55 protein-coding genes (2 of these 55 only partly in view) are annotated in these 55,146 nt (G+C 69.0%); 31 read left to right on the top strand and 24 right to left on the bottom strand.

Translation table 11 applies throughout. The annotated features are described in order from the left end of the window. The 8 genes in view from AC07O4_RS08595 to AC07O4_RS08560 are tightly spaced (at most 43 nt apart) and all read left to right on the top strand, a layout consistent with a single transcriptional unit that may run on beyond the window. Positions 1–377: the 3' portion of an MFS transporter gene (locus AC07O4_RS08595; protein WP_487847631.1), read on the top strand. It extends 949 nt beyond the left edge of the window; the window shows 377 of its 1,326 coding nt (coding positions 950–1,326); the start codon falls outside the window, past its left edge; the stop codon is at positions 375–377. A 16-nt stretch (positions 378–393) separates the two neighbouring features. Next, on the top strand, positions 394–1,323 hold the full coding sequence (ltnD, locus tag AC07O4_RS08590) for an L-threonate dehydrogenase (protein ID WP_495304299.1): 930 nt from the start codon (positions 394–396) through the stop codon (positions 1,321–1,323). Between the two features lie 43 nt (positions 1,324–1,366). Beyond that, entirely contained in the window at positions 1,367–2,380 is a 1,014-nt protein-coding gene (denD, locus tag AC07O4_RS08585; protein ID WP_495304298.1) for a D-erythronate dehydrogenase, read from the top strand. A 3-nt stretch (positions 2,381–2,383) separates the two neighbouring features. Beyond that, a complete protein-coding gene (gene otnK / locus AC07O4_RS08580) occupies positions 2,384–3,667 on the top strand; it encodes a 3-oxo-tetronate kinase (RefSeq protein ID WP_495304297.1) in 1,284 nt (427 codons plus the stop codon). Next, entirely contained in the window at positions 3,664–4,329 is a 666-nt protein-coding gene (locus AC07O4_RS08575; protein WP_495304296.1) for a class II aldolase/adducin family protein, read from the top strand. The genes otnK and AC07O4_RS08575 overlap by 4 nt, the downstream gene beginning before the upstream one ends. 12 nt (positions 4,330–4,341) lie before the next feature. Then, complete coding sequence (gene otnI, locus AC07O4_RS08570; RefSeq protein ID WP_095747280.1) at positions 4,342–5,160, top strand: 2-oxo-tetronate isomerase; 819 nt, start codon at positions 4,342–4,344, stop codon at positions 5,158–5,160. Continuing rightward, the gene (locus AC07O4_RS08565) at positions 5,157–6,365 is read left to right on the top strand and encodes an amidohydrolase family protein (RefSeq protein WP_495304295.1); all 1,209 of its coding nucleotides are present in this window, start codon (positions 5,157–5,159) and stop codon (positions 6,363–6,365) included. Before otnI ends, AC07O4_RS08565 begins: the two co-directional genes overlap by 4 nt. Further along, positions 6,362–6,829 (top strand): RidA family protein, encoded by a 468-nt coding sequence (locus tag AC07O4_RS08560; protein WP_062479653.1) that lies wholly within the window; start codon positions 6,362–6,364, stop codon positions 6,827–6,829. The genes AC07O4_RS08565 and AC07O4_RS08560 overlap by 4 nt, the downstream gene beginning before the upstream one ends. On the opposite strand, the gene AC07O4_RS08555 is transcribed toward AC07O4_RS08560, so the two are convergent. From AC07O4_RS08555 to AC07O4_RS08515, 9 genes are all read right to left on the bottom strand, one after another. Next, on the bottom strand, positions 6,822–7,472 hold the full coding sequence (locus AC07O4_RS08555) for a TetR family transcriptional regulator C-terminal domain-containing protein (protein WP_062479651.1): 651 nt from the start codon (positions 7,470–7,472) through the stop codon (positions 6,822–6,824). The genes AC07O4_RS08560 and AC07O4_RS08555 overlap by 8 nt on opposite strands. Further along, on the bottom strand, positions 7,469–8,431 hold the full coding sequence (locus AC07O4_RS08550; protein ID WP_495304294.1) for a PDR/VanB family oxidoreductase: 963 nt from the start codon (positions 8,429–8,431) through the stop codon (positions 7,469–7,471). Before AC07O4_RS08550 ends, AC07O4_RS08555 begins: the two co-directional genes overlap by 4 nt. A gap of 21 nt (positions 8,432–8,452) precedes the next feature. Continuing rightward, positions 8,453–9,046 (bottom strand): NAD(P)H-dependent oxidoreductase, encoded by a 594-nt coding sequence (locus tag AC07O4_RS08545; protein WP_062479647.1) that lies wholly within the window; start codon positions 9,044–9,046, stop codon positions 8,453–8,455. A gap of 143 nt (positions 9,047–9,189) precedes the next feature. After that, positions 9,190–10,218, bottom strand: a complete 1,029-nt coding sequence (locus tag AC07O4_RS08540) for an ABC transporter substrate-binding protein (RefSeq protein ID WP_070063250.1) — start codon at positions 10,216–10,218, stop codon at positions 9,190–9,192. 59 nt (positions 10,219–10,277) lie between these two features. Beyond that, positions 10,278–11,675, bottom strand: a complete 1,398-nt coding sequence (locus tag AC07O4_RS08535; protein WP_354348049.1) for an FAD-binding oxidoreductase — start codon at positions 11,673–11,675, stop codon at positions 10,278–10,280. Continuing rightward, entirely contained in the window at positions 11,647–12,534 is an 888-nt protein-coding gene (locus AC07O4_RS08530) for an ABC transporter permease (RefSeq protein WP_174250296.1), read from the bottom strand. The genes AC07O4_RS08535 and AC07O4_RS08530 overlap by 29 nt, the downstream gene beginning before the upstream one ends. Continuing rightward, positions 12,512–13,321: an ABC transporter ATP-binding protein gene (locus tag AC07O4_RS08525; protein ID WP_495304293.1), complete on the bottom strand. Its 810-nt coding sequence runs from the start codon at positions 13,319–13,321 to the stop codon at positions 12,512–12,514. The genes AC07O4_RS08530 and AC07O4_RS08525 overlap by 23 nt, the downstream gene beginning before the upstream one ends. 14 nt (positions 13,322–13,335) lie before the next feature. Beyond that, the gene (locus AC07O4_RS08520) at positions 13,336–14,157 is read right to left on the bottom strand and encodes a creatininase family protein (protein ID WP_062479637.1); all 822 of its coding nucleotides are present in this window, start codon (positions 14,155–14,157) and stop codon (positions 13,336–13,338) included. Between the two features lie 170 nt (positions 14,158–14,327). Next, a complete protein-coding gene (locus AC07O4_RS08515) occupies positions 14,328–16,946 on the bottom strand; it encodes an autotransporter family protein (protein WP_495304292.1) in 2,619 nt (872 codons plus the stop codon). Between the two features lie 201 nt (positions 16,947–17,147). Here AC07O4_RS08515 and AC07O4_RS08510 point away from each other — a divergent pair, with 201 nt between their 5' ends. From AC07O4_RS08510 to AC07O4_RS08485, 6 genes are read left to right on the top strand one after another with little or no spacing between them, the layout of a single operon-like run. Then, a complete protein-coding gene (locus AC07O4_RS08510; protein WP_062479635.1) occupies positions 17,148–17,663 on the top strand; it encodes a hypothetical protein in 516 nt (171 codons plus the stop codon). Between the two features lie 57 nt (positions 17,664–17,720). Further along, complete coding sequence (locus AC07O4_RS08505) at positions 17,721–18,890, top strand: c-type cytochrome (RefSeq protein WP_495304291.1); 1,170 nt, start codon at positions 17,721–17,723, stop codon at positions 18,888–18,890. Continuing rightward, positions 18,887–20,674, top strand: a complete 1,788-nt coding sequence (locus AC07O4_RS08500) for a cytochrome c oxidase subunit I (RefSeq protein ID WP_495304290.1) — start codon at positions 18,887–18,889, stop codon at positions 20,672–20,674. Before AC07O4_RS08505 ends, AC07O4_RS08500 begins: the two co-directional genes overlap by 4 nt. After that, positions 20,671–21,288 (top strand): cytochrome c oxidase subunit 3 family protein, encoded by a 618-nt coding sequence (locus AC07O4_RS08495; RefSeq protein WP_495304289.1) that lies wholly within the window; start codon positions 20,671–20,673, stop codon positions 21,286–21,288. Before AC07O4_RS08500 ends, AC07O4_RS08495 begins: the two co-directional genes overlap by 4 nt. An 11-nt stretch (positions 21,289–21,299) precedes the next feature. Continuing rightward, positions 21,300–21,992 carry a heme-copper oxidase subunit III family protein gene (locus AC07O4_RS08490; protein WP_070063243.1) on the top strand — a complete coding sequence of 231 codons (693 nt, stop codon included), beginning with the start codon at positions 21,300–21,302 and terminating at the stop codon, positions 21,990–21,992. A gap of 11 nt (positions 21,993–22,003) precedes the next feature. Continuing rightward, positions 22,004–22,327, top strand: a complete 324-nt coding sequence (locus tag AC07O4_RS08485; protein WP_062479625.1) for a cytochrome C oxidase subunit IV family protein — start codon at positions 22,004–22,006, stop codon at positions 22,325–22,327. A 12-nt stretch (positions 22,328–22,339) separates the two neighbouring features. On the opposite strand, the gene AC07O4_RS08480 is transcribed toward AC07O4_RS08485, so the two are convergent. From AC07O4_RS08480 to AC07O4_RS08465, 4 genes are all read right to left on the bottom strand, one after another. Further along, positions 22,340–23,965 carry an MFS transporter gene (locus tag AC07O4_RS08480; RefSeq protein WP_070063242.1) on the bottom strand — a complete coding sequence of 542 codons (1,626 nt, stop codon included), beginning with the start codon at positions 23,963–23,965 and terminating at the stop codon, positions 22,340–22,342. A gap of 30 nt (positions 23,966–23,995) precedes the next feature. Then, positions 23,996–24,766: an amino acid ABC transporter permease gene (locus AC07O4_RS08475; protein WP_495304288.1), complete on the bottom strand. Its 771-nt coding sequence runs from the start codon at positions 24,764–24,766 to the stop codon at positions 23,996–23,998. A gap of 89 nt (positions 24,767–24,855) precedes the next feature. Further along, on the bottom strand, positions 24,856–25,614 hold the full coding sequence (locus AC07O4_RS08470; RefSeq protein ID WP_062479619.1) for a basic amino acid ABC transporter substrate-binding protein: 759 nt from the start codon (positions 25,612–25,614) through the stop codon (positions 24,856–24,858). Positions 25,615–25,694: 80 nt separating this feature from the next. Next, positions 25,695–26,417: a hypothetical protein gene (locus AC07O4_RS08465; protein WP_495304287.1), complete on the bottom strand. Its 723-nt coding sequence runs from the start codon at positions 26,415–26,417 to the stop codon at positions 25,695–25,697. Between the two features lie 200 nt (positions 26,418–26,617). Here AC07O4_RS08465 and AC07O4_RS08460 point away from each other — a divergent pair, with 200 nt between their 5' ends. The 4 genes from AC07O4_RS08460 (at position 26,618) to AC07O4_RS08445 (ending at position 28,640) form a co-directional block, all read left to right on the top strand. Next, on the top strand, positions 26,618–27,241 hold the full coding sequence (locus AC07O4_RS08460; RefSeq protein WP_495304286.1) for a hypothetical protein: 624 nt from the start codon (positions 26,618–26,620) through the stop codon (positions 27,239–27,241). Between the two features lie 13 nt (positions 27,242–27,254). Then, positions 27,255–27,797 carry a GTP-binding protein gene (locus tag AC07O4_RS08455; RefSeq protein ID WP_070063237.1) on the top strand — a complete coding sequence of 181 codons (543 nt, stop codon included), beginning with the start codon at positions 27,255–27,257 and terminating at the stop codon, positions 27,795–27,797. Next, a complete protein-coding gene (locus AC07O4_RS08450; RefSeq protein ID WP_495304285.1) occupies positions 27,794–28,183 on the top strand; it encodes a roadblock/LC7 domain-containing protein in 390 nt (129 codons plus the stop codon). Before AC07O4_RS08455 ends, AC07O4_RS08450 begins: the two co-directional genes overlap by 4 nt. Positions 28,184–28,280: 97 nt before the next feature. Then, the gene (locus tag AC07O4_RS08445) at positions 28,281–28,640 is read left to right on the top strand and encodes a hypothetical protein (protein WP_062478225.1); all 360 of its coding nucleotides are present in this window, start codon (positions 28,281–28,283) and stop codon (positions 28,638–28,640) included. An 83-nt stretch (positions 28,641–28,723) separates the two neighbouring features. On the opposite strand, the gene AC07O4_RS08440 is transcribed toward AC07O4_RS08445, so the two are convergent. After that, positions 28,724–29,200, bottom strand: coding sequence for an Lrp/AsnC family transcriptional regulator (locus AC07O4_RS08440; protein ID WP_062478228.1), 477 nt, complete (start codon positions 29,198–29,200; stop codon positions 28,724–28,726). Between the two features lie 178 nt (positions 29,201–29,378). On the opposite strand from AC07O4_RS08440, the gene AC07O4_RS08435 reads away from it, so the two are divergent. From AC07O4_RS08435 to AC07O4_RS08415, 5 genes are all read left to right on the top strand, one after another. Further along, entirely contained in the window at positions 29,379–32,990 is a 3,612-nt protein-coding gene (locus AC07O4_RS08435; protein ID WP_495304284.1) for an indolepyruvate ferredoxin oxidoreductase family protein, read from the top strand. A gap of 258 nt (positions 32,991–33,248) precedes the next feature. Continuing rightward, positions 33,249–33,584 carry a preprotein translocase subunit YajC gene (gene yajC / locus AC07O4_RS08430; RefSeq protein ID WP_062478234.1) on the top strand — a complete coding sequence of 112 codons (336 nt, stop codon included), beginning with the start codon at positions 33,249–33,251 and terminating at the stop codon, positions 33,582–33,584. A gap of 89 nt (positions 33,585–33,673) precedes the next feature. Next, positions 33,674–35,557 carry a protein translocase subunit SecD gene (gene secD, locus AC07O4_RS08425; RefSeq protein ID WP_495304283.1) on the top strand — a complete coding sequence of 628 codons (1,884 nt, stop codon included), beginning with the start codon at positions 33,674–33,676 and terminating at the stop codon, positions 35,555–35,557. An 18-nt stretch (positions 35,558–35,575) separates the two neighbouring features. After that, positions 35,576–36,538, top strand: a complete 963-nt coding sequence (gene secF / locus AC07O4_RS08420; RefSeq protein WP_062478240.1) for a protein translocase subunit SecF — start codon at positions 35,576–35,578, stop codon at positions 36,536–36,538. A 112-nt stretch (positions 36,539–36,650) separates the two neighbouring features. Then, positions 36,651–39,050, top strand: coding sequence for a DUF1631 family protein (locus AC07O4_RS08415; RefSeq protein ID WP_159274113.1), 2,400 nt, complete (start codon positions 36,651–36,653; stop codon positions 39,048–39,050). Positions 39,051–39,109: 59 nt separating this feature from the next. Here AC07O4_RS08415 and AC07O4_RS08410 read toward each other — a convergent pair whose 3' ends face one another. From AC07O4_RS08410 to AC07O4_RS08400, 3 genes are all read right to left on the bottom strand, one after another. Beyond that, positions 39,110–39,646, bottom strand: coding sequence for a Smg family protein (locus AC07O4_RS08410; protein WP_139700756.1), 537 nt, complete (start codon positions 39,644–39,646; stop codon positions 39,110–39,112). A 148-nt stretch (positions 39,647–39,794) separates the two neighbouring features. After that, positions 39,795–40,937, bottom strand: a complete 1,143-nt coding sequence (gene dprA / locus AC07O4_RS08405; protein WP_495304282.1) for a DNA-processing protein DprA — start codon at positions 40,935–40,937, stop codon at positions 39,795–39,797. 33 nt (positions 40,938–40,970) lie between these two features. Next, positions 40,971–42,194: a LysM peptidoglycan-binding domain-containing protein gene (locus AC07O4_RS08400; RefSeq protein WP_159279203.1), complete on the bottom strand. Its 1,224-nt coding sequence runs from the start codon at positions 42,192–42,194 to the stop codon at positions 40,971–40,973. A 160-nt stretch (positions 42,195–42,354) separates the two neighbouring features. On the opposite strand from AC07O4_RS08400, the gene def reads away from it, so the two are divergent. The 5 genes from def to AC07O4_RS08375 are packed head-to-tail and all read left to right on the top strand — an operon-like array spanning position 42,355 to position 45,401. After that, positions 42,355–42,876 carry a peptide deformylase gene (gene def / locus AC07O4_RS08395; protein ID WP_070063231.1) on the top strand — a complete coding sequence of 174 codons (522 nt, stop codon included), beginning with the start codon at positions 42,355–42,357 and terminating at the stop codon, positions 42,874–42,876. Continuing rightward, positions 42,873–43,370: a hypothetical protein gene (locus AC07O4_RS08390; RefSeq protein ID WP_095950492.1), complete on the top strand. Its 498-nt coding sequence runs from the start codon at positions 42,873–42,875 to the stop codon at positions 43,368–43,370. The genes def and AC07O4_RS08390 overlap by 4 nt, the downstream gene beginning before the upstream one ends. Further along, positions 43,367–44,323: a methionyl-tRNA formyltransferase gene (fmt, locus tag AC07O4_RS08385; protein WP_495304281.1), complete on the top strand. Its 957-nt coding sequence runs from the start codon at positions 43,367–43,369 to the stop codon at positions 44,321–44,323. Before AC07O4_RS08390 ends, fmt begins: the two co-directional genes overlap by 4 nt. Beyond that, positions 44,323–45,063 (top strand): AzlC family ABC transporter permease, encoded by a 741-nt coding sequence (locus tag AC07O4_RS08380; protein WP_495304279.1) that lies wholly within the window; start codon positions 44,323–44,325, stop codon positions 45,061–45,063. Before fmt ends, AC07O4_RS08380 begins: the two co-directional genes overlap by 1 nt. Further along, positions 45,060–45,401 (top strand): AzlD domain-containing protein, encoded by a 342-nt coding sequence (locus AC07O4_RS08375; protein WP_095747259.1) that lies wholly within the window; start codon positions 45,060–45,062, stop codon positions 45,399–45,401. The genes AC07O4_RS08380 and AC07O4_RS08375 overlap by 4 nt, the downstream gene beginning before the upstream one ends. Before the next feature lie 13 nt (positions 45,402–45,414). Here the strand turns inward: AC07O4_RS08375 and AC07O4_RS08370 are convergent, their stop codons facing one another. Genes AC07O4_RS08370 through AC07O4_RS08345 form a run of 6 tightly spaced genes read right to left on the bottom strand, consistent with a single transcriptional unit; the run spans position 45,415 to position 50,941 of the window. Beyond that, the gene (locus AC07O4_RS08370; RefSeq protein WP_495304277.1) at positions 45,415–46,389 is read right to left on the bottom strand and encodes a Bug family tripartite tricarboxylate transporter substrate binding protein; all 975 of its coding nucleotides are present in this window, start codon (positions 46,387–46,389) and stop codon (positions 45,415–45,417) included. Positions 46,390–46,429: 40 nt separating this feature from the next. Further along, positions 46,430–47,395: an MBL fold metallo-hydrolase gene (locus AC07O4_RS08365; protein ID WP_495304276.1), complete on the bottom strand. Its 966-nt coding sequence runs from the start codon at positions 47,393–47,395 to the stop codon at positions 46,430–46,432. Beyond that, positions 47,392–47,610 carry a DUF2783 domain-containing protein gene (locus AC07O4_RS08360; RefSeq protein ID WP_139700740.1) on the bottom strand — a complete coding sequence of 73 codons (219 nt, stop codon included), beginning with the start codon at positions 47,608–47,610 and terminating at the stop codon, positions 47,392–47,394. Before AC07O4_RS08360 ends, AC07O4_RS08365 begins: the two co-directional genes overlap by 4 nt. After that, on the bottom strand, positions 47,607–49,265 hold the full coding sequence (locus AC07O4_RS08355; RefSeq protein ID WP_495304274.1) for an FAD-dependent oxidoreductase: 1,659 nt from the start codon (positions 49,263–49,265) through the stop codon (positions 47,607–47,609). The genes AC07O4_RS08360 and AC07O4_RS08355 overlap by 4 nt, the downstream gene beginning before the upstream one ends. 7 nt (positions 49,266–49,272) lie before the next feature. Further along, positions 49,273–50,394, bottom strand: coding sequence for an alpha/beta hydrolase family protein (locus AC07O4_RS08350; protein WP_495304272.1), 1,122 nt, complete (start codon positions 50,392–50,394; stop codon positions 49,273–49,275). Then, entirely contained in the window at positions 50,387–50,941 is a 555-nt protein-coding gene (locus AC07O4_RS08345; protein ID WP_495265385.1) for a VOC family protein, read from the bottom strand. The genes AC07O4_RS08350 and AC07O4_RS08345 overlap by 8 nt, the downstream gene beginning before the upstream one ends. A 90-nt stretch (positions 50,942–51,031) precedes the next feature. Here AC07O4_RS08345 and AC07O4_RS08340 point away from each other — a divergent pair, with 90 nt between their 5' ends. The 3 genes from AC07O4_RS08340 to pyk all read left to right on the top strand — a co-directional run bounded on the left by AC07O4_RS08340 (position 51,032) and on the right by pyk (position 54,780). Next, entirely contained in the window at positions 51,032–51,940 is a 909-nt protein-coding gene (locus AC07O4_RS08340) for a LysR family transcriptional regulator (RefSeq protein WP_062478283.1), read from the top strand. Positions 51,941–52,032: 92 nt separating this feature from the next. Then, entirely contained in the window at positions 52,033–53,226 is a 1,194-nt protein-coding gene (locus AC07O4_RS08335; RefSeq protein ID WP_492687013.1) for a phosphoglycerate kinase, read from the top strand. A gap of 105 nt (positions 53,227–53,331) precedes the next feature. Continuing rightward, the gene (gene pyk, locus AC07O4_RS08330) at positions 53,332–54,780 is read left to right on the top strand and encodes a pyruvate kinase (RefSeq protein ID WP_062478290.1); all 1,449 of its coding nucleotides are present in this window, start codon (positions 53,332–53,334) and stop codon (positions 54,778–54,780) included. 60 nt (positions 54,781–54,840) lie between these two features. Here pyk and AC07O4_RS08325 read toward each other — a convergent pair whose 3' ends face one another. Next, positions 54,841–55,146, bottom strand: the 3' end of a protein-coding gene (locus tag AC07O4_RS08325) for a 1-aminocyclopropane-1-carboxylate deaminase (protein WP_062478293.1). The gene runs 711 nt beyond the window's last position; 306 of the gene's 1,017 nt are visible here — the last part of the coding sequence; the start codon falls outside the window, past its right edge — the gene reads right to left on this strand; its stop codon occupies positions 54,841–54,843.

The raw sequence follows: 55,146 nt of genomic DNA, 5'->3' as shown, positions 1-55,146 counted from the left end.
ACGCGCGCCGCGAGCGCCGCTGGCACCTGATCATCCCCGCGATGATGGGCGCCGTGGGCTTCACGGTCGCGGCCTCGTACACGCAGAACACGGTCGTGTCGCTGACCTTCCTGTCGCTCGCCGCGGCCGGCGTGCTCACCTGCGCACCGCTGTTCTGGTCGCTGCCCACCGCCTTCCTCTCGGGCACGGCGGCGGCAGCCGGCATCGCGGTCATCAACTCGGTGGGCAACCTCGCGGGCTTCGTGAGCCCGTACCTCATCGGCTACCTGAAGGACCTCACGGGCAGCACGCAGATCGGCATGTACGTGCTGGCCGGCGCGCTGGTGCTCGGCGCCATCGGCGTGTGGCTCACGCCCAAGCAGTTGGTCAACCGTTGATCGAAGGACGCACGACATGACTTCTTCTTCCACCAACACCCCCGTCGTCGGCCTCGTGGGCCTGGGCGCCATGGGCAGCGGCATGGCGCAATCGCTGCGCCGCGCGGGCCATGCACCGCATGTGTTCGACGTGCGCCCCGGCGTGGCCGAGGCCTTCGCGCGCGAAGGCGGCACCGCCTGCGACACGCTGGCCGCGCTCGGCGCGCAGTGCGACATCGTGGTCAGCGTGGTCGTCAACGCAGCGCAGACCGAGTCGGTGCTGTTCGGCGACGGCACCACGCCCGGCTGCGCGGCATCGATGAAGCCCGGCAGCCTGTTCGTGATGTGCTCCACCGTCGACCCGAACTGGTCGGTGGCGCTCGAGGCGCGCCTGGCGCAGCAGGGCATCCTGTACCTCGACGCACCGATCTCCGGCGGCGCCGCCAAGGCCGCCAGCGGCCAGATGACGATGATGACCGCCGGCACGCCCGCGGCCTACGAGAAGGCCGGCGCGATGCTCGACGCGATGGCCGCCAAGGTCTACCGCCTGGGCGATTCGGCCGGCGCGGGCAGCAAGGTGAAGGTCATCAACCAGCTGCTGGCCGGCGTGCACATCGCCGCCGCGGCCGAGGCCATGGCGCTGGGCCTGCGCGAAGGCGTGAACCCCGACGCGCTGTACGAGGTCATCACCCACAGCGCCGGCAACAGCTGGATGTTCGAGAACCGCATGGCCCACGTGCTGGCGGGCGACTACACGCCGCTGTCGGCCGTCGACATCTTCGTGAAGGACCTGGGCCTGGTGCTCGACGTGGCGCGCGCCAGCAAGTTTCCGCTGCCGCTGTCGTCCACCGCGCACCAGATGTTCATGCAGGCCTCCACGGCCGGCTTCGCGCGCGAGGACGACAGCGCGGTCATCAAGATCTTCCCGGGCATCGAACTGCCCGCTGCGAAAGAATCGAAAAAATAGCATCGAGCGTCTGCGCTCCACCGACCCAGGAAAGACACACACCATGAACGTTCTCATCACCGGCGGCTGCGGCTTCCTCGGCGCCCGCCTCGCCCGCACCCTGCTCGCGGGCGGCCCGCTCGCTCTGGCCGGCGGCCAGCCCCTGGACATCGCACGCATCACGCTCGCCGACCGCGTGCCGCCGCCCGCCGACCTCGCGGCCGACGCGCGCATCCAGTTCGTGCAGGGCGACCTGTACGAGCAAGCCGCCAACGGCGCGCTGCCGCTGGCCGACACCGACGCCGTGTTCCACCTCGCCGCCGCCGTGAGCGGCGAGTGCGAGGCCGACTTCGACCTCGGCATGCGCAGCAACCTGGACACCACGCGCGCGCTGCTCGACGCCTGCCGCAGCGCGGGCCATGCGCCCGTGTTCGTGTTCTCCAGCTCCGTCGCAGTATTCGGCGATTCGCCCGAGCAGCGCCTGCCCGCGGTGATCGAAGACACCACGCTGCCCACGCCGCAGAACAGCTACGGCATCCAGAAGTTCATCGGCGAGCAGCTGGTGGCCGACTACACGCGCAAGGGCTTCGTGCAGGGCCGCAACGTGCGGCTCATGACGGTGTCGGTGCGCCCGGGCCGTCCGAACGGCGCGGCCTCCAGCTTCCTGAGCGGCATGCTGCGCGAGCCGCTGGCCGGCGTGCGCGCACGCTGCCCCGTGGCGCCCGAGACGCCGGTCGCGCTGGCCTCGCCCGGCAACACCGTCGCGGGCATCGTGCGCGCGGCCACCGCCGGCGCCGCCGAATGGGGTGCGCGCACCGCCGTCAACCTGCCCGCGCTGACCACCACCGTGCGCGAGATGGCGCAGGCGCTCGAGCGCATCGCCGGCCCCGAGGCCACCGCCCTCATCGACTGGGAGCCCGACGCCGCCATCGCGAAGATCGTCACCAGCTGGCCCAGCCGCATCCACGCCGCGCGCGCCGAGGCGCTGGGCCTGAAGGCCGACGCCAGCTTCGACGCCATCCTGAGCGACTACGTGCGCGAGAACGCGCAGGCGGTCACGCTGGCGCTGAAGGGCTGAGCGATGGCGAAGCTCGTGCTCGGCTGCATCGCCGACGACTTCACCGGCGCCACCGACCTGGCCAACAACCTCGTGCGCGCCGGCATGCGCGTGGTGCAGACCATCGGCGTGCCCGCCGGCCCGCTCGATGCCGACGTGGACGCGGTCGTGGTCGCGCTCAAGTCGCGCACCATCGCGCCGGCCGAGGCCATCGCGCAGTCGCTCGATGCGCTGCGCTGGCTGCAGGCGCAGGGCGCGCAGCAGATCTACTTCAAGTACTGCTCCACCTTCGACAGCACCTTCACCGGCGAGGTCAGGGGCAACATCGGCCCCGTGACCGAGGCGCTGATGGACGCGCTGGGCTGCGACTTCACCATCGCCACGCCCGCCTTCCCCGACAACAAGCGCACCGTGTTCAAGGGCTACCTGTTCGCGGGCGACGTGCTGCTCAACGAGAGCGGCATGCAGAACCATCCGCTCACGCCGATGACCGACCCGAACCTCGTGCGCGTGCTGCAGGCGCAGTGCACGCGCAAGGTCGGGCTCATCGACCACGCGGTGGTGGCACGCGGCGCAGCGGCCATCGAAGAACGCATCGCGCAACTGAAGGCCGAGGGCGTGTCGATCGCCATCGTCGATGCCGTGTCGAACGACGAACTGCTGCGCATGGGACCGGCCCTCGCGAAGCTGCCGCTGCTCACGGCGGGCTCGGGCGTGGCCATCGGCCTGCCGGCCAACTTCGGCCTCGCGCCGTCGTCGCAGGCCAGCGCGTTGCCGAAGGCTGGCGGCAAGACCGCGGTGGTCTCGGGCAGCTGCTCGCTGGCCACCAACCGGCAGGTGCTCGACTTCATCCAGCGCGGCGGCGCGGCCATGGCCATCGACCCGCTGCGCATCGCGGCGGGCGTGGACGTGACCGCCGAAGTGTTGGCCTGGGCCGCACCGCTCATCGACAAGGGCCCCGTGCTCGTCTACTCGACCGCCGAGGCCGGCGCCGTGAAGTCGGTGCAGGGGCGGCTCGGCGTGGAAGAAGCCGGCGCGATGGTCGAACGCACCATCGCCGCCATTGCGCGCGGCCTGGTCGAGCGCGGCGTGCACCAGCTGGTGGTGGCCGGCGGCGAAACCTCGGGTGCCTGCGTGCAGGCGCTGGGCATCGCGCAGATGCAGATCGGTCCGCAGATCGACCCCGGCGTGCCGTGGTGCCATGCGCGCAGCGACGCCGCGCCCGAAGCGGGGCTGCACATCACGCTGAAGTCGGGCAACTTCGGCAGCGACGATTTCTTCACCAAAGCTTTTACAGTGCTCGCATGACCGAGAACGAAGCCCGCGACGAAATCTGCCGCGTCGGCCGCAGCCTGTTCGAGCGCGGCTACGTGCACGCCACGGCCGGCAACATCAGCGTGCGGCTGGACGACGGCTTTCTCATCACGCCGACCGATGCCTGCCTGGGTTTTCTCGACCCCGCACGGCTCGCACGGCTCGATGCGCATGGCCAACAGACCGGCGGCGACCGCGCCAGCAAGACCATCGCGCTGCACACGCGCATCTACGCCGCCGCGCGCGGCTTCGATGCCGCCACGGCCTGCGTGATCCACACGCACAGCACGCACTGCGTCGCCCTGACTCTGGGCAACCCGCAAGCCGAACTGCTGCCCGCGCTCACGCCCTACTTCGTGATGAAGGTCGGCCATGTGCCGGTCATTCCGTACCACCGCCCCGGCGCGCCCGAGGCGGCCGAGCAGGTGGCGCAGACCATCGCGCGCTACGGCGCGGCCGGCACGCCGATCCGCGCGGCGATGCTCGCGCGCCTGGGCCCCAACGTCTGGCACGAGACGCCGGCCGCCGCGATGGCCGTGCTCGAAGAGCTGGAAGAAACCGCCCGCCTGCAGATGCTCACGCAGGCCACCCGGCCCGCACCGCTCACCCCCGACCAGATCGATGAACTGCGCCGCACCTTCGGTGCGCGCTGGTAGTACAAACACCCCATGCCCCAATTCGCCGCCAACCTCTCGATGCTCTACCCGGAGCTCGCATTTCTCGACCGCTTCGACGCCGCCGCGAAAGACGGCTTCCAGGCCGTCGAATACCTCTTTCCCTACGACTTCAGCAAGGAAGAGATCGTCGCGCGCCTGAAGCACAACGGCCTGCAGCAGGTGCTGTTCAACGGCCCGCCTGGCGACTGGGCCGGCGGCGAACGCGGCCTGGCCTGCCTGCCGGGGCGCGAGGGCGAGTTCCGCGAAGGCATCGCCAAGGCCATCGACTACGCCGTAGCGCTCGACTGCCCGCGCATCCACGTCATGGCCGGCCTCGTGCCCGAAGGCCTCACGCGCGAGGCGGCAGAGGCCGTCTATGTCGGAAACCTGCGCTGGGCCGCGGCCGAGGCTGCGAAGGCCGGGCGCGACGTGCTGATCGAGCCGATCAACACGCGCGACATTCCGCGCTTCTTCCTCAACCGGCAGGACCACGCGCACCAGATCGTCGAGACCGTGGGCGCCGCCAACCTCAAGGTGCAGATGGACCTGTACCACTGCCAGATCGTCGAGGGCGACGTGGCGATGAAGCTGCGCCAGTACCTGCCGACCGGCCGCGTCGGCCACCTGCAGATCGCGGGCGTGCCCGAGCGCCACGAGCCCGATGTGGGCGAGCAGAACTACGACTACCTCTTCGGCGTGATCGACGAGGTTTCGGCGCAGTGTGGCTGGCAAGGCTGGGTCGGTTGCGAGTACCGCCCGCGCCGCGGCATGGAGCCCGGCGGCACCTCGGCCGGCCTGGGCTGGCTGCGCGACTGGCGCCAGCGCGCATGACGACGACGCTCGAAGCGCTGCGCATTCCGGCGCCGCTGCGGGGCTTCGCGGCAGCGGGCGATGCGCAGGTCTTCGACGTCACGATCGAGGGCGACAAGGTCGCGGCCATCGCGCCCAGCGCCTCGCAGACGCAAGCGCGCGGCACGCTGCTGAGCGCGCTCGTCGAGGCGCACGCGCACATCGACAAGAACTTCACCGTGCAGGACGTCGGCGCCGCGCAGGGCGACCTGTTCACCGCCATCGAACGCATGGGCCGCCACCGCGCGAGCTGGACCGGCGCCTCGCTGCGCCTGCGCATGGAGCGCGCGCTGCACGAGGCCTGGTGCGCCGGCACGCGCGCGCTGCGCACGCACCTCGATTGGGTCGAGCCCGAGCCGCCGGCCGCGCTGGCCGTGTTCGAGGCGCTGCGCGAGGAATGGGCCGGCCGCATCGAACTGCAGTTCGTCGCGCTCGTGCCGCTCGACGTGTTCGCCGACCTCGCGGCCGGCGAGCGCATCGCGCGTGACGTGAAGCGCGCGGGCGGTTCGCTGGGCGCTTTCATCTACCGCAACGACGGCCTCTTCGCCAAGCTGGGCCGCGTGTTCGACCTCGCGCAGCAGCACGGGCTGGGGCTCGACTTCCACGTCGACGAAGGCCTGGACACCGACGCCAGCGGCCTGCGCAGCATCGCGCAGCTGGTGCGCGCGCGCGACTTCAAGGGCCGCGTGGTCTGCGGCCACGCCTGCTCGCTCTCGGTGCAGGACGATGCGGTGGCGGCTGAAACGCTCACGCTGTGCGCCGGCGCCGGGCTGCACCTCGTCGCGCTGCCGACCACCAACCTCTACCTGCAGGGCGCGTGGGACCGCACGCCCGTGGCGCGCGGCATCACGCGCATCCGCGAGGCCGCGGCGCACGGCCTGCGCGCCAGCCTGGCCACCGACAACGTGCAGGACGCCTTCTATCCCTACGGCAGCTACGACCTGCTCGAGACCTTCGGCCTGGGCGTGCAGATGGCGCACCTGGCGCCCGCCGCCGGCTGGCTCGACACCATCACCGTGAACCCCGCGAAAGCGCTGGGCCTCGCGTGGGACGGCCGCATCGCGTCGGGCTGCCCGGCCGACCTGGTGGTGCTGGCCGCCACCGACGAACACGAACTCATCGGCCCGCGCGGCCGCCTGCGCAGCGTCTACCGCGCGGGTCAACTTCTGGAGCCGACAACACCATGAGCATGGGCAAGCCGATGGCCAACTATGCCGCCGCCAAGCGCGTCGGCGATTTCGTCTTCATGAGCGGCGTGGTCGCCGTCGACCCGGCCACGCGCCGCGCGGTGGCCGGCTACGACGCCATCCCGGAAGAAGCCCGCACCGCGCTGCAGGGCGTGGGCTATGCCACGGGCCAGATGTCGGTCGACATCTTCGAGGCGCCCATCGTGGCGCAGAGCTGGTTCGTGCTGGAGCGCATCCGCCAGATCGCCGCCGAGCACGGCGGCACCATGGAAGACGTGGTGAAGCTGGTGCAGTACTTCCGCCACCTGCCGCACTACGCCTTCTACAACCGCGTGCGCGGCCTGTTCTATCCGGGCGAGCCGCCGGTGAGCACGGTGGTCGAGGTGTCGCGCTTCCTGCCGGGCGACGAGGTGCTCGTCGAAGTCGAGGCCACCATGTACCTGCCGCAGCGCGCGGCTACTTGACGCCCGCGCCCTTGAGCAGGAACTCCGTCACCTGCTCGATGAGGTAGCGGCGGTCCTTGTCGTCGCCCTGCTGCGCCGTGTTGCGGTAGTAGGCGGCCTGCGTGGCGTGGTCGGCATAGAACTGCGTCACGGCCCAGATGTGGAACAGCACCAGCATCGGGTCGGCGGTGTCCATCAGGCCCTGGTTCATCCAGTTCTGGATCACGGCGGCGGCCTGGTCGGTGCGCTGCTTGCTCGTGTCCATCATGCTGTTGATGACGGGCGCGCCGCGCATCATCTCGGCCGTGAAGATGCGCGAACGCAGCGGGTGCTCGAACGAGAACATCATCTTGCGCTGGATCAGGTCGCCCAGCACCTTGCGCGGGCCGAAGGCCTCGTCGCTGAAGCCGAACACCACGATCCAATCGGTCAGGATGTCCTGCAGCACCTGGCGGTACAGCGCCTCCTTGCTCTCGATGTAGTAGTGCAGCTGCGCCTTCGACAGGCCCGCCTTGTCGGCGATGGCCTGCGTCGAGGCGCCGGCCAGGCCCTCGCTGGCGAACACCTCGATGGCGGCCTGGTTGATGAGGCCCAGCACCTGCGTGTACTTGCGCGAACGCCCGCGCGTGGCGGGGGCTTCGCTGTCGGTGTCGGTCACGCTCACAGCTGCAGCACCAGGTCGGGGCCCTTGGCGCGCGAGCAGCACAGCGCCACCTTGGTGCGCCGCTCGGTGCCCGTGAGGCAGAAGTCGCGGTGCTCGGCGCCGTCGCCGTCGCCCTCGACCACGCAGGTGCCGCACAGGCCCTGCTGGCACGACACGGGAATGTCGATGCCCACTTCGTGCAGCGCGTCGACCGCGGTCTGGTCGGCCGCCACCGGCACTTCGATGCCGCGCCGCGCCAGCCTCAGCGTGAAGGGCAGGCCCGTGGTGGCGGCGGCCGTGCCGGTGGGCGCGGCGAAGTACTCGGTGTGCAGCGCATCTTCGGGCCAGTGCGCGGCGGCCTCGCGCACCGCTTGCATGAAGCCGCCGGGGCCGCACACGTACAGGTGCGTGTCGGGTGCGCGCTCGGCCAGCAGCGCGCGCAGGTCGATGCGTTGCGTCGCGTCGCCCTGGTCGAGGTGCAGCTTCAGGTGCGGCGCCAGCGCGGGCGCGTGCAGCGCCTCGGCGAAGGCCAGGTGCTCCTCGCTGCGTGCGAACACGCACAGCGTGAAATCGGCACCGCGCGCGGCCAGTGCCTGCGCCATGGCCAGCAGCGGCGTCATGCCGATGCCGCCGGCCAGCAGCAGGTGGCGGCGGGCCTCGGCGCGCAGCGGGAAGGTGTTGCGCGGCGCGCTGATCGCAATCAGGTCGCCCTCGCGCACGCGCTCGTGCATCGAGGCCGAGCCGCCGCGGCTCGCGTGCTCGCGCTTCACGCCGATCACGTAGCCGCCGCTGCCCGAGGGCGCGCGCGCCAGCGAGTACTGGCGCGAGAAGCCGCCGGGCATGTGCACGTCGATGTGCGCGCCGGCCTCGTAGCCGGGCAGCGGCCGGCCCCACGGATGCGCCAGCTCGAAGGCCAGGATTTCCGGCGTCTGGCGCGAGATGCGTTCGACACGGACGGTCAGCGTGCGTTCGAGGCTCATGGTGTGTGTCTCCCTGCGTGTCTACTGGATGTTGTGCAGCGTGCGCGCCACGCGCGCGATGAAATGGGTGCGGTCGCGGTCGGTGACGGCGTTCATGTCGTGCAGCTGCAGCCACGTCACCTTGCAGCGCCATGCGAACAGCGCCCGCAGCGCGCGCGTGAACAGCCGTCGCCCCGGGTCGCCGATGGCCATCACGAACCAGCGCGGCGAGCCGCCGGTGGTCACCACCGTCAGCCGGCGGATGTGCCGCATGCCCGACTTCGCCAGCTGCCCTTTGCGCTCGGCCGGCAGGAAGGCCACGCCCGGCAGCCACACGCGCTCGAGCCAGCCCTTGAGCATGGACGGCGGTCCATGGAACCAGGTGGGGTAGACGAACACCAGGTGCTCGGCCCACAGCAGCGCTTCGACGTGGGGTTTCACGCGTTCGCGGATCAGTTCGGGGTTGTCGAGGTAGGCGATGCGCTCTTCGCGTGTCAGCGTCGGGTCGAAGCCCTCGGCGTACAGGTCGATGGCCTTGACGGGGTGTCGCGGCGTGAGGGCCTCGAGGGCGGTGCGGTACAGCGCGTGGTTGAAGCTGTCAGGGTTCGGATGGCAATGGACGACGAGCGTTTTCATGGTTCGGGCCGGTTCGCCTGTTCGGCGAGACGGGGTCAGAGCCCAAGGGAACAAAGGCCGCGCAGTGCCTTATGGCAACCCAGGCGCCGGCATCTGACCCCGGCGCAAGCCCCGCGCGACCCACGGGAAAGACAACGAGCGAATTACTTGCCGGTGAGCTTCTTGCGGATGTCGACACCGACGCCCTTGTTGACGAACTGCGTGGTCGCGACCTTCGACAGGTCGATCTCGCCCGGCTTGTACAGGCCGGCCTTGACCATCTTGTCGTAGAAGTCCTTCACGCGCGCCTCGTCCATGGCGCCGATGCCCTTGGTGAGCGAGTCGCCGCTGTCGATGATGCCCATCTTCTTGATGAGATCGATGGAGCCCTGCAGCGCGGCCGGCGTGGCGTCGGGGTTGGTCTTGGCGATGAGCTCGTTGGCAGCCTTGTTGTCGCCGTAGAGGTAGTTGTTCCAGCCGACGATCGAGGCCTCGATGAACTTGCGCACCGTCTCGGGCTTGGTCTTGATGAGGTCGGCGCGGGTCTCGATGGTGGTGGCGTAGGTCGAGAAGCCGTGGTCGGCCAAGAGGTGCACCACCGGGTCGAAGCCGGCCTGGGCCTTGATCGACAGCGGCTCCGAGATGGCGTAGCCCTGTTGAATGGACTTCTTGTCGGCCAGGAACGGGCCGACGTTGAAGGTGTAGGGCTTGAGCTGCGCGTCCTTGAAGCCGTGCTCCGACTTCATCCACTGCCAGAAGCTGAACTGGCCGTCCTTGCCGATGAAGGCCACGGGCGCCTTCGTCATGTCCTTGAAGGTGTCGTAGCCCTGGCCCGGGTGGGCGAACATGGCCTGCGGGTCTTTCTGGAAGATGGCCGCGACCACCACGGTGGGCACGCCGTTCTTCACGTTGTCGAAGGACTGCAGCAGGTTGCCGGTCATGAGGAAGTCGACCTTGCCGGCCGGCAGCATGGGCCGGTTGTTGACCATCGGGCCGCCCTGCATGATTTCCACGTCGAGCCCGTACTTCTTGTAGGTGCCATCCACCAGCGCCTGGTAGAAGCCGCCGTGGCCGGCCTGCGCCTTCCAGTTGGTGGCGAACACCACTTTGTCCTGGGCCTGTGCGGCGAAGGCGGCGCCTGCGAGGGCCAGGCCGAAGGCCAGCGGCCGAAGAGAGAAAGCGGGGATGCGCATGGGGACGGACTCCTGTGGAGGTTGGGGTGGGGACGGGATGCGAAGACTAAATCTTTTTCTCAGCGCTCGACGGCCATGTCGGGTGTCCAGCCGCGCGTCTTGCCGGGGTTCATCAGGCCCATCGGGTCGCTGCGCTTCTTGAACTCGATCTGCTGCGTGTCGATGGTCTTCATGCCGCCGTCCTCGATGGTGAAGACGTGCGGGTTGAAGATCTGCGCGCCGCCCTGCGACTCGATCTCGCGCATCACCTCGTACTGGTGGGCCTCTCCCTTCCAGCGCACGAGCAGGATGCCGAAGGTGCCGCACTGGCCGTTGGCGCGCGCGAAGTCCTGGTGCTGCAGCACGTCGTCGCCGAAGATCTGCATGTGGCGCTCGACCACGGCCGGGTCGAAGGGCTGGGCGTAGGCCACCTGCAGGTACGTCCAGCTGCGGTCGGCCTTCAGCGCCTGCAGCGTCGTGTGGTTGAAGGCGCACTCGTAGGCCGGCGGCAGGCCCTCGGCCTGCAGCTCGGCCTCGGTGCCGGCCACCGACAGGGTGCCGCCGTGCGCCGCCGCGAGCGCGCGGAATTCGGCCATCGAGTCGGGTGAGACCATGGTGAACACCGCGTGCCGGTCGGGCGGAAAGCGATCGCCCATGGCCGTGTAGTAGGGCGAGAAGCGCGCCTCCACGGTCGACAGCAGGAAGATGTCCAGCGAAGGCGCCTGCGCGGCGATGCCGAAGTCGAGCGCGCCGCGGTAGGTGTCGAACAGCGCCGTGCAGTGCACCCAGTCGACCGCCGGGCTCAGCGCCACTTCCACGTCGAGGATCACGCCGTTGGTGCCGTAGGCATGGTGCACCTGCTGGATCTCGTCGCCGACCAGCTCGATGACGCGCGGCTCGCGCTCCACCGTCATCACGCGCGCGCGCAGCAGGTTGCCGGGGTCGCGCAGGATGCCGTGGCGGAACGAGCCGATGCCGCCGAAGCCGCCCGCGATGAAGCCGCCGATGCTGGCCACGTGCCAGGTCGAGGGCCACATGCGCAGCGCCTGCCCGGTCTCGCGTGCGGCCAGGTCGATGTCGTGCATGCGCGCACCGGCCTCGACGCGGATGCGGCCCTCGGCCAGGTCGAGCACGCGGCACATCTGCGTCACGTCGAGCACGAGCCCGCCTTCGAGCGGCACGCACTGGCCGTAGTTGCCGGTGCCGCCCGCGCGCACGGTGAGCGGCAGCTTCCACTTCGCGGCCACGGCCGCGGCCTGGCGCACGTCGTCCTCGGTGCTGACCTTGACCACGAGGTCGGCCACGCAGCCCGCGAGCTGCGCCGTGAGGATCGGGCTGTACCAGTAGAAGTCTTTGGACAGCTGCTTGCGCTGGCTGGGCGTGGCGATCACGTTCAGGCCGCGCAGGTCCTCGCGCACGGCGTCCCAGTCGACGGTGGACAGCGGGGTTCTAGCGTTCACGGCGCATTTCGCTTTCATGCCAGTGGCCGAGCACGAGGCGCGACAAGGCGGCGAACACGATGAAGATCACGATGCCCAGCAAGGACACCAGCAGCAGCGCCGCGAACATCATCGGGATCTCGGTGCGGAAGCTCGACTCGAGGATGCGCGAGGCCAGCCCCGTCTCCTTGCCCGCCGTGCCGGCCGTGAACTCGGCCACCACCGCGCCGATCAGGCTCAGGCCGCCGGCGATCTTCAGGCCCGCCATGAAGTACGGCAGCGCGCTGGGTGCGAGCAGGTAGCGGAAGGTCTGCCAGGGCGAGGCCTTGTACAGCTGGAACAGGTCGCGCAGGTTGCTGTCGGCGCTCTTCAGGCCGATGACGGTGTTCGACAGGATCGGGAAGAAGGCCACGATCCACGCGCACAGCAACAGCGCCGCGGTGGTGCTCGACACGTAGATCAAGATGAGCGGCGCGATCGCGATGATCGGCGTCACCTGCAGGATCACGGCGATCGGGAACAGGCCGATCTCCACCCATTTGAACAGCGCGAACGCAATCGCCAGCAGCACGCCGCCGACGATGGCGGCACCCAGTGCTAGCAGCGTGAGCTTCACCGTGAACCACAGCGCGCCCGAGAGCGAACCCCAGTTGTCGAACAGCGTGCGCAGGATGAGCGAGGGCGCGGGCAGGATGTAGTGCGGGATGTCGTTGGCGCGCACCATCCATTCCCACACCAGCAGCAGCGCCGCGACGATGACGACCGGCACGACGATGCGCAGCGTGGCCTCGCGCCGGCGCAGCTTGTCTTCGTGCGCGCGCAGCGTCTCGGCGGACGGCGTGGCTTCGTTGGTGGTGTCGAGGGGCATCACGGTTTCAATGGTCGATGTCGAGGCCATGGAGTGCTCCGTGCAGAGATTGCGAAACAGCCGTGCAGTGCGCGTTGTAGCGGCTGGAGGTGCGGAAGGCTTCGCCGCGCGGGTAGGGCTCGTCGATGGCGATCTCGTCGATCACGCGGCCCGGGCGCGCCGCCATCACGACGATGCGGTTCGACAGGTAGACCGACTCGTACACGCTGTGCGTGACGAACACGATCGAGAAGCGATGCTCGCGCCAGATGGCCAAGAGGTCGTTGTTGAGCTTGATGCGCGTCATTTCGTCGAGCGCGGCAAAGGGCTCGTCCATGAGCAGCAGGCGCGGGTGCGTGACCAGCGCGCGCGCGATCGACACGCGCATCTTCATGCCGCCCGAGAGCTCGCGCGGGTACACGTCGGCAAAGCGCGAGAGGCCGACCAGCTCCAGCACGTGCTGCACCACCGGCGCGGCTTCGTCGCGGCTCATGCCCGCGAGCTTCAGCGGCAGCCAGACGTTGTCGAACACCTTGGTCCAGGGCATGAGCGTGGGCTCCTGGAACACGAAGCCCAGGTCGCGGTCGCTCTTGCTGTCCTTGGCGCTGCCGGTGTTGGCGCCCGACCATTGCATGTCGCCCGAGCTGATGCGGGTGAGCCCGGCGATCAGCCGCAGCGCGGTGCTCTTGCCGCAGCCCGAGGGGCCCAGGAAGCTGACGAAGTCGTGCTCGCCGATGTCGAGCGTCATGCCCTGCAGGGCGAGCGTGCCGTTGGCAAAGCGCTTGCCGACGTTGCGCAGGCGGACCAGGGGCGGCGTGGATGGCGTGATGCTTTCCATGGGACTCCTTGGCGTCAGCGCCAGGCCGGAACGTTGGCCAGGCGCGAGAGCGGGAAGCGGTCGATCTCGTGCAGCAGCTCGACGAAGCGTTGGCCCACGTGGTCGAGCACCGCGGCGCCCTTCTCGGCGCTGGCGCGGGTGGCGTCGCCGGCGGCGCCGGCCGGGTTGATGTCGTGCATCTGCCAGCCGAGCTTGCCGCTGGGCGTGATCGACAGGAACTTGTTTTCGGCCGCCAGCTGCTCGGTCATGGAGCCGAAGTTCTGGAACTGATCCTTGCGCACATAGTCGGGCGTGAGGTGCAGCATCACCGAGCTCTCGAGGTCGCCGGCATGGATGCCGTGCTTGCCTTCGTGCGCGGTGAACAGGCCTTCGGGCAGGCCCAGCGTGTACCAGTTGGCGGCCACGACCATCATGTCGTGCTCTTCGCGCAGGTCGCGCGCCACGATGTCCATGACGCTCATCTGGCCGCCGTGGCTGTTGTAGAGCACCAGCTTGCGCACGCCGGCCTTGGCGACGCAGGCGCCGACGTCCTTCCACAGCGAGATCAGCGTGTTCGCCGACACCGTGAGCGTGCCCGGGTAGCGCGAGTGCTCGTTGCTCTTGCCGTAGGGCACGGTGGGCAGGAACAGTACCGGCAGGTCGTCGGGCAGGTAGGGCAGGCTGGCGCGCACCATGCCGTCGATGGTGGCGGTGTCGGTCGACATCGGCAAATGGGGGCCGTGCTGTTCGGTCGCCCCCACCGGCAGCACGGCGATCAGCCGTTCGCGGTCGAGGCGGGAGAACTCTTCACTGGTCAGGTCGGACCAGAAGCGGCTGCGCAAGGGGGGGTGATTCATCGGGGTGTACCTCGTGGCGGGCGGACGGGATGATGGGCTAAATTATCCATACGGTCAAAAAAGACTGGCTATCCGTGGATACCCGTTGATCTTTATCAAGCAAACCGCATGCCATCAAATTTGCACGGACGGTCAAAAGTCGAGCCGTCCGGGCACCCGGCGCCCCGGGGTCACCAGCGCATGCGCAGCCCCACTTGCCCTTGCACGCCGGTCTGCTCGGTGATGCCGATGGCGCTGGTGTAGGCCAGGCCGCCGTAGACCGACAGCGTCTTGTTCACCTGCCCGACGATGCCGCCGCCCACTTCGAGTGCGCTCGCGTTGCGGCGGTTGGCGACCCGGTCGCTCGGCCCGAAGTAGATCGCGTTGCTGCCGCTGAAGGTGTGCCACAGGTTGAGCTTCAGGTAGGGCTTCCAGACGCCGCCGCCTGCCTCGAAGCGGCCTTCGAGCCGTGCGCCCAGCCGGCCGGTGACGGCGTTGTCGCGCTGGAAGCGCACGGTCGAGAGGCCGTCGTCGAAGTCGTCGAGCGAGTTGCGCTGCCAGATCAGCTGCACCTGCGGCTGCAGCGTGACGGTGTCGCTCAGCGCCAGCGGGTAGCCGGCCTCGAGCGAGGCGGTCACGCTGGTGCCGTGCGGACGGCCGCCGCGCCCCAGGGTGGAGCGCGCATCGGCCTTGTAGCGCGTGGCCAGCAGCACGGCGTCGCTGTACCAGCCGCTGCTCGCGATGCGGGTCCAGTAGGCGCCCAGGCTGTAGCCCTCGACGGTGAGCCGGCCGGCCGCCTCGTTGGTGGCGCCGCCGGCCACGCCGCTCGCGTGGCCGCTGGCCCGGGTGTAGCCGCCCAGCACGCCGACGCGGTGACGCCCGCCCGCGCTGTCGGTGGCCGCCAGGAAGTCGTGGCCCAGCTGCAGGCCGCTCACGCTGCCGTCGAACTGCGGATTGGCATCGCCGCGCAGGCGCTGCCGCGTGCTTTCGCCGAACACACGGCCCCACGAGGCCTGCCGGCCTTCACCGTCGGCGAGCAATTGCGCATCGCCCTGCCGGTCGTGGAAGGTGCCCAGCTGCGCCAGCCCGAGGCGGCGCACGGCGATCGGCATGGCGCTGTACAGCGGCACCTCGGGCCGGTAGAGCTTGACCTGTTCCACCGTCGCCGGCGCGCCTGTCTCGGCGATCACCTCGGCGGCTTCCTCCAGCGAGCCCACCACGGTGCCGCCCACGAGGTAGCCGTTGTTGCGCAGGTACCAGTTGTCGCGGTTATTGCCCGTCGCGCCGCCGCGGAACAGCCGGTAGTTGTAGGCGCCGGCCTCCACCGCCTGGGTCAGCGAGAACGCGTGGTCGGCCGTGGTGCCGCCGTTGACGGCCTGCACCACCAGGATGCCGTCGGCCAGCGTGGGCGCGCCCAGGCCGCCGCGGTTCACCACGCGCAGGCCGGTGGACCCCGTGGCCGCGCCGCCGTCGATCACCAGCTTGTCCGAGGGCGCGTTGTCGCCCGCCAGCACGGTGTTGACCTGCAGCAGCGCGCCGCTGCCGCCCACGTAGTTGCCGCGCACCGTGAAGGCGCCGAAGCCGACGCCGTCGTTCGGGCCGGGCAGCAGCGTGCCCTGGTTCGTGACGTTGCCCGCGAAGGTGCCGGTGCCGGCCACGGTGGTGCCGGGCAACACCGCGATGACCGGGCTGGTCAGCGTGGCGGGCAGGGTGAAGCGGCCGGACTCGACGCGGATCGAATCCGAGAAGCTCGCGTCGGTCAGCCACGACCACGCGGTGCCGCGCATCGTCAGGTGCTGGAAGTTGCGGAAGGCGTTGTCGACCGTGCCGCTGCCTTCGAGGAAGGTGCTGGCCGTCTTGCCAACGCCGCCGTCGGCGCCGCCCTTGATGACCGAGCCGGTCTGCAATATCAGCGTGCCGTTGCCGAGCGCGCCCATGTAGATCGCGTCGGTGCTGGCGGCGCCGCCGTGGCCTTCGATGGTGCCGGCGTTGACCAGCACGTCGTTGCCGTTCTGGCCGCGGTAGCCGTAGCCGTTGGCGCTCGAGAACGAGGCGCCGGCCCGGTTTTCCACGCGCGAGAAGAAGCTGCCGCCGAGCGTGTTCGCATGCACCGCGTCGGCGCCGCCCGCCGGCGAGTTGGCGCCCGTGGTGGCGATGCTGCCGGTGTTCACCAGCAGGTTGGCCACGAGGTTGCCGCCCTGCAGGTACACGCCCTTGGCCGAGGTGCCGATGGCCGAGATGCTGCCGTTGTTGACCACCGTGTTGCCCGGCCCCAGCAGGGAGATGCCATGCGAACTGCCCCCCGTGGTGACGATGCTGCCGTTGTTGGTGATGCGCGTGCGCGTGCTGCTGTTCGACGTCACCAGGATGCCGGAGGTGCCGCTGCTCGTGGTGCTCAGGGTGCCGTTGTTGGTCAGCGTGTTGTCGTTGCCCGTGGCGACCATCGCCGCGCGCGCCGAGCCCGAGCCGCCCGACACCGTGATCGTGCCGTTGTTGGTGATGGTGCTCGCATCGCGCACCAGCAGCGCCTGCGTGGCGTTGGTGGTCAGCGTGGCGCCGCTGTTCACGGTGATGGTGACGCCGGTGCTGCCCGGCGTGGCGATCACGCTGGGCGATACGGTCGTGGTGCCGTCGCAGACCACGGTGTCGCCGGTGACCGGCGTGGCGGTGGGGCCGCAGGCCGCGTGCGCGGCGCCGCCTGCGAGCCCTGCAAGGGCGGCCGCGAGCCAGGGAAGGGGGGATGCCGGATGACGGCGGGGAAAAGAAAACCGAGAAAAGTGGGAAAACCGGGGGCCTCGCTCCATGCGCATGTCGTCTGCTCCTTCTTGTTTTTCATGAGGCCGTGGGGGCCTGGAGCGGCGGATTATTCAGTGCAATTGCCCTTCTGGAAACCGACGAACTTCCGTACTCACCGGGTCGGTCCCGATGGCGCGCCGACTTGAATGCGGCCCTTGTTGAGCCTATAACTCAAGCATGGTCTCTTGCTCGTCGCAAGACGGAAAGGAGGCGCCGTGAAAAGACGCATCTATTGGCTGTTGCCGGACCTGGCGAGTGCCAGGCAGGCCATGCACGATCTGCTGCAGGCGCGTGTCGACATCGCACACCTGCATTTCGCCGCACGCGAAGGCCAGGACATGGCCGGGCTCCATGCGGCCAACGTCTGGCAGACCTCCGACCTCGTTCACGCCGCCAAGACCGGCTGGGTGCTCGGCACCGCCTGCGGCGTGGTCGTCGGGCTGCTGGCCGCACTGCTGTTCCCCGTGTTCGGCGACGAGCCCGAATGGGCCGTGGCCGTGGGCCTGGCGCTGCTGGGCGGCGTGGTGGGCGCCTGGTCGGCCACCATGGTCGGCGTGTCGATCCCGAGCCCGCGGCTGGCGCGCTTCGAAAGCGCCATCGCGCAGGGCCAGGTCCTGTTGATGGTCGACCTGCCGCCGTCGCGCGTGCGCGAGGTCGAGGCGATGCTGGAGGCCACGCACCCCGAGGCCCGCTTCGAGGGCGAAGAGCCGCGGATCCCGGCGATCCGCTGAAGCCGCCGCGCATGCGACTCCCGGACCCCACGATGGCCACCCCAGGGAGCGCAGCACATGACCATCGCCGTCGTCCTGTTGCTCATCGTGGTGGCCTCGGTGGCGTTCCACGCCGTCAACCCGTGGTGGACGACGCCGCTGGCCTCCAACTGGCAGCGCATGGACGACACGCTGACCATCACGCTGCTCATCACGGGCCTGTTCTTCGTCGTCATCAACCTGTTCCTCGCCTACACCGTGGTGCGCTTTCGCCACCGCGAGGGGCGCCGCGTGGCGCCGCATGCGCCCGAGAGCCGCACGCTGGAGCGCTGGCTCATCGGCGGCACCACCGTCGGCATCATGGCGCTGCTGGCGCCTGGCCTCGTGGTGTACGCGAACTACGTGCGCACGCCGCATGACGCGCGCGTGCTCGAGGTGCTGGGCCAGCAGTGGCAGTGGCGCTTTCGCCTGCCGGGCGCGGACGGCAAGCTGGGCGCGACCGATGCGCGCTTCGTCAGCGCCGCCAACCCCTTCGGGCTCGACCCAGCCGACGCGGCGGGGCGGGACGACCTGCTGGTTCCCGGCGACGAGGTGCACCTGCCGATCGGCCAGCCGGTGCTGGTGCTGATGCGCTCCCACGACGTGCTGCACGACTTCTTCGTGCCGCCCATCCGCGCCCGCATGAACATCGTGCCGGGGCAGGTGAGCCGCTTCTGGTTCACGCCGACCGTCGCGGGCCGCTATGAGGCGCTGTGCGCGCAGCTGTGCGGCGTGGGCCATCCGAACATGCGCGGCTTCGTGGTGGTGGAGGACGCGGCGGCCTACGAGGCCTGGCGCACGGCGCTGCCGACCTTCGGCGCGATGCAGTTGGCGCAAGCGGCCAAGGCGGCGCAGGCTGCCCAGGCACCGGCCGGCGGTGGCGGCCGCGTCGACCAGGGCCGCGCGCTGGCCGATGCCAAGGGCTGCGTGGCCTGCCACACCATCGACGGCAGCACACGCGTGGGGCCGACCTGGAAGGGCCTGTACGGCAAGAACGAGTCGATGGCCGACGGCACCACCGCGCTGGTCGACGAGGCCTACCTGCGCAGCTTCATCCGCGACCCGCAGGCGCGCCACGTGAAGGGCTTCCCGCCGGTGATGCCGAAGATCGACCTGAGCGACGAGGAATTGGCCGCGCTGGTGGCCTACATCCAGAGTCTGGGCAGCCCGCCGGCGCAGGCTGCCACCGAACAGAAGGCCGCGCGATGACTTCTTCTGCGCTCACTCAAGACGACGAGCACGACGACGCCGGCCACCCGGCGCCGCAGGGCTTCCTGCGCCGCTACGTCTGGAGCCAGGACCACAAGGTGATCGCCGTGCAGTACGCCTGCACCGCCATCGCGGTGGGCGTGGTCGGGCTCGTGCTGTCCAACCTCATGCGGCTGCAGCTGGGCTTTCCGGGCCAGTTCGAGTTCATCAACGCCGAGCGCTACTACCAGTTCGTGACCATGCACGGGATGATCATGGTGATCTACCTGCTCACGGCGCTGTTCCTCGGCGGCTTCGGCAACTACCTGATCCCGCTCATGGTGGGGGCGCGCGACATGGTGTTCCCCTACCTCAACATGCTGAGCTTCTGGGTCTACCTGCTGTCGGTGGTGGTGCTGATGGCCAGCTTCTTCGTCGCGGGCGGCCCCACGGGCGCGGGCTGGACGCTGTACCCGCCGCAGTCGATCCTGCCGGGCACGCCGGGCCACGGCGGCGGCATCGTGCTGATGCTGGTGTCGCTGCTGATCTTCATCGTGGCCACCACCATGGGCGGGCTGAACTACGCGACCACCGTGCTGCAGGCGCGCTGCCGGGGCATGACGCTGCTGCGCATGCCGCTCACGGTGTGGGGCATCTTCGTGGCCACGGTGCTGGCGCTGCTGGGCTTTCCGGCGCTGTTCGTCAGCGGCGTGATGCTGCTGCTGGACCGCACGGTGGGCACCAGCTTCTTCATGCCGGCGCTGGTGTCGATGGGGCAGCTGTCGGGCCACAAGGGCGGCAGCCCGCTGCTGTTCCAGCACCTGTTCTGGTTCTTCGGCCACCCCGAGGTCTACATCGTGGCGCTGCCGGCCTTCGGCATCGTGTCGGACCTGATCAGCGTGCACGCGCGCAAGCGAATCTTCGGCTACCGCACGATGGTGTGGGCCATCGTGGCCATCGGCGGGCTCAGCGTGGTGGTGTGGGCGCACCACATGTTCGTGAGCGGCATGAACCCGTACTTCGGCTTCTTCTTCGCCACCACCACGCTGGTCATCGCGGTGCCCACGGCGATCAAGGTCTACAACTGGCTGCTCACGCTGTGGCGCGGCGACATCCACCTGTCGGTGCCGATGCTGTTCGCGCTGGCCTTCGTGTGCACCTTCGTCATCGGCGGGCTCACGGGCCTCTTCCTGGGCAACGTGAGCGTGGACATCCCGCTGTCGGGCACCTACTTCGTGGTGGCGCACTTCCACATGGTGATGGGCGTGGCGCCGCTCTTGGTGGTGTTCGGCGGCATCTACCACTGGTTCCCCAAGATCACCGGACGCATGCTGGACGACCGGATCGGGCGGCTGCATTTCTGGATCACCTTCCTGGGCACCTACGCGATCTATTTCCCGATGCACTACCTCGGTGTGCTGGGCATGCCGCGGCGTTACTACAACTTCGACGGCTACAAGTTCATTCCGCCGTCGGCCTTCAGCCTGAACGAATTCATCACCGTGGTGGCGCTGGTGGTCGGCGCGGCGCAGCTGCTCTTCATCGTCAACCTGGCCTGGAGCACCTGGCGTGGCCGGCCGGCCGGCGCCAACCCGTGGCGCGCCGCCTCGCTCGAATGGCAGACGCCCGAGACGCCGCCCGGCCACGGCAACTGGGGGCCGCGGCTGCCCGTGGCCTACCGCTGGGCCTACGCCTACGGCGTGCCGGGCGCGGCGGAAGACTTCATCGCGCAGAACGCACCGCCGCAGGCGAGCGACGACAAGGACGACGTGCCGGTGAGCGGCGCGCGCGGAGCACCGGCATGAACGCGGACGCCGCCCTGCGCCTGCGCGGCCTGCCCCGCGACGTGCGGCTGCGCGACGCGCACGCGAGCGCGGCGGGCATCGGCCTGTGGGTCTTCATGGGCGTGGTCACCGCGCTGTTCTCCCTGTTCACCGTCGCCTACGTGATGCGCATGAGCAGCGGCGATGCGGTCGCGCTCGCGCTGCCGTGGCAGCTGTGGCTCAGCTCGGCGCTGCTGGTGGCGGGCAGCGTGGCGCTGGAAGCCGCTTCGCGCCGCGTGGACCCGGCGCGCATGCGTCGCCTGCTGCTGGCCGGCGGCCTGTGCGCGGTGGGCTTTCTCGGCGTGCAGCTGTGGGCCTGGGCCGCGATGGCGCAGGCGCAGGTGCTGCCGGCGGGCAACCCGTCGGGCAGCTTCTTCTACCTGCTGACCGCCATGCACGGGCTGCATCTGGCGGGCGGCCTGGTCGGGTGGGCGATGGCGGCGCGTGTCGCGTGGGCCGACCCCGCCCGGGCCGGATGGCGCATCGCGCTGTGCGCGCGCTACTGGCACTTCATGCTGGCCGTGTGGCTGGCGCTGTTCGCGCTGCTGGGGTGGGTGACGCCGGAGGTGGCGCGCGTCCTCTGCGGCACGGCGTGAGGAGGCTTCGCATGAACTCCAGCACCGCAACCCTCACCGGCTCCGCCGTCGCCACGAGCGGCTGGCGCGGGCTGGTGGCCGACTGGTCGTCCGACCGCCAGGCCTTCCACGTCTCGTGGGGCAAGGCCATGATGTGGATCTTCCTGCTGAGCGACATCTTCATCTTCAGCTGCTTCCTCACGGGCTACATGACGGTGCGTGTCTCGACCACCGTGGCCTGGCCCAATCCGAGCGAGGTGTTCGCGCTGCACGTGGGCGGGGCCGACGTGCCGCTCCTGCTGATCGCGATCATGACCTTCGTGCTCATCAGCAGCAGCGGCACGATGGCGATGGCGGTCAACTTCGCCTACCGCGGCGACCGCGTGAACGCCGCCACGCTGATGCTCGTGACCGCCACCTTCGGCGAGCTCTTCGTGGGCATGCAGGCCTTCGAGTGGTCCAAGCTGATCCTCGAGGAAGGCGTGCGGCCCTGGGGCAACCCGATGGGCGCGGCGCAGTTCGGCGCGGCCTTCTTCATGATCACGGGCTTCCACGGGCTGCACGTGTCGGCCGGCGTGGTGCTGCTGTTCGCGGTGGCCTTCAAGCTCATTCGCGGCGACTACGACAAGGCCGGCAACTACCAGGTGGTCGAGATCGTGGGCCTGTACTGGCACTTCGTCGACCTGGTGTGGGTCTTCATCTTCGCGCTGTTCTATCTCTGGTGAGGACCATCATCATGAACACCACCCACGCCACCACCGGCCAGCAGCACCCGATCGGCCTGTACCTGAAGATCTGGGGGCTCCTGTTCGTGCTCAGCGCGATGTCGTACATGGTCGACTACTTCCATGTGCAGAGCTACCTGCGCTGGGGCCTGATCATCGTCTTCATGCTGCTGAAGGCCGGGCTCATCGTCGCGGTCTTCATGCACATGGCGTGGGAGCGGATGGCGCTGGTCTACGCGATCCTGCTGCCGCCGCTGTGCCTTTTGGTGCTGGTCGGGCTGATGGCGGCGGAGGCCGACCACACCTTCCTCGCACGGCTGGCGTTCTTCCGCTGACGGCGCTGCGGCTCAGCGCCGCACCACGAAGCGCGTGATCACCGGCGGCGACTCGCCCAGGTGGAAGGCCAGCCGGCGTTCGCGCAGTGCCATGTCGGCGGCGGTGGCGCGGTTGAAGCGGCGCAGGTGGTCGGTCCACGACTCGTCGACGATCTGCTCCACGTAGCGTTCGGGCTGCGCGATGTCGTGCAGCAGCTCCCAGCCGATGGCGCCCTGGCCCAGGCGCGCGCGCCGGGTCTGCTGCATCACGAGGTGGAAGGCGGCGGCGCGCGACGGGTCGATGAGGTACTCGACCGTGATCACCACGCGACCGTCTTCCTGCGGCGCCTCGGCCGGCGGGCCGGCGGCCCAGCCGGCCTGGGCCGGGCGCACGTCGTCCTCGCCGCTCACGTCGGTCACCCAGCGCATGGCCGCCAGCATCAGCAGCGTGCCGCTCACGGCGGCGATGGCCAGGCTCAGCTTCAGCGACGTGACGGTGGCCACCTGGCCCCACAGCGCCGCGCCGATCGCGCTCGCGCCCATGATCGCCATCTGGTAGGTCGACATGCCGCGCGCGCGCACCCAGTCGGGCAGCGCCAACTGGGCCGACACCGACAGCGAGTTGGCCACCGTGATCCACGCCATGCCGCCGAAGAACATCGCCGGCACCGCGACCCAGGCGTTGGGCGCCACGGCCATCACGGCCGTGGCGGCCGACTGCAGCATGGCGCCGCGCAGCACCAGCTGGTCGCGCCCGAGCGCCTGGCGCAGCCGTGGCAGAAAGAGCACCGCGATGATCGCGCCCGTGCCCATGGCGGCCAGCAGCAGCGTGAAGGTGCCGGCGCCGCCGCCCTGGAGGTTGCGTGCCAGGAGCGGCAGCAGCGCCAGCAGCGCCGTCGAATGGAAGAAGAACAGCGACACGCGCGTGAGCACCGCGCGCATGCGCTGCGACTGGCGCACGAACTGCACGCCCACGCGCATCGCGCTGATGAGCTTCTCGCGCCCCAGCGGGTTGGGCGTGTGCTCGCGGCGCCAGCGCAGCACCACGAAGCCCGAGGCCACCGACAGCACCGCGTTGAGCGCGAACACCCACACGCTGCCCGCGCTCGCGATCAGCATGCCGGCCGTGAGCGGGCCGACGATGCGCGAGGCGTTCATGGCGATGCCGTTCAGGCCCAGGGCCGCCGGCAGTTGTTGGCGCGGCACCAGCTCGGGCACGATGGCCGAGAACACCGGCCAGCGCAGCGCCAGCCCGATGCCGTTGGCGAAGGTGAGCGCCAGCAGCAGCGGCGCGGTCATCACGTCGAGCGCGATGGCGGCGCACAGCACCACGGCGGTGCCGGCCAGCCAGAACTGCGTGGCCACCAGCCAGCGCCGGCGATCGAGGATGTCGGCCAGCGCGCCGCTCGGAAGGCCGAGCAGGAACACCGGCAGGGTGGAGGCCGACTGCACCAGCGCGACCCAGATCGGCGAGGTGGTCAGCGAGGTCATCATCCACGCCGCCGCCACATCGTTCATCCACATGCAGATGTTGGCGATGAGCCAGGTGCTCCACAGCATGCGGAACACGGGGAGCTTCAGGGGCTCGAGCGCCGCGAGGTTCGAGGGCTGCGGCCGGGCCGGCGGGAGGGGTGTCTCTTCGGGGGATATGGGCGGCATGTCGCGCTATTGTGGCGCGAGGCGGCGCGCCTAGCCCCGGTCGCTGCGGGCGAGACGGTGTTCCAGCCGGCGCAGCAGCGTGGTCAGCACCAGCGTCATCACCCAGTACACCACCGAGATCGCCAGGTACGGCTCCCAGTAGCGCGCATAGGCGCCGGCCACGGTGCGCGCGGCGTAGGCCAGCTCGGCCAGGCCGATGGCCGACACCAGCGAGGTGTCCTTGAGCAGCGCGATCGCGTTGTTGCCCAGCGGCGGCAGCATGCGGCGGAACGCCTGCGGCAGCACCACGTAGCGCATCACCTGCGCCGGGCTCAGGCCCAGCGAGCGGCCGGCATCGAACTGCCCGCGCGAGATCGACTGGATGCCGGCGCGGAACACTTCGGAGATGTAGGCCGCCGAGTTCAGCGTGAGCGCGACCACGCCGGAGATGAGGGCGCCGTGCTCCTGCTTGAGCGTGCGCGCCAGCTCGCCGTCGATCAGGATGCCCGTGCTCGGGTGGATGAACACCGGCATCACCGCGAAGTGGATGAGCAGGATCTGCACGAACAGCGGCGTGCCCCGGAAGAAGCTCACATACACCGTGGCGGGCCAGCGCAGGAACACGCGCGTAAGCCAGGTCCACGGCGCATGGCGCGCCTGCGCCAGCCGCGCCAGCGCCAGGCACAGGCCCCAGCTGGCGCCCAGCAGCACGCAGACCACGGTCATGCGCAGCGTCATCCAGGCGCCCTGCCAGAACAGGTCCTTGTATTCCACGAGGATGTCCCAGCGGAACCATCCGAAAAGCAGGATCGGTTGTTCCATCCTTAGCTCCTCCAACTTTCTCTCAATCAATCAACGGAAAACGAAACGGCCGCTGGAAGGCGGCCGTATTCAATGCCATGCCGTGCGGCTCAGCGCACGTTCGGGTCCTTGTTGAACCACTTCTTGTAGATCGTCACGTAGCTGCCGTCGGCGCGGATGGCCGCCAGGCCGGCCGACAGCTTGTCCAGCAGCGCCTTGTCGCCCTTCTTCACGACGATGCCGAAGCCTTCTTCGGGGAAGGACTTGTCGTCCAGCGTCTTCAGCTCGGGGTGCTGCGCCACGCGGTAGGCGATCACGCCGTTGTCGCCCATGGCGGCATCGACGCCGCCGCCGGCCAGCTCGGAAATGATGAGCGGCGTGCTCTCGAAGCGGCGGATGTTGGGGCTGGTCTTGCCGAACTCGCGCGAGGCGATGTCGTCGGCGGTGGAGGCGCTGACCACGGCGATCTTCTTGCCCGTGAGGTCCTTCAGCGAGGCCACGGTGCTGTTCTTCGGCAGCGCGATCAGCTGGCGGGCCGCAAAGTACGGCGGCGTGAAGTCGTAGCTCTGCTTGCGCTTCTCGTTGATGGTGACGCCCGAGATCACGAGGTCCACGTCGCCGTTGTTCAGCGCGCCGAAGATGCCGGTGAAGGGCGTGTTGACGATCTTGATCTTCAGGCCCTGCTGCTTGGCGATGGCGTTGATGATGTCGATGTCGAAGCCGACGATCTGCTTGTCCTTGTTCTCGAAGGCAAACGGCGCGTAGGTGGCGCTGGAGGCCACGGTGAGTTCGCGGTTCTGGGCCTGGGCACCGAAGGCGAGCGTGGCGGCAGCGAGGCCGAGGGCCAGGGCACGGCGTAGAGAGTTCATTCGGGGTCCTTGTGTCTTGCCGCCCGGCGGGAAGCGGTGGGCGAGCATTTTAGGCGGTCGCTATCGGGCCCCCTTGCCGCCTACCGGGCGAACAGGAAGTAGAGCGCGACGGCCACCACGGCCACGACAGCGATCACCTTGCCCGCGCGGGGCGAGCCGGAGGCGCCAGTGGAACTCCACGTCACGCTATGGGTGCGCACGGTCTTCGTGCGCCCGCCGCTGCTGCGTTCCGTGCGGACGAGCGCATCGGCCACGACCTGCCGGCCTTCCGGCGAGACCGCGGACATCGGCGTGGCGAGCATCTGCAACTGCGCAGGCGTCAGCACGCCGGTGCGCACGGCCCAGGCGAGCGTGGCGGCCGGCGAGGCGGGCGCCGCCCATTCGGGCTCCTGTGCGGGCAGCAGGCTGAAGGCCTGTGCGTGCTGCGCAGGATCGATCAACTGCAGCGCCTGCAGTTGATCGAGGGCGCTCTCGGTCACGCCGTCTTCCAGGCGGTTCGCCATGAGGCTGATCTCGAGCAGCACCCAGGCCGGCGCCTGGCCGCTGACCATGGCCACCGCATTCGCCACGGTGCGGTGCGCCTCGTCTTGCGCGCCGGGGGCGGCACGGTCGCGCAAGCCGGGCAGCGCCTCTGGCGCCACGATGCCCTTGGCGGCCGCCCAGCCCAGCGCTTCGCTCGGGGTGCGCAGCGGCGTGTTGGGCAGGTCGGGGTGCGCGAGCGCCTGCGCGTGTTCCGCGTCGGTCAGCAGGCCCAGGGTGTGCAGGTGCGACAGGGCCCGTGGGCCAGCTTCTTCGGAATTCATGGGCCCCAGTGTCCCAGAGGTCTCGCGAAGGGCCGCGCCGCCGGCCCGGCGCTCCCAGCGTGTGCGTTACTTCTCGGTGCGCGTCCAAATTTGGGCATCGACTCGATACACAACGCATCAATTAGTTAACACATATAACAATAAGGAACTATTAAGAACAATTGCTCAGGGAAGAAGGTATGCCATTGGTTTTGGGCGTCATGGGGCTCCCTCAGGTCGAGGTCGAGCTCCTGCGGATCATCGTTCGCCTCAGCTCCAATCTCCGGTCGTTGTGGACGGTCAGCGAGTCGCAGCCCTGCGACCTGTTGCTGGTGGACGGCGATGCGCCGGCCGCCGAGCGGCAGACGCCGTCCGCGCGCTTCGTGGTGCCGATGGTGGCGCGCGGCGAGGCCGTGGCCGCCGCGCCCGCGCGCCGCACGCTGGCACGTCCCATCTATGCGGAAGAGCTGGTCGCGCTGCTCAACCAGGTCGCGCCCAGCGGGGCCTCGGGCGACGCGGCGCGCGCCATGGTGCGCTCGATCCGTGCACGCGCTTCGCTCATCCGCTGGCCCTCGCAGGTGACCCTGCAGCGCCACCCGATCTACGTGCGGCTGGCGGCGGCCTTGTCGAAGAGCGCGCAGTCGGCCGAAAGCCTCAGCGTGCTGGGCCGCATCGACGTGCAGGAGTGCAGCACCTTCCTCGGCCTGCTGGAGGAAGAAGGCGCGCTGACCTGGTCGGAGGAAGCCCGCGCGCCGCGCCCCTCGGGGGCCAGTGCCGGTGGCGAAGCCGCGCAGCACAAGCGGGGCCTGCTCTCGCGCATCCGCCGACGCCTCGGGCTGGCCTGAGCAGGGCGCTGGCATGAGGGACTTCAAGCTCGTCTTCACGGGCCCGATGGGCGTGGGCAAGACCACGGCCATCGCGGCCATCAGCGAGACCGCGCCGATCGCCACCGAGGTCGCCAACGCCGACACCTCGGTCGCCAAGGCCACCACCACGGTGGGGCTCGACTTCGGCCAGGTCACGCTGGACAACGGCGACCGGCTGCGCCTGTACGGCACGCCGGGCCAGAGCCGCTTCGACTTCATGTGGAAGATCCTGGTGCGCGATGCGCTGGGCCTGGCGATCCTGCTGGACAACAGCCGGCCCGACCCGATGGCCGACCTGGCCCAGTACCTGGACGGCTTCGCCGGCGCGCTCGAGCGCATGCCCTGTGCCGTGGGCGTGAGCCGCCTGCCGTCGCACCCCACACCCACGCTCGACGACTATGCGCAGGCGCTGGCGGCGCGAGGGCTGGTGCTGCCGCTGCTGGCGGTCGACCCGCGCCGCAAGGACGACGTGGTCGCGCTGATCGAGACGCTGCTGATGCAGATCGAAGTGCTCGACGAGGAGGCCGCGCCATGAAGATTCCCCACGCCCTGAAGCTGCGCGCCGCGGTCGAGGCCCGCCGCGTGCTCGACGAAGTGAGCGGCGTCGCCTCGGTGGTGGTGGCCACGCCCGACGGCTTCGAGATCGCCAGCGTCGCCCGGCGCGACGTCGAGCCTGCGCGCATCGCCGCCATGGCCAGCTCGATCGCCGCCATCGGCGCCGTGGTGTCGCAGGAGGCGCGCCTGGGTCGCTGCACCTGCATCACGGTCGCGACCGACAACGGCTTTGCGCTCGTCAGCCCGGTGCACAGCGGCGAGACCTCGCTGGTGGTGAACGTCATCGCCGACGCCGACGCGGTGCTCGCGCAGGCGATGTACCGCACGGCGGCCTGCGTGCGGGCGCTCGAGGCGCCGCAGCCCTAGGTTTCATCCACGAATTCACGGGCGAAGACGGATTGGCATGCGACGTCTCCACCCTCTTTTTTCATTCGCATGAATTTCACTCACAGGACTTACTGACATGGCCTCGATCCAGACCAGCCTCGACACCCTCCTGACCGCCGACGGCGCCCTGTGCGCTGCCGTGGTCGATTCCGCCAGCGGCATGATGCTGGGCGCCGCCGGCTCCGGCGTGGACCTCGAAGTGGCCGCCGCCGGCAACACCGAAGTGATGCGCGCCAAGCTCAAGACGATGCGCGCGCTGGGCCTGAGCGACACCATCGAAGACATCCTCATCACGCTGGGCAAGCAGTACCACCTGCTGCGCCCGATGGCGCAGAAGGAAGGCGTGTTCATCTATTTCGTGCTCGACAAGGCGAAGTCGAACCTGGCGCTGGCGCGCCGCAAGCTGCAGGACGTCGAGAAGGACATCACCTTCTAACCAGATAGAAGGTGCACCGCCCTCGGGCGGATGGTCGGGCCGGCTCCCTCGCGGGAGGCGGCCCTTTTCTTTTTTTGGGGCGGTTACTTCGCCAGGTGCCCCAGCGGCAGCGCGCTGTTGGCCTTCACCTCGCCCAGCGAGAAGCTGGTGTGCAGGTCTTTCACGTTCGGCAGGTTCATGAGGTTCTGCCGCGCGAAGGCCGAGAAACCGTTCAGGTCCTGCGCCACCACCTGCAGCTCGAAGGTGCCGGTGCCGCTGATGTAGTGGCAGGCCACCACCTCGGGCATCTTGCGGATCGCGTCCTCGAGCTTGCGCGTGGCCTCGTGGGTGACGCGCTCGGTGTCCACGCGCACGAAGGCGAGCACGCCCAGTCCGATCTTGTGGCGGTCGATCTCGGCGCGGTAGCCCTTGATGAAGCCGGCGTCTTCCAGCGCGCGCACGCGGCGCCAGCAGGGCGCCGCCGACAGGCCCACGCGCTGCGCCAATTCGGCGTTCGTGAGGCGGCCATCGGTCTGCAGTTCTTGCAGGATAGCGAGGTCGAACTTGTCAATGCTTTCCATAGGGGTGGATGTTAAGCAAGATTCTTTCTGAAAGTCGTTTTTTCGAGGCAAAAAACGCAAACACCTGTCGCAGACCCCGGCATACACTTTGCGTCACCATGGGCTTGCGCCCTACCGGGCACAGACCCACACCCCTCAGCCAGGCCCACAAAGCCCTGCCAATACGGAGACAGAGAACATGAACGCCCCGCTGCCCGAGCACATTCGCCGCGCGCTAGAAACCGTCACGCTCGACGACAAATACAGCCTCGATTACGGGCGCGCCTTCATGAGCGGCGTGCAGGCCCTGGTCAAGCTGCCGATGCTGCAGCGCCTGCGCGACAAGCAGGTCGGCAAGAACACCGCCGGCTTCATCAGCGGCTACCGCGGCTCCCCGCTCGGCGGCTACGACCAGGCGCTGTGGAAGGCCAGCAAGTTCCTCAAGGAACAGAACATCGTCTTCCAGCCCGGCGTGAACGAAGAGCTCGCGGCCACGGCGCTGTGGGGCACGCAGCAGCTGGGCTTTTCGCCCCAGGGCACCAACAAGTTCGACGGCGTCTTCGGCATCTGGTACGGCAAGGGCCCGGGCGTGGACCGCTGCTCCGACGTCTTCAAGCACGCCAACATGGCCGGCACCACCGCCTGGGGCGGCGTGATCGCGGTGGCCGGCGACGACCACATCTCCAAGAGCAGCACGGCCGCGCACCAGAGCGACCACATCTTCAAGGCCTGCGGCACGCCGGTGTTCTTCCCGGCCAACGTGCAGGAAATCCTGGACCTGGGCATCCACGCCTTCGCGCTGAGCCGCTTCTCGGGCGTGTGGTCGGGCATGAAGACGATCCAGGAGATCGTCGAGTCCAGCGCCACGGCCATGATCGACCCCGAGCGCGTCGACATCGTCATCCCGACCGACTTCGAGATGCCGCCCGGCGGCCTGCACATCCGCTGGCCCGACCATGCGCTGGAGCAGGAAGCCCGGCTCATGCACTACAAGTGGTACGCCGCGCTGGCCTACATCCGCGCCAACCGCCTGAACCACAACGTGATCGAAGGCCCGAACGACCGCTTCGGCATCATGGCCAGCGGCAAGGCCTACAACGACACGCGCCAGGCGCTCATCGACCTGGGCCTGGACGACGCGGCCTGCCGCCAGCTGGGCATCCGCCTGCACAAGGTGGGCGTGGTGTGGCCGCTCGAAGCGCAGCTCACGCGCGAATTCGCCACCGGCCTGCAGGAAATCCTGGTGGTCGAGGAGAAGCGCCAGGTCATCGAATACCAGCTCAAGGAAGAGCTCTACAACTGGCGCTCCGACGTGCGCCCCAACGTGGTCGGCAAGTTCGACGAAGGCGCCAGCTCCACGGACGACGGCTACTCCGGCGGCGAATGGTCGATGCCCAACCCGACCTCGCACACGCTGCTGCGCGCCAACGCCGACCTGAACCCGGCCCTCATCGCCAAGGCCATCGCCGCGCGCCTGAAGAAGACGGGCCTGCTGGCCGCCGCCGGCGCCGACATGGCCGCGCGCATCGACGCGCAACTGGCCATCCTGGAGGCCAAGGAGCGCGCGATGGTGGTGCAGCAGGCCTCCACCAGCGTGGCCGACGCCACGCGCCAGCCCTGGTTCTGCTCGGGCTGCCCGCACAACACCAGCACCGTCGTGCCCGAAGGCTCGCGCGCGATGGGCGGCATCGGCTGCCACTTCATGGCGACCTGGATGGACCGCTCCACCATCGGCTTCACGCAGATGGGCGGCGAGGGCGTGCCATGGGTGGGCCAGCAGCCCTTCACGACCGACCAGCACATCTTCGCCAACCTGGGCGACGGCACGTACTTCCACAGCGGCCTGCTCGCCATTCGCCAGAGCATCGCGGCGGGCGTGAACATCACCTACAAGATCCTCTACAACGACGCGGTCGCCATGACCGGCGGCCAGACCGTGGGCGAGCGCCCCGAGGGCCATTCGGTGCTGCAGATCGCAGAAAGCCTGCATGCCGAAGGCACGAAGAAGGTCGTCATCGTCACCGACGAGCCCGAGAAGTACGAGGGCGTGAACATCCCCGGCGACCACGTGCAGGTGAAGCACCGCGACCTGCTGGACGACGTGCAGCGCGAGTTCCGCGCCATGGCCGGCACCACGGCCATCATCTACGACCAGACCTGCGCGACCGAGAAGCGCCGCCGCCGCAAGCGCGGCACGGCCGTCGATCCGGCCAAGCGCGTGGTCATCAACGAACTGGTCTGCGAAGGCTGCGGCGACTGCAGCGTGCAGAGCAACTGCCTCTCGGTGGAGCCGCTGGAAACCGAGTTCGGCCGCAAGCGCACCATCAACCAGAGCAGCTGCAACAAGGACATGAGCTGCCTGAAGGGCTTCTGCCCGAGCTTCGTCACCGTCGAGGGCGGCCAGCTCAAGAAGAAGGGCAAGAACAAGGCGGCCACGCCGGCCGAGTTCGGCCTGCTGGCCGAGCCCGCCATTCCGTCGCTCGCGGGTGGCAAGGTCTGGGGCGTGGTGGTGGCGGGCGTCGGCGGCACCGGCGTGATCACCATCGGCCAGCTGCTGGGCATGGCCGCGCACATCGAGGCCAAGGGCATCGTCACGCAGGACGCGGCGGGCCTGGCGCAAAAGGGCGGCGCCACCTGGAGCCACGTGCTCATCGGCGACACGCAGGACGACATCCGCACCACCCGCGTGGGCACCGCGGCGGCCGACCTGATCCTGGCCTGCGACCCGCTGGTCACGATCAACGCCGAGACCATGGCGCGCATGCGCGAAGGGCGCACGCACGTGGCGCTCAACAGCCACAGCGCGCCCACGGCCGCCTTCGTGCGCAACGCCAACTGGCAGAACCCCGAAGACGCCTGCGCCGCTGAAATTGCACGCGCCGTGGGCATCGACGGCCTGGGCGCCTTCGACGCCGATGCCGCCGCCACCGCGCTGATGGGCGACACCATCTACGTCAACCCGATGATCCTGGGCTACGCCTGGCAAAAGGGCTGGGTGCCGCTGGCGCACGAGTCGCTGATGCGCGCCATCGAGCTGAACGCCGTGGCCGTCGAGAACAACAAGACCGCCTTCGAGTGGGGCCGCCAGGCCGCCGTGCGTCCGGACGAGCTGCAAAAGCGCGTGCGCCCGGGCCAGGTCATCGAGTTCAAGAAGCGCGAGACGGTCGAGGCCCTGGTGGCGCGTCGCGCAGAGTTCCTGGCCGGCTACCAGAACGCCGCCTACGCCGAGGAATACAAGGCCTTCGTCGGCCGCGTGCAGCAGGTCGAGTCGGCCGTCGGCAAGAGCACGGGACTGGCCGAAACGGTGGCGCGCTACCTGTTCAAGCTCATGGCCTACAAGGACGAGTACGAAGTCGCCCGCCTGCACACCGACCGCACGTTCCTGGACCGCGTCGAGGGCATGTTCGAAGGCGACTACAAGCTCAACTACCACCTAGCGCCGCCGCTGCTTGCAAAGAAGAACACCAAGGGCCAGCTGCAGAAGCAGAAGTTCGGCCCCTGGATGCTCACGGGCTTCCGCTTCCTGGCGAAGCTCAAGGGCCTGCGCGGCACGGCGCTCGATGTCTTCGGCCGCACCGAGGAACGCAAGACCGAGCGCGCCCTCATCGGCGAGTACCGCGCCAGCATCGAGGAAGTGCTCAAGGGCCTGCGCGCCGACAACCACGCGCTGGCGCTGGAGATCGCGGCGCTGCCGGAGCAGATCCGCGGCTACGGCCACGTGAAGGAGCGCAACCTCGCGGCGGCCCGCACCCGCTGGACCGAGCTGATGGGCAAGTGGCGCCACCCGCAGGCGCAGCGCGCAGCGGCCTGATCCGCCAGGCCCGTTTCCCCTGACAAAGAGCGCCCTTGCGGCGCTCTTTGCTATTTAAACGATAGCTGAAAGCCCTCGGGGGTGCGCCGGATAAGGGCGCGAAACGGCCATCTGCGCCGAATACAATGCCCGACTGCGCGCGGCCTCCCCCGCCGAGCCTTTGACTTGCGGCCCGCATCCCTCGTGGGCGCGGAACCGCGGGCCCGGCCCGCGCATCTGAAGTCTTTTTCTTCTCTCTTCCCTCTGCTGGAGACTCTCTTGTTCATTTCCTCTGCTTTCGCTCAAACCGCGCCCGCAGCCGCCGGTGGTGGCGACATGTTGTCTTCGCTGGGCAGCATGCTGCCGCTGGTGCTGATGTTCGTGGTGCTGTATTTCGTCATGATCCGCCCGCAAATGAAGCGCCAGAAAGAGGCCCGCGCCATGATCGAAGCCCTGGCCAAGGGTGACGAAGTCGCCACGGCCGGCGGCGTGCTCGGCAAGATCACCTCGCTGAACGACCAGTACCTCGGCCTGGAAATCGCCAACGGCGTGGAGATCAAGATCCAGCGCAGCGCGGTGGTCCAGGTGCTGCCCAAGGGCGCCGTCAAGCAATAAAAGCGTGAGCTGAACCTTGCGCTCCAGGGCGCAGGGCCCCAAGTCACGCCGTGTTCCATTTCTGAAACGCTTGTGAAAAGCGCCTTCTCATGAACCGTTACCCGGTCTGGAAGTACACGATCATCGTGATCGTGCTGCTCGTGGGGCTCATCTACGCCCTGCCCAATTTCTTCGGCGAGGCACCCGCGGTGCAGGTGTCCGCGGCCAAGACGACCGTCAAGGTCGATGCCGCCACCCAGACCCGGGTCGAGGAGGCGCTGAAAGCCGCCGGCCTGACGCCCGACCTGGTGACGCTGGACGCCGGCTCGCTGCGCGTCCGCTTCACCACCACCGACGACCAGCTCAAGGCGCGCGACGTCGTGCAGCGCGCCCTGGTGCCCGACGCCAGCGACCCGCCCTACACGGTGGCGCTGAACCTGCTGTCGCGTTCGCCCAAGTGGCTCACGTCGCTGCATGCGTTCCCGATGTACCTGGGCCTGGACCTGCGCGGCGGCGTCGACTTCCTGCTGCAGGTCGACATGAAGGGCGCCATCGACAAGAAGGCCGAATCGTTCGCGAGCGACCTGCGCACCACCTTCCGCGACAAGAGCATCCGCGGCACCCAGGTCAGCCGCAACGGCCAGACCGTCGAGGTGACGTTCCGCGACGCGGCCTCACTGGAGACCGCCAAGCGCCTGATCGTGGACCAGTTCCCCGACCTCAGCACCACCGACACGCAAGACGGCACCAACTGGCGCCTGACCGCCACCATCAAGCCCGAGGCGGCCCGCCGCCTGCAGGACGCCGCGCTCAAGCAGAACATCACGACCCTGCACAACCGGATCAACGAACTCGGCGTGGCCGAGCCGGTGATCCAGCAGCAGGGCCTGGACCGCATCGTCGTGCAGCTGCCCGGCGTGCAGGACACGGCCAAGGCCAAGGAAATCCTGGGCCGCACCGCCACGCTCGAAATGCGCATGGTCGACGAAAGCGCCGAAGGCCGCGCGGCCGAGCTGAGCGGCGCGCCCGTGCCCTTCGGCTCCGAGAAATTCCTCGACCGCGGTGGCCGCCCGGTGATCGTGAAGAAGCAGGTGCTCGTCACCGGCGAGAACCTCACGGACGCCCAGCCCGGCTTCGACCAGCAGAGCAACCAGCCCAAGGTCGACCTGACCATGGACGCCAAGGGCGGTCGCATCATGCGCGACGTCAGCCGCGAGAACTACAAGAAGCGCATGGCCATGCTGATCTTCGAGAAGGGCAAGGGCGAAGTGCTCACGGCCCCGTCGATCAACGGCGAACTGGGCAACCGCTTCCAGGTTTCGGGCTCGATGACGGTGGCCGAAGCCAGCGACCTGGCTCTGCTGCTGCGCGCCGGCTCGCTGGCCGCGCCCATGGAGATCATCCAGGAGCGCACGATCGGCCCGACGCTCGGCGCCGACAACATCGAAAAAGGCTTCAAGAGCGTGATGTACGGCTTCCTGGCCATCATGGTCTTCATGTGTGCCTACTACGCGCTGTTCGGCCTGTTCTCGTCGATCGCGCTGGCCGTGAACCTGATGCTGCTGGTCGCCATTCTCTCGATGCTGCAGGCCACGCTCACGCTGCCCGGCATCGCGGCCATGGCGCTGGCCATCGGCGTGGCCATCGACTCCAACGTGCTGATCAACGAACGCGTGCGTGAAGAGCTGCGCAACGGCGCCTCGCCGCAGGCCGCCATCCACGCGGGCTACGACCGCGCCTGGGGCACGATTCTCGACTCCAACGTGACCACGCTGATCGCGGGCATTGCGCTCTTGGCCTTCGGCTCGGGCCCGGTGCGCGGCTTCGCGGTGGTGCACTGCATCGGCATCGTCACCTCGATGTTCTCCGCCGTGTTCTTCTCGCGTGGCCTCGTGAACTTCTGGTACGGCCAGAAGAAGAAGCTCAAGTCTGTGTCGATCGGCACCGTCTGGCGGCCCAAGACCGACGGCACGGCCGTGGTCGACACCAAGTAACGGCCGAGGACCATCGCCATGGAATTCTTCCGCATCCACAAGACCATCCCGTTCATGCGCCATGCCCTGGTGCTGAACATCATCTCCTTCGCAACCTTTGCGCTGGCGCTGTTCTTCCTGTTCCACCGCGGGCTGCACCTGTCGGTGGAGTTCACCGGCGGCACGGTGATGGAAGTGGCCTACGAGCAATCGGCCGACATCGGCAAGGTGCGCGAGGCCGTCACCAAGCTCGGCTATCCCGAAGTGCAGGTGCAGAACTACGGCACCTCGCGCGACGTGCAGATCCGCCTGCCCACCCAGAAGGGCATGAGCTCCGACCAGCAGAGCGCGCAGGTCATGCAGGCGCTGAAGTCGGTCGACCCGTCGGCCACGCAGCGCGGCATCGAGGTCGTCGGGCCGCAGGTCGGCGACGAGCTGACCTCCAACGGCATCAAGGCGCTGGCCATGGTGGTGATCGGCATCATGATCTACCTGGCGTTCCGCTTCGAATGGAAGTTCGCGCTGTCCACCGTGCTGGCCAACCTGCACGACGTGGTGATCATCCTGGGCTTCTTCGCCTTCTTCCAGTGGGAGTTCTCGCTGGCGGTGCTGGCGGCCGTGCTCGCGGTGCTGGGCTACTCGGTGAACGAGTCGGTCGTGATCTTCGACCGCGTGCGCGAGAACTTCCGTCGTTACCGCAAGATGACGACCACCGAAGTCATCGACAACGCGATCACCTCGACCATCAGCCGCACGATCATCACCCACGGCTCCACGCAGCTCGTGGTGCTGTCGATGTTCTTCTTCGGCGGCCCCACGCTGCATTACTTTGCGCTGGCGCTGACCATCGGCATCTGCTTCGGCATCTACTCGTCGTGCTTCGTGGCCGCCGCGATCGCGATGTGGCTGGGCGTGAAGCGCGAGGACCTGATCAAGGGGCCGCCGGTCAAGCGCGACGGCGATTCCGGCGGCGACGACCCGAACGCCGGCGCCGTCGTCTGAGGGATACTTCGGCGCCAGCTTCGCGTCACCCGCACTTGTGCGGTGGCGCATCCCGATGCAAGCTCGGGGCTGTCGCCGATGAACCGTTCTCTCCGGCCTTTCCGATCCATCAATGAGCACTGCGCGGTCCGCTTCTTCCCTGCAGCTCGCACGCGAGGCGCGTGAGCGTTTCGTGGCGGCCACGGAAGGTGCGATCGCTCCGCTGGCCCAGGCCATTCGCGACCGGCTGACCGCGGTGGCCTCCGATGTCGGCAGCGCGCGCACCATGCAGGAAAGCCGCGACGACCTCGTGGCGTTCCAGGGCCATGCCTCGCAGTGGGTGTCGCTGGCGCAGACCGGCTGGCGCAAGGCGTTGGGCGCGGGCCCGGCGAGCGGCACCTCGTCGGCCCCCGCGGCGCTGCGGCTGGAGCTCATCGGCGACGAGGTGGTCGAGAGCAACATCCTCGCCTCGCGCCTCGCACAGACCATCCACGACAAGGCCAGCTTCGAACTCAGCGATCTGCGCCTGCGCATCCAGCACCTCGAAGGCACGCACGAGCTCGATGCCCGGGACGTGCTCAAGCCCGAAACGCTGGCCAAGCTGCTGGTGGAACAGTGGCTGGCCGCCGGCCTGAGCCGCGAGGCCTGGGGCCGCGTGCAGGGCACGGCGCAGCAGGCGCTGGCGGACGTGGTCGTGAAGGCCTACGAAAGCGCCAACGCCTTCCTGATCGCGCAGGGCGTGATGCCCGAAATCGACCTCAAGAGCTTCGTGCGTCGCACGGGTGATTCGGGCGGCGGCCCGTCGTCCATGGGCATGCCGGTGTCGTCGAGCATGCCGATGGGGCAGGGCTCGCCGGCAGGTGCGGCCGTGCCGCACGGCCAGCAGCAGCCATCGCAGCCGCAGCGTCCGGGCTTCGCTTTCCAGGCCTCGCATGCGGCGTCCGTGCCGTCGTCGGGGCCGGCTTCCAGTTCGATGATGGGCAGCTCGCCGCTCGCCTTCGCGCGGCAGCGCGCACAGACCGCGCTGCTGAGCCTCAAGCGCTTTGTCGCCGCGCGCATCGGCGGCGAGGCCGGGGCCTCGCAACCGGGCGGGGGCACGACCGGCACCGGCGGCGGCGTGGCCGCGCCCCGCGTGTTTTCACGCACCTTTGCCGGCGCCATCGCCGATGCCGAGGTCGCCTACCGCATGGCGGCCACGCAGTACATCGATGGCGGCGGCGAACAGGCCACGCTGATCCAGCAGACCGCCGTCGACCTGCGCCGGCGCACCGCCGAACTCAAGAAGCGCGCGCCCACCACGGCCGACAAGGCCACGGTCGAGATCGTGGCGCTGATGTTCCAGGCCATCCTCGCGGAAGAGCGCATTCCGTTCTCCGCGCGCGTGTGGTTCGCGCGGCTGCAGATGCCCGTGCTGCGCGTGGCCATCGCCGAGCCCGAGTTCTTCGGCACCCTGCAGCACCCCGCGCGCATGCTGATCGACCGCATGGGTTCCTGCGTGATGGGCTTCGACGCCGCCGCCATCACCGGCAGCGCGCTCGAGAACGAGATCAAGCGCGTGGTGCAGGTGATCGAGCAGTACCCCGAGACCGGCCAGCGCGTGTTCAAGCTGGTGTTCGACGAGTTCGTCGCTTTTCTCAGCCGCTATCTCACGCAGAGCGACGCCACGCAGCGCGTCATGAGCGTGGCGCAGCAGGTCGAGCAGAAGGAGACGATGGCGATCCAGTACACCATCGAGTTGCGCAAGATGCTCAACGACATGCCGGTGCGCGACGAGATCCGCGAGTTCCTGTTCAAGGTCTGGGCCGAGGTGCTGGCCATTGCCGCGCTGCGCTACGGCGCACAGGGCGAGCACACCGTGATGCTCAAGCGCGTGGCCTCCGAGCTGGTCTGGGCCGCGAGCGCCAAGCCCAACCGCGCCGACCGCGCCCGCGTCATTCAAGACCTGCCGCAGCTGCTGCAGCGCCTGCGCCAGGGCATGGACCTGCTGGGCATCGTCGGCGAGCCGCAGGAAGGCCACATCAAGACCATCGGCGCCACGCTCACCGACGCCTTCATGTCGAAGACCGAGGCCATTCCCCAGGCCAAGATCGAGGCCATGGCCGAGCGGCTGGCGCACCTGGAAGACTTCGTGACCGACGACGGCAGCGCCTCCAGCCTGCCGCTGGACGCGCAGAGCATCGAACTGCTGCTCGGCGTGGACGCGACGGCCATCGAGGTCATTTCCGACACCGCCGGCGTCAAGGTGGCCGAGGACATGCTCGCATGGACCCACGAGCTGCAGGTCGGCAACTGGTTCATGCTGGACCACAACGACCGCGTGACCCAGGTCCAGTTCGTCTGGCGCAGCGACCGCAAGCAGCTGCACCTGTTCGCCTCGGCCGACGGTCGCAGCTTCCTCATCCAGGCTGGGCGCTTGGCGATGTACCTGCAGGCTGGCCTGCTGGTGCCGGCCGAGGAAGAAACGCTCACGGCACGTGCGACGCGCGAGGCGCTGGCGAAGCTCGATGCGAATCCCGAGCGGCTGCTGAACTAGTCAGCCGCGCGGCGGTTCTCGTCTGTTCCGGGGAGGGCTTGAACTGCCTGGGGGCGAGTTCAGTGCGCCGTACGGCCTTCGCGGCTTTCGCAGAGTTCATCGAGCACCAGCGCATCGGGCTCGATGCCGGTGCTCCAGTGCACCATCAGCACGATGATCTTGAGTTCGTCCAATGCCACCGGGTCGCCCGGGGCGGCCATCGCGCGCTCGACGACGATCTCGCGCAGGCCACAGGGCAGCACGTTCGAAAGTTCGAGAAAACGGATGAAGCCGAGGCATTCGGCGCCGAGGTGTTCCTGCTCCGACGGCGAGTACACGCGCATCGACTGGCTCGACTGGGGCAGCGCCGCATCGGGCGCGCCGCCCAGCGTGACGCGGGCAGTGGTGATGGCGTTGTCGTCATCGCCTTCACTGGCCTGGTGTTCAAACTGCAGGCCTTGCGTGGCAAGGCTCAGGCCGTCGAGCCACTGCAGGGCGTCGCGTATTTCGTCCGCCTCGAAGCCGTGCGCACTGAGCTTGCGGCCCAGCTGTTCGGGTTCGGGGCAGGCATCGCCGCGCCAGTAGTTTTCATACACAAACACGAGCACTTCGAACATGGGCCCAATATAGCCCAGGAAACCGTTGCTCGCCCCCAGTCTTCGCGCACTTCGTGTCGCTGCGCCAACCCCCTACCGGGGGCAACACCAGCGGCCCGGCAAAGCCGGTTCCGCGGTGTTCCACGAAAAAGCGGGCGCGGACCGGGCGTCAGCCGACGGCGGCTCTTTGAAACAGGCCGCCGGGCAGCCGCGAGACATGCCCGTCGAGCTCAAGCTCGAGCATCTTCGCCTGCAGCTGGGCCGCGCTCCAGCCGGTGCGTGCGCTCAGCGCATCGAGGCTCACCGGGTCGAAGCCGAGGGCATCGAGCAGCGGGTGTTCCGGGGGCGGCGAAGGCGTGTCGTCGGTCCGCGTGCGAGCGGCCGGCGCCAGCGGTGGCAGTTCTTCGAGGATGTCGCTCACCGACTCGACCAGCTTCGCGCCTTGGCGGATCAGCGCATGGCAGCCGCGCGATTGCGGCGAGTGGATCGAACCCGGGATCGCGAACACTTCCTTGCCCTGCTCCGACGTGAGGCGCGCGGTGATGAGCGAGCCCGATGCCAGCGCCGCCTCGACCACCAGCGTGCCGCGCGCCAGGCCCGCGATGAGGCGGTTGCGCTTGGGAAAGTTCTGCGTGAGCGGCGGCGTGCCCAACGGCAGCTCGCTCACGATCAGCCCCTGCAGCGTGATGCGGTGCGCCAGGTCGCGGTGCCGCGCGGGGTACACGCGGTCCAGGCCGGTGCCGACCACCGCCACCGTGGCGAGCACCGGAGCGTCGCCGGCCGCGTCGAGCGCGCCCAGGTGCGCCGCGCCGTCGATGCCGAGCGCCAGCCCCGACACCACGGGCAGGCCCGCTTCACCCAGCGCCCGTGCGAAGGCGCGCGCATGGCTGGCGCCCTGCGGCGTCGGGTTGCGGCTGCCGACCACGGCAAGGCTGCGGCCGAGTTGCGTGAGGTCGAAGGCAGCGGCACCGAGCACATAGAGCATCAGCGGCGGGTCGACCATCTCGAGCAGCGAACTCGGGTAGCCGGTGTCGCCGAGCGTCACGACGCGGCGCGTGATGGCGGCGCCGGTGGGGTCGTCCGCGGGGTGCAGCCATTGCCAGGTCTGGTCGACCTGCGCCTGCAGGCCGGAGGGCGGCTGCTTGAGCGCGGCGGCCTGGGCGGTGCTGACGACTTCGCACAGCGTTGCCTCCGGCTGCGCGAAGATCGCGTCGGGCAGCCCGAAGGCCGCGAGCAGGCGGCGTGCGGCGCCGTCGCCGACGCCTGGTGTCAGTGAAAGTCGCAGCCAGCCTGCGAGTTCTGCGCGTTCCAAACGAGTGTGCGAGAAAGAAGCCTCAGGCGCGTGTCAGGGATTGACGAGGAAGTCGCCGGCGCGGGGAGTGTCGTTGATTTCGAGCACGAGTGCGTACGAGACCTTCTCGAAGGTGCGGAACACCATCAGCAGGCCGATGCGTTCGTTCGGCAGCTTGATGGTTTCCTTGCGCGCCCCGGTGCGGTCGAGGATGGTCTCGCCGTTCTTCAAAATGGCCAGCACATGGCCGTTGTCGACGCCGTCGCGCGTGCCCTTGTTGATGGCCACGACCTGGTTCTGCGCCGCGTACTGCACGGCGTTGCCGTAGACCGACACGATGCGGCCATCCACCTGGGTGGAGGGCGCGCGCGGTGCGTAGCTCAGCAGCTGGCGCGGCGGCTCGGGCAGCAGGCGGTCGCCGGCGCGCATTTCCTCGCGCGACGCAATGATGTCGATGCTGGCCGGCACGACCGTGATGACGTCCTTGTCGCCGGTCGTCTCGATGGTGGTCGATTCGCCGCGTTGCAGCTGCGCCTTGCCCAGGTACTGCGCCTCGTAGCCGAGGATTTCGCCGGTGCCGGGGTCTTTCAGCGGCGTGGCGCTGCGGAAGATGCGGTAGTGCTGCACCGGGCCCGGCTTTTCGACCAGCGGCGACTCGGCGTTGCCGCGTGCATAGGCACGGTCGCCGCGCGACAGCAGCACGCGGCTGTCGTTGCCGGCCACGATGCGCGGCGCGGCGTCGAGCGTGTTGGCATCGACCACGATGGGTTCGCTGAGGAAGGGCTCGATCAGGCTCGGGTTGAGCGTGGGCAGGGCCATGCCGGCGAGCGAGTCGAAGCGCGTGCGCGGCGACAGCTTGATGGTGCCGCCGTCGACGCCGCCCACGCTGCGGCGGGTGGTCAGGCGGGCGCGGCCGCCGCTCTTGTCCAGGTACAGCACCTGGCCCGGGTAGATGCGGTGCGGGTCCTGGATCTCGTTGATGTTCATGCCCCAGAGCTCCGGCCAGCGCCAGGGGCGCAGCAGGTACAGGCGCGAGATGGCCCAGAGCGTGTCACCGGGCTTGACCGTGTATTCGTCGGGCGCCTTCGGCGACAGCTCGCTCAGCGGCACGCCCGCCTGGGCGGTCTGCTGGGCGGTGGCGCGCTGCTGGGGCGTGACCGGGTAGGTCGTCTGCGCCCAGGCCGCCGTGGCGCCGCAACTGCCGGCCACCGCCAGGGCGGCCGTCCAGAAGGCAAAGAAGGTCGGGCGCTGGTGTTCGGTGGAGCTGGGCTGTGTCATGTCTGGATGGGTGAGCGCACGAAGTATCGTGGCGCATACGAATCTCACAATTTGCTACGAATTCTGCGCCCGAAGCCCTTGCAAGGGCAACGTTTTCGCGCCAATGCGCCGCGACGCGTCGCGGAATTGGCGAAAATAGCCACAACTTCCCCCCGATTTCATGGCCAAACGAATCATTCTGAGTTACCCCGACAAGCGCCTGCACACGGTGGCCAAGCCGGTGCAGGGCGTGGACGCGCGCATCAAGACCCTGGTCGCCGACATGCTGGAAACCATGTACGACGCGAGCGGCATCGGCCTGGCCGCGACCCAGATCGACGTGCACGAGCGCGTGGTCGTGATCGACGTCTCCGAAGAGCGCAACGAGCCGATCGTGCTCATCAACCCCGAAATCACCTGGGCCAGCGACGAAAAGGTGCTGAATGAAGAGGGCTGCCTCTCGGTGCCCGGCATCTACGACGGCGTGATGCGTTCCACCTCGGTGAAGGTCCAGGCGCTCGACGCCGACGGCAACACCCACACCATCGAGGCCGACGGCCTGCTGGCCGTGTGCATCCAGCACGAGCTCGATCACCTCATGGGCAAGGTGTTCGTCGAATACCTGTCGCCCCTGAAGCGCAACCGCATCAAGAGCAAGCTCCTCAAGCAGCAGCGCGAGGACATGAAAGAAGCACGGGCATGAGCCACCGGGCTGCGTGGTCCTCGCTGGCCGCCGCCGGACTGTTGTTCCTGGCAGGTTGCGTCAGCGAACCCACGCGCATCCAGCCCGGCACCTCCGCCGCCGAAACCCTGCAGCGCCTGGGCGCGCCCACCGGCCGCTACCCGCTCAACGGCGGCGGCGAGCGCCTGCAGTATTCGCGCATGCCGGCCGGCTTCGAGGTGGTCGACATCGACCTCGACGCGTCCGGCAAGGTCGTCTCGGTGACCCAGGTGCTCACCGAGGCGCGCTTCGACCACGACATCCAGGTCGACCGCTGGCGCCAGAACGAGGTGCTGGCCTTCTACGGCAAGCCCTACGAAATCAGCCGCGTCAGCTCCTTCGACGGCACCGTCTGGACCTGGCGCTACAAGGCCATCAACGAGCGTCGCATGCTCTATATCTACATCGACCCCACCGGCGTGGTGCGCCGGTACCACACGGGGGATGACCTCGAATTCGAACGGATCCGGGATTGAGCGCGTTGAAAGTCGTTTTTGCGGGCACGCCCGAGTTCGCGCGCGTCGCCCTGGAGGCCATCGCCGCCGCCGGCCATGACATCGTCGGCGTGATGAGCCAGCCCGACCGGCCCGCCGGCCGCGGCATGAAGTTGCAGGCTTCACCCGTCAAGCAGTGCGCCGTGGCCCACAACTGGCCCGTCGCCCAGCCGCGCAGCCTGCGGCTGGACGGCAAGTACCCCGACGAGGCCACCGCCGCGCGCGACACGCTGCTCGCGTGGCAGCCCGACGTGATGGTGGTCGCGGCCTACGGGCTGATCCTGCCGCAGTGGGTGCTCGACCTGCCGGCGCACGGCTGCCTCAACATCCACGCCAGCCTGCTGCCGCGCTGGCGCGGCGCGGCGCCGATCCACCGCGCCATCGAGGCCGGCGACGCGCAGACCGGCATCACCATCATGCAGATGGACGCGGGCCTGGACACCGGCGACATGCTGCTGCGCGAGGCGCTCGACATCGCGCCCGGCGAGAACACCGCCCGCCTGCACGACCGCCTGGCCGCGCTCGGCGGGCGCATGGTGGTCGAAGCGCTGGCGCAGATCGGGCAACTCACCCGCACGCCGCAGCCCACCGAAGGCATCACCTACGCCCACAAGGTCGAGAAGCACGAAGCGCTGATCGACTGGACGCAGCCGGCCGCGGCCATCGTGCGCCGCGTGCTGGCCTTCGATCCGTTCCCCGGTGCCAACAGTCCGCTCGGCGGCGAGACCGTCAAGCTCTGGGCCGCGCACGTGGCGACCGGCCCTGCAGGCGCCGCGCCCGGCACCATCATCTCGGCTGATGCAACGGGCGTCGCCGTGGCGGCGTCGGACGCCACCGTGGTGCTCACCGAACTGCAACGCCCGGGCGGCAAGCGCCTGCCCGCGGCCGACTTCCTGCGCGGCTTCGACCTGAAGGCCGGACAGGTCTTCGGCTGATGTTCCTCTCGCCCACGCTGCGCCGCCAGCCCGAGTTCCGCGCCGGCATGCGCGACATGGCCTCGGCCGCGCTCGGCATCGGCGCCTGGGGCCTGATGACCGGCGTGGCCATGGTCAAGTCGGACATGAGCGTGCTCGAGGCCGTGGCGATGACCCTGTTCGTCTATGCCGGCAGCTCGCAGCTGGCCGCCATCCCACTGTTGGCCGCGGGCGCGCCGGCCTGGGTGATTTTGGCGACGGGCTTTTGCGTCAACCTGCGCTTCGTGGTGTTCAGCCTGCACCTGCGGCCCTACCTCATGCACATGCCGCGCTGGCGCCGCCTGCTGCACGGCTACCTGACGGCCGACCTGAGCTACGCGCTCTTCACGAAGCAGTACACGGCGCCACCGGCGACGCCCGCCGAGCGGCTGGCGCAAGAGGCCTACCTCACCGGCAACTACTTCGTGACCTGGTGCGCGTGGATGGGCATGAGCCTGCTCGGCATCGCGCTGGCCAACCTCATTCCGCAGACCTGGGGCCTGGGCTTTGCCGGCGTGCTGAGCCTGGTGGCCATCGTCTGCTCGATGGCGACGACGCGGCTGCGCGTGCTGGCCGCGCTCATCGCGGGCGCCACGGCGGTCGCGGCTTACGCGCTGCCGCTCAAGCTCAACATCGTGGTCGCGATCGGCGTGGCGGTGCTGCTGTGCTTCTGGCTCGAAAAGCAGTTCGGGCTCGACCCCGACGCGGAGGACGACAAGTGAGCGGCGGCGGCACCGACTGGTGGTCCCTGGCCGTGATCGCCGGCCTCGCTGGCGTCACCGTGCTCACGCGCTGCTTCTTCTTCATCCTCGACCGGCCCTGGGGCCTGCCCGAGTGGGCGCACCGCGCGCTGCACTACGCGCCGGCCGCCGCGCTGGCCGGCGTGATCGCGCCCGAGATCGTGATGACGCAGGGCCACCTGATCACCACCTTGCACGACGCCCGTCTCTATGCGGCGGTCGTCGGCGGCGCCTACTACTTCTGGCGGCGCGGCGTGCTGGGCACGATGCTGGCCGGCATGGCGGTGTACCTGCCCCTGCACCTGGGACTGGGCTGGTAGCCGGGCCGTCAGATCAGTCGAGCTTCACGCCGGCTGCCTGGATGATCTTGCCCCAGCGATCGCTCTCCGAGCGGGCGAGCTTGTAGAAGTCCTGCGGCGTGCCGGGCAGCGCCTCGAAGCCGAACTCCGCAAACAGCTTCACCACCTTCGGTGCCTTCATCGCCTTGTGCAGCTCGGTGTTGATGCGCGCCACGGCCTCGGGCGGCATGCCGGCCGGGCCGATCAGGCCGTGGAAGGCGTAGGCGTTGACGTCGCTGAAGCCGGCTTCGACGAAGGTCGGCACCTCGGGCAACGCACCGGCGCGCTGCGGCAGCGCGATGGCCAGCACGCGCACCTTGCCCGACTTGATGATCGGCAGGCCCGAGGCCAGGTCGAGCATCATCGTCGGCACCTGGCCGCCCATCACGTCGGTCATGGCGGGCGCGGCGCCCTTGTACGGCACGTGCGTGATCGTGAGGCCGGCCTTCTGCTTGAACAGCTCCATCGCCATGTGGTGCGGCGAGCCGTTGCCGGGCGAGGCGTAGCTCACCTTGTCGGGGTTGGCCTTCACGTAGCGCACGAACTCGGCCACGTTCTTCGCGGGAAAGTCGGGGTGCACGACCAGCGCCACCGGGAAGCGCCCGATGGTGCCGATGTAGGTGAAGTCGGTCGCCGGCTTGTAGGGCAGCTTGGCGAACATGTGCTCGTTGAACAGCAGCGCCGCGTTCTCGGCCTGCATGATCGTGTAGCCGTCGGGCTTGGCCTGCATCATCACCGACACGCCGATGTTGGTTGACGCGCCGGGGCGGTTGTCGATGATCAGCGGCTGGCCCAGCGACGGCTGCATGGCCTCGGCCAGCGAGCGTGCGAGGTTGTCGGTGCCGCCGCCGGCCACGTAGGGCACGATCCATTTCACGGGCTGGCTGGGGTAGGCCGCCGGTTGCGCCGACGCGAAGGGTGCGGCGGCGAGCGCGAGGGTCGCGGCCAGCAGGGGAAGGAAGCGCTTCATCGTTTGTTGTCTCCGTTGCTTTGTTGAAAAAGGGGGCGGCTCAGCTGCCGCGCAGGACCTGCCAGAGCTCGCGGTCGCGCTCGGCGGTCCACACGACCGGGTGCTCGATGCCGCGCAGTTCGTCGTAGGCGCGCGAGACGTCGAAGGGCAGCACGTGCTGGAACACCGGCCAGCCGCCGAAGCGCGGCGTCATGGCCGCCTCGGCGCGCGCGAAGCAGCCCTTGAGCGTTTCACCCGCGGCGATGCCCGCGCGCACGCTGTCGAGCAGCGTGGAGAGAAAGTCCTTCGTGAGCCCGATCGCCTCGGCGCAGGCGGTTTCGCCCTGCAGCACCGCGCCACGCCCGGGCACCAGCACGCGCGGCTTGAGCGCGCGCACCGCGTCGAGCGTGCCGGCCCAGTCGCCGATGTAGGCGTCGCCCGCGTACACGCCGCAGTGGTTCTCGACCACGTCGCCTGCAAACAGCACGCCGCTGTCGGGCAGCCAGGCCACGGTGTCGCCGCTCGAATGGCCGCGCCCCAGCGCCATGAGCCGCAGTTCGCGACCACCGCCCAACGGCAGCGTCATCTCGCGTTCGAAGACCGTGGTCGGGAAGGTCAGGCCCGGAATCTCTTCCACGCCCGCGAACAGGCGCGGGAAGCGGCCGAGCTCCGATTCGAAATCGGCCTGGCCACGCGTGCGGATCCAGTCGAGCGTGCCGTTGCTGGCGACGATCTCCTGCACCTCGTCGAAAGCGCTGGCGCCCATCACGCGCACCGCGTGGTAGTGCGTGAGCACGATGGTGCGGATCGGCTTGTCGGTCACGCTGCGGATCGCTGCGAGAAAGTCGCGCGCCATGCGCGGCGTGGGGCGCGTGTCGATCAGCACCACCTGCTCGTCGCCGACGACGAAGCCGCAGTTGGGATCGAAGTCGCTGATGTAGCCGTAGGCGCCCGGCGCGAGTTCCTGCAGCCGGGGCTTCTGCTCGCGGGTGTCGGAAGCGGAAGCGAAAGAGACGGTGGCGGTCATGGAGGTGTTGTCGTGGTCGTGGGGATGTCGTCGTCGGCCTCGGCTGCCGCACGGATGCAGGCGAGCAGCACGGCCTGGTCGGCGCACTGATTGGCCAGCAGCAGCACGAGGCGCGCGTTGAGGTCGGCGCTCTGCGCCTCGGTGCGGCCTTCGTGCGCGGCCAGCAGGGCGGCGTAGAAGCCGTCGGGGTCGGGGATGCGGGGCTCGGTGATCATGGAGACGAAGCGGGGAGTGCGAGTGCCGTGCGGACGGCGGCGGCGATCGTGTCGGGGGTGGCTTGCGCAAGGAGCGCAGCGCGGTAGGCATCGGGGCGCACGAGCACGAAGCCGCTCGCTGCACTGGGGTCGATGCCGAGGTGGCGCGCCAGCGTTTCGTCGGCCTGCAAGGTCGGCAGGCCACTGTCGCCGCCCACGGCCAGCAGGCGCAGCGGCAGTGCGGCCGTGGCATCGCTCGCGGCCTGGGCCTGCGCGCGCGTCGGCGCGAACCACAGGCCCAGGCACTGCGTGCCCTCGGCCAGCAGCTGCATCAGCGTGGTCTCGCGCCCGTCGGCCCAGCGCAGCGGCAGGTTCTGCACCGTGCGCCCGCCCTCGGGCAGCAGCGGCGCGGCAGGGTAGTCGTTGGCGACCGACATGCGGCCCGTGTTGACCAGCGCACGCGCGAAGGTGTGGCGCTTGGCCAGCGCCACCACAGCGCGGCGCAGCGTGTGCTCGGCCGGCGAGCGCGGCGCGAGGAAGCGCGCGGAACGGCTCGTGACCGTCAGGTTCTCCTGCGCGGCCGGGCGGCGCTCGGCGTCGTAGCTGTCGAGCAGCGCGTCGCCGGCCTGCCCCTGCGCGACCAACGCGAGCTTCCAGCCGAGGTTGGCCGCGTCCTGGATGCCGGTGTTGCCGCCGCGCGCGCCGAAGGGGCTCACCACGTGCGCGGCGTCGCCGATGAAGCACACGCGGCCGTGGCGGAAGCGCTCGAGCAGGTGGTCGCGGTAGCCGTACGGGCCGATCCACACGAACTCGAACGCCACGTCGGGCCCGAGCTGTTCGCGCAGCCGCGCACCGGCCACCTCGGGGCGGCTGATCTCGGCCGGGTCGCAGTCCTCGGGCATCTGGTAGTCGATGCGCCACACGCCGTCGGCCATCAGGTGCTGCCACACGCCGCGGCCTTCATTGAACGGCGCATCGACCCAGGTCCAGCGCTCGGTGGGCAGCGGCTTTTCAAAGCGCACGTCGCTGATGCACCAGCGGTCGGTGCTGCGCGACGCGTGCGATGCCACGCCCAGCTGCGTGCGGATCGGGCTGTTCGCGCCCGTGGCGTCGATCAGGTGATCGGCCTCGATCGTGTAGCTGCCGGCGGGCGTCTCGACGTCGATGCGCACGCCGTCGGCCAGCGGCTCGACGCGCGTCACGCGGCTCTTCCAGCGCAGGTCGGTCACGCCGAGTTCGAGAATGCGCTCGACCAGGAACCACTCGATGTAGAACTGCTGCAGGTTGATGAAGGGCGGCTGCGTCGAGACGCTCGTGGCCTGCAGGTTGAAGTTGTAGACCTCCTGGTCGCCCGAGAAGGTGCGACCGAACGACCAGGTGACGCCCTTGGCCGCGATGCGTTCATAGATGCCCAGGCGCTCGAAGATCTCCAGGCTCTTTTGCGCATAGCAGATGCCGCGCGACGAGGCGCCGCGCACGCCCACGGTGTCGTCTTCGTCGAGCAGCACGGCGCGCACGCCGCGTTGCGCGAGGTCGCAGGCCAGCGTGAGGCCCGAGGGGCCGGCGCCGACGATCACGATCGGATGGCGCACGACGGTCGTGCCGTTCAGCTCGGGCGGTGGCGTGAAGGGCCAGACCGGCAGCTCGTAGGCCGGCGCGAATGCAAAGTTTTCCATGGCTCTTCTACAGCGCGTGCGCGAACTCGGCGATGGCATCGGCCGCCTGCGGGATCAGCTCGGGCTGGCCCGCCAGGTAGTGGTTGCCGCCGAGGATGTCGACGTTGCGGATGCGCGCGCCGCCCGCGGCCATCCAGGCGTCGCGCGTGCTCGGGAAGGTCGATTGGTCGCCGGTGTAGGTCAGCAGCAGTTGGGGCACCGTGGTGCGCGCGAGGTTGGTGGGCCCGTCGGCCTGCGAGCGCGACGACCACTGCGAGAGGAAGGCGGTGAGCGAGGTGGTGCGGCCCATCGCGTTGGCCGAATAGTTCACCTGCCGCGCATCGCCCCAGACGCTGCCGGGCAGGCGCGCGTTCGCATCGAGCGACAGGTCGACGCAGCGCGGATCGGCGTGCGTGCGGTAGACGACGAAGGTCTGGTCGCGCGGCGCGCCGGGTGTGTTGCGCAGCAGCGCGAGGCGGTCGAGGCACCACTGCTCGATGCGGTCCATCCGCGCCTTCTGCGCCGCGCTGAAGCGCGCGAGAAAGTCGGCCTCGTAGGGCACGCGGTGGCGCGGGTCGTACATGTCGAGCGCGGGGTCGACCGAGAGCGGGTCGTGCTCGTCGGTGACCGAGGGGTCGATCCAGTCGCGCATGAGCCGCGTGCGGCCCAGGTGCGCGGCGCACAGCGCGAGGCCGTCCACGGGCGGCAGGTCGCTGGGGTGCAGGTGCGTCGGGTCGCCGTCGGGCAGGTGCGTGGCCGTGAGCTGCTCGGCCTGCGCCTGGTAGAAGGCCGAGAGCGCCGCGCCGCCCGAGTTGCCGACCAGGAACACCTTCTCGTAGCCGGCCTCGCGCAGGTACTGCACGCCGGCGCCCAGGTCTTGAATCGCACGCTCCATCAGCAACACCGTGTCGTTGCCGACGAAGCGCGAATTCAGGCCCATGCAGCAGATGCCGCGCTCGGCCAGCGGGCCGATGAGGTAGTGGCCCATGAAGTTGCTGGTCGGGTGCATCACGATGGCCGCGATCTTTTTCGGCCCCGGCGGCGCGCGGAAGGCGCCGTAGATGCGCGGGCGCAGCAGCTGCAGGCCCGACTGGCTGTCCATGGCCGCGCCGGGCTTCACGTCGATGACGGCAAGTTGCAGCTCAGACATGCGACGCACCTTTCGCTGCGCGAAGCGCCGCCTTGCGCGCGGTCCACGCGTCGAGGTCGGCATGGGCATGGCGCGCGTGCGCGTCCATCTCGGTTTGCGGCACGGTCGGCGTGGTCAGTTCCACGCGGATGCCGTTGGGGTCGAAGAAGTAGATCGACTCGATGATGTGGTGGTCGGTCACGCCCAGCACCTCGATGCCCGCGCCTTCGAGCCGCGCCTTGGCGGCCAGCAGGTCGGCCACCGAGTCGACGCGCAGCGCGATGTGGTTCACCCACGCGGGCGTGTTGGGCGAGGGCAGCGCGGCGGTGTCGTCGCCCAGGTCGAAGAAGGCGATGTACGCGCCGTCGCGCATCTGGAAAAAGATGTGCACGTAGGGGCAGTACTCGCCCGTGCTCGGCACGTGGTCGTTCTTGATGACGTGGGCCAGCGGCAGGCCCAGCAGGTCTTCGTAGAAGTGGCGGGTTTCCTCGCTGTCGCGGCAGCGCCAGGCGAAATGGTGCAGCCCGCGAATGGGTGGGGGCGCCGTGGGGGTGGCGGTCGTCGGCATGTCGTGTCTCCGTTGAGGCCGCGATTGGGCAATGCCGCGTCTTATGATGCAATCGAAATTAATTCATCGATTGATGAAATAACCATATATATGAACCTCACCCTGCGCCAGCTGCGCGCCTTCGCCGCCGTGGCCGAAACCGGCAGCTTCACCACCGCCGCCGGGCAGCTGCACCTCACGCAGTCGGCGCTCAGCGTGCTGGTGCGCGAGCTCGAGCGCGAGATGGGCGTGCAGCTGCTCGACCGCAACACACGGCGCGTGCAGCTGTCGGAGGCGGGGCGCGAGTTCCTGCCGTCGGTGCACCGGCTGCTCGGCGACCTCACGAGCGCGGTCGCGGGCGTGACTGATTTGCGTGACAAGAAGAAAGGGCTGTTGCGGCTCGCAGCGCCGCAGCTCATGGCCTGCACGCTGATGCCGCGCGTGATCGCCGCCTACCGCGAGGCGTACCCCGACGTGGACGTGCGCCTGGCCGACACGCTGCCCGAGCACCTGCTGCTGGGCGTGGCTGCCGGCGACGTCGAGCTGGCCGTGGGCCAGGACGTGGCGGTAGACGCCGCCGCCATCGAGCGCCGCACGCTGTTTCGCGACCGCCACTGGCTGATCTGCCCGCCTGGCCACGCCTTCGCCAAGCGCCGCAAGGTGCGCTGGCACGAACTGGGGCCCTACACCTTCATCGCGCCCACGCGCGACTTCCGTCAGCGCGTGCTGCCCGAGTTGGGGGCGGAGGAGCGCGCCTTTTTGATGCGGCCGGGCACGCAGGAGGTGTCGTACATGACCACCGCGCTGGGCATGGTGGCCTCGGGGCTGGGGCTGACCGTGTGCCCGACCTACTCGGCGTCGCTGGTGCGCGCGCATGGGCTGCAGATGGTGCGGCTCGAGTCGCCCGACTTCCACCGCGAGGTCTGCGTGTACAGCGCGGCGCGGCGCTCGCTGTCGCCCGCGGCGGCGAGTTTCGTCGGCATCCTCGAACAGTTCGCGACCGCGCAGCCGAAGGCCTGAAAAAGCATCACTGCCCCGCAAGAGACGCGCAGGGGCGCCAGAGGGCGAAAACTACAATGCGGGCAGTCCCGTCTTTCACCATCCTCAGACCCATGAACGTCATTCGATTCACCGACCTCTGTGCGCAAGGCAAGGCCGCCGGCCAGCGCGTCTTCATCCGTGCCGACCTCAACGTGCCGCAGGACGATGCCGGCCGCATCACCGAAGACACGCGCATCCGCGCCTCGGTGCCCTGCATCCAGCTGGCGCTCGACGCCGGCGCGGCCGTGATGGTCACCTCGCACCTGGGCCGCCCGACCGAAGGCGAGTTCAAGCCCGAAGACTCGCTGGCGCCCGTCGCCCAGCGCCTGGGCGAGCTGCTGGGCCGTGAAGTGCCGCTGGTGGCCAATTGGGTCGACGGCGTCGACGTCAAGCCCGGCCAGGTCGTGCTGCTGGAGAACTGCCGCGTCAACAAGGGCGAGAAGAAGAACGACGAAGCGCTGGCCCGCAAGCTGGCCGCGCTCACCGACATCTACGTGAACGACGCCTTCGGCACCGCCCACCGCGCCGAAGCCACCACCTACGGCATCGCCCAGTTCGCCAAGGTGGCCGCGGCCGGCCCGCTGCTGGCGGCCGAGATCGACGCCATCACCAAGGCGCTGGCCCAGCCCAAGCGCCCGCTGGTCGCCATCGTGGCGGGCTCGAAGGTCAGCACCAAGCTCACCATCCTCAAGAGCCTGTCGGCCAACGTCGACCAGCTGATCGTCGGCGGCGGCATCGCCAACACCTTCATGCTGGCCGCGGGCCTGAAGATCGGCAAGTCGCTGGCCGAGCCCGACCTGCTCGACCAGGCCAAGGCCGTCATCGACGCCATGCGCGCGCGCGGCGCCGACGTGCCGATCCCGGTCGATGTGGTCACGGCCAAGACCTTCGCGGCCGACGCGCCCGCCACCGTCAAGGCCGCCACCGATGTGGCCGAGGACGACCTGATCCTGGACATCGGCCCGAAGACCTCGGCCATCCTGGCCGCGCAGCTGCGCGAAGCCGGCACCATCGTCTGGAACGGCCCCGTGGGCGTGTTCGAGTTCGACGCCTTCGCGGGCGGCACGAAGGCCATCGCGCAAGCCATTGCCGAAAGCAGCGCCTTCTCGATCGCCGGCGGCGGCGACACCCTGGCGGCCATCGCCAAGTACGGCATCGAAAAGCAGGTCGGTTACATCTCGACCGGCGGCGGTGCCTTCCTCGAGGTGCTGGAGGGCAAGACCCTGCCGGCCTTCGAGATCCTGGCCAAGCGCGCAGCCGGCTGATTCCGGCGGCGGTCCGGCCACGGGAGGGAAATCCCCCGTGGCGACTGACTTCCGTTCGACACACAAAGTGTATACAGTAGCGAATACAAAACGGAGACCCCCTTCATGAGCTCGGACCGCATCCCCCGCCACGCCACCAAGATCGTCGCCACCCTCGGCCCCGCCTCCAGCACGCCGGAATTGCTGGAACAGATGATCCTGGCCAAGGTCAGCGTGGTGCGGCTGAACTTCAGCCACGGCACGGCGCAGGACCACATCGACCGCGCCACCATGGTGCGCGAGGCGGCCCGCAAGGCCGGCCGCGAAGTGGCCATCATGGCCGACCTGCAGGGCCCGAAGATTCGCGTCGGCAAGTTCGCGCAGGGCAAGATCTGGCTGGAGCCGGGCGCCAAGTTCGTGCTCGACGCCTCGCGCACCGAGCTGGGCGACGTCGACGCCGTCGGCCTCGACTACAAGGACCTGCCGCGCGACGTGAAACCCGGCGACAAGCTGCTGCTGAACGACGGCCTGATCGTGCTCACGGTCGATGGCGTCAAGGGCGAAGCGGTGCACACCACCGTCAAGCTGGGCGGCGAGCTGTCGAACAACAAGGGCATCAACAAGCAGGGCGGCGGCCTCACGGCGCCCGCGCTGACGGCCAAGGACATGGAAGACATCAAGACCGCGATGAGCTTCCAGGCCGACTACGTGGCCGTGAGCTTCCCCAAGAACGCCACCGACATGGAAATGGCGCGCCAGCTGTGCAACGTGGCGGCCGCCGAGTACGGCCACAAGCCCGGCATGATCGCCAAGATCGAGCGCGCCGAGGCCATTCCGAAGCTGGAAGAAATCCTGCGCGCCAGCGACGGCATCATGGTCGCCCGCGGCGACCTGGCCGTGGAAGTGGGCAACGCCGCCGTGCCGGCGCTGCAGAAAAAGATGATCCGCATGGCGCGCGACATGGACAAGGTGGTCATCACCGCGACCCAGATGATGGAGTCGATGATCACCAACCCCGTGCCCACCCGCGCGGAGGTCAGCGACGTGGCCAACGCCGTGCTCGACGGCACCGACGCCGTGATGCTCTCGGCCGAAACCGCCTCGGGCCGCTACCCGCTCGAGACCGTCCAGGAAATGAGCCGCATCTGCGAAGCCGCCGAGGCCGCCGAAGACAAGACGCTCGACGCCGACTTCAGCGGCAAGACCTACAGCCGCATTGACCAGTCGATCGCCATGGGCGCGCTGTTCACGGCGCACCACCTGGGCGCCAAGGCCATCGTGGCGCTGACCGAGTCGGGCTCCACCATCCTGTGGATGAGCCGCCACCGCGCGCACATCCCCATGTACGCCCTGACCTCGCGCCTGGCCACGCAGCGCAAGCTGGCGCTGTACCGCAACGTGCGCCCGCTGCTCATGGATTCGGAAAGCGACCGCGACACCGCGCTGCGCCAGGCCGAGAGCCACCTGAAGAAGCGCGGCATCGTGCAAAGCGGCGACGTGTACGCCATCACCTGCGGCGAGCCGATGGGCGCGCCCGGCGGCACCAACATGCTGAAGATCTGCAGAGCGAGCTGAGATCGTTCGCAGCAAAGCAAAGGCCGGCACATGCCGGCCTTTTTCATGGCGCCGTCTGGTTCAGCCGTTGCGGAACAGGAAGCTGTAGGCGTTGAGCGCGGGCACCCCGCCCAGGTGCGCATACAGCACCTTCGAGCCCGCCGGGAATTCGCCCAGGCGCACCTTCTCGATCATCCCGTGCATCGACTTGCCCTCGTACACCGGGTCGGTCAGCATGCCCTCGAAGCGCGCGCTCAACCGGATCGCCTCCAGCGTGCCTTCGTTCGGCAGCCCGTACTCGGGCCCGCCGAAGCGGCGGTCGAGCACCACGTCTTTCTCGGTGATGTCGCGGCCCAGCTCGACCAGCTCGGCCGTGTTTTTGGCGAT

This window comes from Variovorax sp. GW821-FHT09D04, from assembly GCF_059416405.1.
This window is presented reverse-complemented; position numbering and strand designations above follow the sequence as displayed.

Bases quoted from the DNA above. Each gene is read 5' to 3' on its own strand.
- AC07O4_RS08485 (WP_062479625.1), top strand. From the start codon at position 22,004: ATGAACACCACCCACGCCACCACCGGCCAGCAGCACCCGATCGGCCTG.
- AC07O4_RS08400 (WP_159279203.1), bottom strand. From the start codon at position 42,194: ATGACACAGCCCAGCTCCACCGAACACCAGCGCCCGACCTTCTTTGCC.
- AC07O4_RS08475 (WP_495304288.1), bottom strand. From the start codon at position 24,766: ATGGAACAACCGATCCTGCTTTTCGGATGGTTCCGCTGGGACATCCTC.
- AC07O4_RS08390 (WP_095950492.1), top strand. From the start codon at position 42,873: ATGAGCCACCGGGCTGCGTGGTCCTCGCTGGCCGCCGCCGGACTGTTG.
- AC07O4_RS08380 (WP_495304279.1), top strand. From the start codon at position 44,323: ATGTTCCTCTCGCCCACGCTGCGCCGCCAGCCCGAGTTCCGCGCCGGC.
- AC07O4_RS08540 (WP_070063250.1), bottom strand. From the start codon at position 10,218: ATGCGCATCCCCGCTTTCTCTCTTCGGCCGCTGGCCTTCGGCCTGGCC.
- AC07O4_RS08365 (WP_495304276.1), bottom strand. From the start codon at position 47,395: ATGACCGCCACCGTCTCTTTCGCTTCCGCTTCCGACACCCGCGAGCAG.
- AC07O4_RS08480 (WP_070063242.1), bottom strand. From the start codon at position 23,965: ATGCCGCCCATATCCCCCGAAGAGACACCCCTCCCGCCGGCCCGGCCG.
- AC07O4_RS08415 (WP_159274113.1), top strand. From the start codon at position 36,651: ATGAGCACTGCGCGGTCCGCTTCTTCCCTGCAGCTCGCACGCGAGGCG.
- otnI (WP_095747280.1), top strand. From the start codon at position 4,342: ATGCCCCAATTCGCCGCCAACCTCTCGATGCTCTACCCGGAGCTCGCA.
- AC07O4_RS08495 (WP_495304289.1), top strand. From the start codon at position 20,671: ATGAACGCGGACGCCGCCCTGCGCCTGCGCGGCCTGCCCCGCGACGTG.
- AC07O4_RS08530 (WP_174250296.1), bottom strand. From the start codon at position 12,534: ATGGCCTCGACATCGACCATTGAAACCGTGATGCCCCTCGACACCACC.
- AC07O4_RS08450 (WP_495304285.1), top strand. From the start codon at position 27,794: ATGAAGATTCCCCACGCCCTGAAGCTGCGCGCCGCGGTCGAGGCCCGC.
- AC07O4_RS08460 (WP_495304286.1), top strand. From the start codon at position 26,618: ATGGGGCTCCCTCAGGTCGAGGTCGAGCTCCTGCGGATCATCGTTCGC.
- denD (WP_495304298.1), top strand. From the start codon at position 1,367: ATGAACGTTCTCATCACCGGCGGCTGCGGCTTCCTCGGCGCCCGCCTC.
- AC07O4_RS08535 (WP_354348049.1), bottom strand. From the start codon at position 11,675: ATGAAAGCGAAATGCGCCGTGAACGCTAGAACCCCGCTGTCCACCGTC.
- AC07O4_RS08340 (WP_062478283.1), top strand. From the start codon at position 51,032: ATGAACCTCACCCTGCGCCAGCTGCGCGCCTTCGCCGCCGTGGCCGAA.
- otnK (WP_495304297.1), top strand. From the start codon at position 2,384: ATGGCGAAGCTCGTGCTCGGCTGCATCGCCGACGACTTCACCGGCGCC.
- AC07O4_RS08335 (WP_492687013.1), top strand. From the start codon at position 52,033: ATGAACGTCATTCGATTCACCGACCTCTGTGCGCAAGGCAAGGCCGCC.
- AC07O4_RS08490 (WP_070063243.1), top strand. From the start codon at position 21,300: ATGAACTCCAGCACCGCAACCCTCACCGGCTCCGCCGTCGCCACGAGC.
- AC07O4_RS08445 (WP_062478225.1), top strand. From the start codon at position 28,281: ATGGCCTCGATCCAGACCAGCCTCGACACCCTCCTGACCGCCGACGGC.
- AC07O4_RS08470 (WP_062479619.1), bottom strand. From the start codon at position 25,614: ATGAACTCTCTACGCCGTGCCCTGGCCCTCGGCCTCGCTGCCGCCACG.
- AC07O4_RS08350 (WP_495304272.1), bottom strand. From the start codon at position 50,394: ATGTCTGAGCTGCAACTTGCCGTCATCGACGTGAAGCCCGGCGCGGCC.
- ltnD (WP_495304299.1), top strand. From the start codon at position 394: ATGACTTCTTCTTCCACCAACACCCCCGTCGTCGGCCTCGTGGGCCTG.
- AC07O4_RS08360 (WP_139700740.1), bottom strand. From the start codon at position 47,610: ATGATCACCGAGCCCCGCATCCCCGACCCCGACGGCTTCTACGCCGCC.
- secD (WP_495304283.1), top strand. From the start codon at position 33,674: ATGAACCGTTACCCGGTCTGGAAGTACACGATCATCGTGATCGTGCTG.
- AC07O4_RS08525 (WP_495304293.1), bottom strand. From the start codon at position 13,321: ATGGAAAGCATCACGCCATCCACGCCGCCCCTGGTCCGCCTGCGCAAC.
- AC07O4_RS08455 (WP_070063237.1), top strand. From the start codon at position 27,255: ATGAGGGACTTCAAGCTCGTCTTCACGGGCCCGATGGGCGTGGGCAAG.
- AC07O4_RS08345 (WP_495265385.1), bottom strand. From the start codon at position 50,941: ATGCCGACGACCGCCACCCCCACGGCGCCCCCACCCATTCGCGGGCTG.
- AC07O4_RS08500 (WP_495304290.1), top strand. From the start codon at position 18,887: ATGACTTCTTCTGCGCTCACTCAAGACGACGAGCACGACGACGCCGGC.
- AC07O4_RS08545 (WP_062479647.1), bottom strand. From the start codon at position 9,046: ATGAAAACGCTCGTCGTCCATTGCCATCCGAACCCTGACAGCTTCAAC.
- AC07O4_RS08505 (WP_495304291.1), top strand. From the start codon at position 17,721: ATGACCATCGCCGTCGTCCTGTTGCTCATCGTGGTGGCCTCGGTGGCG.
- def (WP_070063231.1), top strand. From the start codon at position 42,355: ATGGCCAAACGAATCATTCTGAGTTACCCCGACAAGCGCCTGCACACG.
- AC07O4_RS08565 (WP_495304295.1), top strand. From the start codon at position 5,157: ATGACGACGACGCTCGAAGCGCTGCGCATTCCGGCGCCGCTGCGGGGC.
- AC07O4_RS08355 (WP_495304274.1), bottom strand. From the start codon at position 49,265: ATGGAAAACTTTGCATTCGCGCCGGCCTACGAGCTGCCGGTCTGGCCC.
- AC07O4_RS08560 (WP_062479653.1), top strand. From the start codon at position 6,362: ATGAGCATGGGCAAGCCGATGGCCAACTATGCCGCCGCCAAGCGCGTC.
- secF (WP_062478240.1), top strand. From the start codon at position 35,576: ATGGAATTCTTCCGCATCCACAAGACCATCCCGTTCATGCGCCATGCC.
- AC07O4_RS08440 (WP_062478228.1), bottom strand. From the start codon at position 29,200: ATGGAAAGCATTGACAAGTTCGACCTCGCTATCCTGCAAGAACTGCAG.
- AC07O4_RS08515 (WP_495304292.1), bottom strand. From the start codon at position 16,946: ATGCGCATGGAGCGAGGCCCCCGGTTTTCCCACTTTTCTCGGTTTTCT.
- AC07O4_RS08550 (WP_495304294.1), bottom strand. From the start codon at position 8,431: ATGAGCCTCGAACGCACGCTGACCGTCCGTGTCGAACGCATCTCGCGC.
- pyk (WP_062478290.1), top strand. From the start codon at position 53,332: ATGAGCTCGGACCGCATCCCCCGCCACGCCACCAAGATCGTCGCCACC.
- AC07O4_RS08575 (WP_495304296.1), top strand. From the start codon at position 3,664: ATGACCGAGAACGAAGCCCGCGACGAAATCTGCCGCGTCGGCCGCAGC.
- AC07O4_RS08465 (WP_495304287.1), bottom strand. From the start codon at position 26,417: ATGAATTCCGAAGAAGCTGGCCCACGGGCCCTGTCGCACCTGCACACC.
- AC07O4_RS08520 (WP_062479637.1), bottom strand. From the start codon at position 14,157: ATGAATCACCCCCCCTTGCGCAGCCGCTTCTGGTCCGACCTGACCAGT.
- AC07O4_RS08370 (WP_495304277.1), bottom strand. From the start codon at position 46,389: ATGAAGCGCTTCCTTCCCCTGCTGGCCGCGACCCTCGCGCTCGCCGCC.
- AC07O4_RS08435 (WP_495304284.1), top strand. From the start codon at position 29,379: ATGAACGCCCCGCTGCCCGAGCACATTCGCCGCGCGCTAGAAACCGTC.
- AC07O4_RS08410 (WP_139700756.1), bottom strand. From the start codon at position 39,646: ATGTTCGAAGTGCTCGTGTTTGTGTATGAAAACTACTGGCGCGGCGAT.